The following is a 56,482-nucleotide window of genomic DNA, read 5'->3' as shown; positions in this document are numbered from 1 at the left end:
CGCCGGCGCCCCCGTACTCGCCGTGAAGATCGACAACGCGCCCGAGGCCCGGCCCCAGACGGGGCTCGACTCGGCGGACGTCGTGTACGCGGAACAGGTCGAGGGTGGACTGAGCCGGCTGATGGCGGTGTACGCGAGCACGCTGCCGAAGGTCGTCGGGCCGGTGCGCAGCGCCCGGGAGTCGGATCTGGAACTGCTGCGCCAGTTCCACCGTCCGACGCTCGCCTTCTCCGGGGCGCAGCACAAGCTGCTGCCGCTGATCAACAGCGCACCCCTGCAGGCGGAACCGCCCGAGAAGGCGCCCGGCGCCTACTTCCGCGGCCCCGGCAGACCCGCACCGCACAACCTCTACCTGCACCCTGCCCGCCTGATGTCGTCGCCACCGGGAGCGAAGGCGCTGACCACCGGATTCCGCTACGGCGCCGCACCGGCCGGCGGCAGAGCGGAGAACACCCGCACCATCCGCTTCCCGGCCGCCGGCTTCACCTTCACCTGGTCCGCGGGCCTGCGCCGCTACCTGGTCGCGATGGACGGGAAACCCACCACGACGGCCGACGGAAAGCGGGTGGCGCCGGCGACGGTCGTCGTGCAGTACGTGAAGGTGCGCCAGTCCGCCTTCCACGACCGCCTCGGCAACCACACGCCGTACACCGAGACGATCGGCTCCGGGAAGGCCCAGGTCCTGCGCGACGGACGGGTCTACGACGTCGACTGGCACCGCAGCAAGGCCACCGACGGCACACAGTTCACAACGAAGGACGGCAGGCCGGCCGACTTCGCGAGGGGCCAGGTATGGGTGGTGCTGACGAAGGCACCGGGCTAGGCCGTGTCGTTCAGGTCAGGGCGGCCGTAGGGAACCGCGCCTTGCAGCCGCCCCGAGCGGGGTCATGGGGGTCCCCCACGCCCTTAAGGCAGTGGGGGAGCGCGTGCCAGGGCCCGCGACGCCGAGCTGATCCAAAGGACAGGGCCTGTCCGGCGCGCTCAGCCCTGTGCCACGAGGGGTTCCGTCGGGTTGCGGAGACCCTCGGCCGCATCGGCGACCCGCCGGATGAGGTCGAAGAACACCGACTGCTCCTCGGCGGACAGCGGAGCCAGGAAGACCTGGTTCATCCGGGCCGTGCGCACCGTCAGCTTGCGGTGGGTGCGCACACCGTCCTCGGTCAGACGCAGCAGGAAACGGCGGCCGTCCTGCGGATCACGCACCTTGTCGAGCAGCCCGCGGCGCCCGAGCCGGCTGATCACCTCGGCGATCGTCGACCGGTCGAGACCCACCCGCTCCCCCACCGTGCGCTGGTCCAGGCCCGGCTCGGCGACGAGCGCGTTGAGGACCGCGAACTGCGGCGAGGTGATCTCCTCCGAGACCATCGTGTTCCACAGCAGGTAGTGGGCCTGCTGCAGTCGCCGGGCCAGGTGCCCGGGGTGGGTGGTGAGGTCCACCGCGGCCATGCGCGCTCCCGAGGTCGAATTCGTTGGTGCACTGAACGATACCCGCCGTCCAGGCGACTGTCTGTAGAGCTGCGGGCGGCTACTGACCTTGGAGTTCTCGAAAGTCTTGACGTCCGGCGGCTCCGGTGGCAGCGTGAAGGAAACTTCACTGAGATACTCAGTGCCCTGATTAATTCGTGACCGGGCGCTCGGACGGGATGGGGCTTCACGGATGGACAAGGTGGTCGCCACGGCCGCGGAGGCGGTGGCGGATGTGCCCGAGGGCGCGTCGCTCGCGGTGGGCGGTTTCGGACTGAGCGGGGTGCCGAACACGCTGATCGGGGCGTTGTACGAGCGGGGCGTGTCCGGGCTGAGCGTGGTCTCCAACAACTGCGGGGCGATGGAGACGGGCCTCGCGGTGCTGCTCGCGGCCGGGCGGATCGCGCGGGTGACCGGCTCCTACATCGGGGGGAACAAGGAGTTCGCGCGGCAGTACCTCGCCGGGGAGCTGGAGGTGGAGCTGATCCCGCAGGGCACGCTGGCGGAACGGCTACGGGCGGGCGGGGCCGGGATCCCGGCCTTCTACACCCCGGCCGGGGTGGGCACACAGGTCGCCGACGGCGGGCTGCCCTGGCGCTACGACGGCCAGGGCGGGGTCGCGCTGGCCTCGCCGCCGAAGGAGGTGCGGGAGTTCGACGGCACCGAGTACGTGCTGGAGCGGGGCATCCGCACCGACTTCGCGCTGGTACGGGCGGCCAAGGGCGACCGGCACGGGAACCTGGTGTTCAACAAGTCCACCCGCAACTTCAACCCCCTCGCCGCGATGGCCGGGCGGATCACGATCGCCGAGGTGGAGGAACTGGTCGAACCCGGCCAGATCGATCCGGACGCGGTGCATCTGCCGGGGATCTTCGTGCAGCGGGTGGTCGCCCTGACGCCGGAACAGGCCCGGGACAAGAAGATCGAGCAGCGGACGGTGAGCAGCTGATGGCCTGGACACGCGAGCAGATGGCCGCGCGGGCCGCGCGCGAGCTGGAGGACGGGCAGTACGTCAACCTCGGCATCGGACTGCCGACGCTGATCCCGAACCACCTCCCGGCGGGCGTCGAGGTGGTGCTGGAGTCGGAGAACGGGATCCTCGGCACCGGCCCCTACCCCACCGAGGACGCCGTCGACCCGGATCTGATCAATGCCGGCAAGGAGACCGTCACCGTTCTGCCAGGGGCGTCCTTCTTCGATTCGGCACTGTCGTTCTCGATGATCCGGGGCGGGCACATCGATGTCGCGGTGCTGGGCGCGATGCAGGTCTCCGCGCGTGGCGACCTGGCGAACTGGGCGATCCCCGGGAAGCTGATCACCGGGATCGGCGGGGCGATGGACCTGGTGCACGGGGCGCGCACGGTGATCGTGGTGATGACCCACACCGCCAAGGACGGCTCGGCGAAGATCCTCGAGGAGTGTGCGCTGCCGTTGACCGGCAAGGCGTGTGTGAACCGAGTCATCACCGATCTCGGCGTGATCGACGTGACACCGGACGGACTCGTGTTGACCGAGGTCGCCCCCGGCGTGAGCGTCGACGACGTCATCACCCGGACCGGCGCCAAGCTGACCGTTGCGGAGGACCTGCTGTGAACACGGTTTACATCGTCGACGCGGTGCGCACCCCGATCGGCCGCTACAACGGCGGCCTCGCCGCCGTCCGCCCGGACGACCTGGCCGCCCACGCGATCCGTGAACTCCTCGCCCGGACACCGCAGTTGGAAGCCTCCCGGATCGAGGACGTGTACTTCGGCAACGCCAACGGGGCCGGTGAGGAGAACCGCAACGTCGCCCGTATGGCCGCCCTGCTGGCCGGGCTGCCGACCTCCGTGCCCGGGGTGACCGTCAACCGGCTGTGCGCCTCCGGCCTGGAGGCGGTCATCCAGGCGGCCCGCGCCATCGCGGTCGGCGACGCCCACATCGCCGTGGCCGGCGGCGTGGAGTCGATGACCCGCGCCCCGTACGTGCTGCCCAAGAACGACAAGCCCTTCCCGGCCGCCCACACCGAGCTGTACTCCACCACGCTGGGCTGGCGGATGGTCAACCCGCGGATGGACCCGCAGTGGACCATCCCGCTCGGCGAGTCCGCCGAACTGATCGCCGACAAGCACAAGATCAGCCGGGAGCAGCAGGACGAGTTCGCCCTCGCCTCTCACCAGAAGGCGACCGACGCCCAGCAACAGGGCCTGTTCGACGCCGAGTTGGCGCCCGTCTCCATCCCGCAGCGCAAGGGCGACCCGGTCGCCTTCACCGCCGACGAATGCGTCCGGCCGGACGCCTCCCTCGCCGCGATGGCCAAGCTGAAGCCGTCCTTCCGTAAGGACGGAGGCACGGTCACCGCGGGCAACGCCTCGCCCCTGAACGACGGCGCCGCCGCGCTGCTGCTGGTCGACGAGGTGGGCCTGGAAGCGGTCGGCCGTGAGCCGCTGGCCCGCGTCTCCGCGACCGGCGTCAATGCCCTCGACCCGCACTACTTCGGCCTCGCCCCGGTCGAGGCCGTCAACCGGGCCCTGGCCAAGGCGGGCAGGACCTTCGCCGACCTGTCCGTGCTGGAGCTGAACGAGGCCTTCGCCGCTCAGGTGCTGGGCTGCGTCGCCGAATGGCCCGAGTTCGACCCCGCGATCCTCAACCCGCAGGGCGGCGCCATCGCCCTCGGCCACCCGCTCGGTGCCTCCGGTGCCCGGCTCGCCGGGACCGTCGCGCACCAGCTCGCCCGCCGCGGCTCCGGCACCGGCGTCGCCACCCTCTGCATCGGCGTCGGCCAGGGCCTCGCCCTCGTCCTCGAACGTTAAGCACACCCAGGCCTCAAGAACACCCAGGAAGCCCCAGGGACCCCCATGACTCTCACCCAGCAGGACATCGACCAGGAGATCGCGGCCGAGCACGCCGCGTACGAAAAGCGGATCGCCGACGGGGCGCCCGTCGAGCACCAGCCGCGACGCGACTACGCGCCGTACCGCTCGTCCGTCCTGCGGCATCCCAAGCAGCCGCCTATCACCATCGACGTGACGAAGGACCCGGAGCTGGTGGAGCTCTCCTCCCCCGCCTTCGGGGAGCGCGACATCACCGAGATCGACAACGACCTCACCCGCCAGCACACCGGCGAGCCGATCGGTGAGCGGATCACGGTCTCCGGGCGGCTGCTCGACCGCGACGGACGTCCGATCCGCGGTCAGCTCATCGAGATCTGGCAGGCCAACTCGGCCGGCCGCTACGCCCACCAGCGCGAGCAGCACGACGCCCCGCTGGACCCGAACTTCACCGGCGTCGGCCGCACACTGACCGACGACGACGGGCACTACCACTTCACCACCGTGCAGCCGGGCCCGTACCCCTGGCGTCAGCACCTCAACGCCTGGCGGCCCGCCCACATCCACTTCTCGCTCTTCGGCACGGCGTTCACCCAGCGGCTCGTGACGCAGATGTACTTCCCGAGCGACCCCCTGTTCCCCTACGACCCGATCATCCAGTCGGTGACGGACGACGCGGCCCGGCAGCGGCTGGTCGCCACCTACGACCACAACCTGTCGGTGCCGGAGTTCTCGATGGGCTACCACTGGGACATCGTGCTCGACGGGCCGCACGCCACCTGGATCGAAGAAGGGCGCTGAGCTGCCATGACGAAGATCGACACGAGCCGTCCGGAGACCGTGCTCCCGACCCCGTCGCACACGGTCGGCCCCTTCTACGGCCATGCCCTGCCCTTCCCCGGCGGCGGCGACATCGCCCCGGTCGGCCACCCGGACACCATCACCGTCCAGGGATACATCTACGACGGAGAGGGCAACCCGCTGCCGGACGCCTTCGTGGAGCTGTGGGGCGCCGACCCCGACGGCAACATCCCGCAGGTGGACGGTTCGATCCGGCGCGACCCGGCGAGCGGCGGCTACCTGGGCCGCAACGGCGTGGAGTTCACCGGCTGGGGACGCATCCAGACGGATGCCAACGGCCACTGGTACGCGCGGACGCTGCGGCCCGGCGCGCGCGGGCGGAGCGCGCCGTACCTCAGCGTGTGCGTGTTCGCGCGCGGGCTGCTGGTGCACCTGTTCACGCGGATCTACCTGCCCGGTGACGAGGCGGCACTCGCCGCCGACCCGGTGCTCTCCCAGGTGCCGGAGGCGCGACGCGGCACGCTGATCGCGACGGACGACGGCAAGGGCACATACCGTTTCGACATCCGCCTTCAGGGCGAAGGCGAGACGGTCTTCCTGGAGTTCCAGTGACTTCTGCCGGCTTCGACGACACCGGCCTGCTCGCCCCCGGGTGGGCCGGCTCCCCCGCCGCCTCCGCGACCGGGGACACGGCCTTTCTGCAGGCCCTGCTCGACGCCGAGGCCGCCCTGACCCGGGCCCAGTCCGCCCTTGACCTCGCACCCTCCGAGGCGGCGGCCGTGGTGACCGAGGCGGCCGTCGCCGCCCGCTTCGACGCACGCTCGCTCGCCGAGCGCGCCCGCGAGGGCGGCAACCCGGTCATCCCCCTGGTCGCCGACCTGACGAAGGAGGTCGGCGAGGAGTACGGGCCCTATGTCCACCGCGGCGCGACCAGCCAGGACATCATGGACACGGCGACGATGCTGGTCGCCGTGCGCACCCTGGACCTGGTCCTCGCCGACCTCGGCCGCACCGAACGGGCGCTGGCCCGGCTGGCCGCTGACCACCGTGACACCGCGATGCCGGGACGGACGCTCACCCAGCACGCCGTACCGACGACGTTCGGGCTGAAGGCAGCCGGCTGGCGCTCGCTCACCCTCGACGCACGGGACCGCATCACCGCCGTACGGGACTCGCTGCCCGCCCAACTCGGCGGCGCAGCAGGGACCTTGGCGGCCTTCACCGTGTACGGCGCCCGGGACACGCAGGCCCTGACGGCGGCCTACGCCCGCGAACTCGGGCTCCGCGAGCCACTGCTGCCCTGGCACACCCTGCGCACGCCGATCGCCGACCTGGCCGGCTGCCTGGCCTTCGCGGCCGGAGCGCTGGGCAAGGTCGCCGCTGACGTACTGACCCTCGGCCGTACCGAGGTCGCCGAGGTCGCGGAGGGCAGCGGCGGCGGCTCGTCGGCCATGCCCCACAAGGCGAACCCCGTACGGTCCACGCTCATCGCGGCCGCGGCCCTGCGGGCTCCGCAGCTCGCGGCCACCCTGTTCGGGTCGCTGGCCGCCGAGGACGAGCGCCCGGCCGGGGCCTGGCACGCCGAGTGGGAACCGCTGCGGGATCTGCTGCGGCTGGTCGGCGGTGCCGCCCGGGACGCCGCCGAACTGGCCGAAGGCCTGCGCGTGCACCCGGACGCCATGCGTGCACACCTGGACCTGACCCACGGGTTGATCGTCTCGGAGCGGCTGTCCGCGGAGCTGGCCCCCGTGCTCGGCCGCGTCCGCGCCAAAGCCCTGCTCACGGACCTGGCCAAGCGAACCTACTCCGAGGGGCGGCCGCTGGCCGAACTGCTCGCCGAAGAGCCGCAGTTGAAGGAACTCAACCTCGCCGAGCTCACCGACCCCGCCCGCTACACCGGCTCCGCCGGAGCCCTCACCGACCGTGCCCTGGAGCGACGTTGACCGAGAAACTCCTCAACCACCGTGCCGAGGGCCCCGCTTCCGGTCCCCCGCTGCTGCTCGGGCCCTCGCTCGGGACGTCGTACGCACTGTGGGACAAGGTGGCACCCGAGCTGTCCATCACCCACCGCGTCGTCCGCTGGGACCTGCCGGGGCACGGCGGGTCGGCGCCCGGTCTGATCGGTCCCGGCGCGACCGTCGGTGACCTCGCCGACCTGGTGCTCGCGCTCGCCGACTCGCTGGGCATCGAACGGTTCGCGTATGCGGGGGTGTCGCTCGGCGGTGCCGTAGGACTGCATCTTGCCCTCCACCACCCGGAGCGGGTGTCGTCGTTGGCCGTGATCTGTTCGTCGGCGCATTTCAACGGCTCGAAGCCGTGGCAGGAGCGGGCCGAGGTGGTACGGCGCGAGGGGCTGGGGTCGCTCGTGGCCAGTGCCGACGCGCGCTGGTTCACGCCCGGCTTCACCGTGCCGGAACTGGTGCGGGACCAGGCGGAGGCCGACCCCGAGGCGTACGCCGCCTGCTGTGACGCACTGGCCGCCTTCGACCTGCAGGACCGGCTCACGGAGATCTCCGTGCGCACGCTGCTGGTCGCCGGGCGCGAGGACAAGGCGACTCCACCCCCGCATCTGCGGGAGATCGCGGACGCCGTGCCCGGCGCCACGCTGGTCGAGCTTCCGCACGCCGCGCATCTGGCGCCCGCCCAGTGCCCGGAAGCCGTACTGACCGCCCTGCGGACCCATCTCGGCGCAGCTGCCAAGCGCGGGATGGAGGTACGGCGGGAGGTGCTCGGCGATGCGCACGTGGACCGGGCGCAGGCCCGGCAGACACCCTTCACCGCCCGCTTCCAGGACTTCATCTCACGCTACGCCTGGGGCGAGATCTGGACCGACCCGACGCTCAGCCGCCGCGAACGCAGCATGATCACACTGACGGCGCTGGTCGCACACGGGCACTACGACGAGCTGGCCATGCACGTGCGGGCGGCCCGGCGCAACGGGCTCACCCCCGAGGAGATCGGCGCCGTACTGCTGCAGACGGCCGTGTACTGCGGGGTCCCGGCGGCGAACTCGGCGTTCGCCACGGCCCAGCGGGTGCTGGCGGAGGAGGACGATTTCTAGCGGGGCCCGAGGGTGACCCTGCTGGTCGTAGCTTCAGCAGCACCTCGCACATGCTCCCTCGCAAGCCTACGGTGGAGGCATGTCCACCATCCTGATCACGGGCGCCACCTCCGGCCTCGGCCGCTACGTCGCCTTCGAACTGGTCCGCTCCGGGCACGTCGTGCTCGCGCACGGCCGCGATCCGGGCCGTACGGAGCGGCTGGTCGAGGAGCTGCGCACCGAGGGCGACGCGGAAGGCTTCGTCGCCGACCTCGCCTCACTGACGCAGGTGCGTGAGCTGGGCGCCCATGTCGCCGACGCCCACCCCGACCTCGACGTCCTGATCAACAACGCGGGCGTGGGAGCGGGCGCACCCGGCGCCGGGCGTGAACTGAGCGCCGACGGCCACGAACTGCGCCTCGCCGTGAACTACTTGGCGCCGGTCGTGCTGACCCGTGCCCTGCTCCCGGTGCTGCGGGCGAACACGCCCGCCCGGATCGTCAACGTCGGCTCGGTCGGCCAGGACCCCCTCGACTTCGACGACCTCGAATTCAGGCGCCGGTACGACGGCTTCGCCGCCTACCGCCGGGCCAAGTTCGCCCTCGCGGCGCACACCTTCGCCCTGGCCGAGGAGTTGGCGAACACCGGCATCGCGGTCAACGTCCTCCACCCGGCGACCTTCATGGACACCGCCATGGTCCGCGAGGGCGGAGTCACCCCCTGGAACACGGTCGCGGACGGCGCTCCCGGCGTACTGGCCCTGGCGACCCGGGACCTGGGCACAGGCGGCTACTTCGACGGCACAACCCCGTCGAGGGCACACGAGTCGACGTACGACCGAGAGGTACAGAAGCGTCTGTCGACGGTCACAGACCAACTGCTGGCGCCGTAACGGTTTTCAGGGCCACCGTTCAGCGCACCGCGAGCCCACTTTCCAGCGCGGCCCGAGCCTGCGCCACCAACCCCTCCGCCCCACACGAACGAGCCAACGCCAACCCCCGGTTCAGCTCGGTGACGGACCTCGCGGCGATCCCGTACTCGACGCGCGCGGCCGCGTGTTCGTACTGGCAAGGCGACGCCTCCAGGTAGGTCACGGCCTGCGCGGCCAGGCGAACCGCCCGCTGCCCGGTCTCCAGCGCGGCGGCGCACCTGAGCGCCTCCCCGATGGCGGTGTCCGTACCGAAGCGCTCGGCCCGCCGCCGGGCCTCCATGGCCAGTTGCGCGGCCCGCGCCGGGTCCTTCTTCGCGAGGGCCCGGGCCAGGTCGAAGGCCCAGGGGATGACCAGGGGGTTGTGGTGACCGCGCGCAGCCGCGGCCTTCTCGGCCTCCTCCAGTTCGTTGATGCCCTCCTGGGTGCGGCCGACGGCGATCAGCAGCCGGCCGCGTACGGAGCGCGGGTCCAGCATCACCATGGGGGACGGGTAGGGCGGCGCGAAACCGCACTCGTCGGCGACCGCCCAGGCCTCGTCGACATGGCCGCGGGCGAGCAGGACGTCGATGAGATTGCTGGTGGCGCACCAGTACAGGGGCAGTCCGCGGCCGACGCGCTCGGCGAGGCGCAGTGCCTCGCGCAGGGACGCCTCCGCTTCCCTGAGCCGGCCGCGCCTGCGGTGTCCGAGGCCGATGTGGGCATGAGCGAGGGAGAGGTGACCGCCGCTCCAGCCGGCCGACTCGTAGGTGCGCAGGGCCTCGTTGTAGAAGCTCTCGGCGCGGTCGAGGCGGTCGGTGTAGGCGTAGGTGTTGGCGAGCATCACCAGCAGTTCGATGCCCCACTCGGTGTCGGTCCAGCCGAGTCCCGTTGCGAGGCGGCCGTTGACGAGGGCGCGGTCGCACACCTCGACGACCTCTTCGGCGTTCTCGCCCTGGATCAGGGCGTCGAAGCCGCGCAGCATCAGCAGGACGCGCTCGGAGTTGTTGCGGCCGGTGCAGGTACGGGCCAGGTCGGCAAGCCGCTCGGAGCGTCCCGGCGAGTTCGACTCGCCGGAGTAGATGCCCTCCCACATGTACTGCACCGCCTGCAGCCGCATCTTCGCGGGCCCCTCCGGGTGCCGGGCCGCCTCCGCCTCGACCGTGCGGAGGGCCTCCTCCATCTGGTCGTTGTGGAGAAGGGCCTGGGAGAGGCGGAAGACGGCGTCGACGCGCTCGTCGCCGTCGAGGCCGGGCATGCCGAGCGCGGACTGCAGATGGTCGATGGTGGTGGCGGGGGCGGTGAGGAGGGTGGCGCAGCCGAGTTCGTAGAGCACACGCGCGTGGACCTCGGGAAGGGGCGGTTCCAGCAGGGCGCGCTCCAGGCAGCGGCGGGCCGCGTCGGGTGCGCCGACGGCGAGGTGTTCGCGGGCCGCCTCGCGCAGCTGCTCGACGAGTTCCTCGTCGTCGTCCGGGTGGACCTGGAGGAGGTGCCGGGAGGCCATCGCGGCGCCGAGCCCGGACTCGGTGACGACCTGGGCGGCGATGCCGTGCATGGCGGTGCGCAGGGCGTCCGGGATGGAGTTGTAGACGGCGGTGGCGATCAGGGGGTGCACGAACTCCAGGTCGCCGTCGTCGGCCTGGGCGCTCGCCGGGTCGGGTTCGGTGAGGATGCGGGCGTCCTGCAGCAGCTCGGCGCAGCGCAGTGCCTCGTCGTGGTCCATGGTGGCGAGCTCGGCGACCAGGCCCACGGAGATGCCGGTGCCGAGGATCGCGGCCGCCCAGGCGAAGCGGGTGGCGTCGATGCCGAGTTCCTCGAGGCGGGCGACGAGGCCGCCGCCGCGGGCCGAGCGGTTGAGGGCGCGCAGTTCGCCGGCCGCGCTCTCGGTCGGCTCCAGCTCGCTGTCCTGGACCTTGGCGAGGAGTTCCACGGTCTCGTACGGGTTGCCGCCGGTGACGGCCCAGACCTCGCGGCAGAACGGGGCGTCGGCGTGCGCGCCGAGGGTGGCGCGGGTGAGGCCGGCGGTGGCGTCCGGGGTGAGGGCGCTCAGGTCGGCGTCGGGGCGGCCCGAGGCGGCGGCGATCGCATCGAGGTGGCGGGCGCTCTCGCCGTTGACCTCGCCGGGCCGGCGGGCCACCACGACCAGGACCGACAGGTCGTCGAGGCGTTCGGCGAACGCGGCGAGCCAGCGCAGCGTCTCCTGGTCGGCCCAGTGCGCGTCGTCGATCAGCAGGACCAGCGGCCAGTCTCGGCGGGCCAGCCGGCGCACCCCGGCGACCAGGCCGTCGCAGACGCCCTGCGGGTCGGCCTGGCGTTCGCCGGGTTCCGCGATGCCGAGGGCGGGGCCCGCGATGTCGTACCAGTCGCCGAGGTATTCGCGGGCTTCTTCCGGCATGAGGGACACCAGTGCGGGCTGCAGCAACTGGCGCACCACATTGAAGGGAACGGATCTGAGGGTCTCGCCGCCGCGGGTCGACCACACCGTGCAGTGGCGCTGCTCCGCGATGCGGCGGATCTCGGCCAGCAGGGCGGTCTTGCCGAGGCCCGCCTCGCCCCGGATCATCAGCAGGCTGCCCGAGGACGCGCGGTCGGCGCACAGCGTGTCGATCGCCTGCCTGACGGCGGTGATCTCCTCGTCGCGCTCCCACAGGGAGGCCGAGGCGGCCTCCCTGGGCCGGACCTCCGTCATCCCGCTACCTCCCCAAGTCGCCCGAACGACGTACAGACATCGAGCGTAGCCGTCGGATTGCGGAAGTGGAGGGGGGTCCGGGCAGCTGTTGCCGTGATGGGTGACAGCGGATGCGTGCAGGCGACGCATGAAGCCTGTCATCTGCCTGTCTGAAGGTAACCGACAGTCAAAAGACGCTGAAACGACGCTGATTTCCGGACAACGCCGCGCCATGCGGGAGTGGTCTGCGGTACGAGCCCTGGCGGCCGGGCCGGTGGGCGACTGCGTCGAGTGGTACGAGGTGGGTGTCGACGGCGGCTTCGCGACTGCCGCTCGGGCTTGCGGCGCTGTGGCTGAGGCTGCGGCTGGTGGAGACGCCGGCGTTGCGACGGGAGACCCGCGGCCGTGAGGTTCCCTCCGCGCGAGGTCGCCGGGGCCGTCGCGCTGGGCGCGGGCAGGATCATGGGCGGGGCGGCGGGGGTACACCTTCCTGGTCGTGCAACCTGGGCTTCGCCGTCACGATCCTCCCGGCGGGCCTGCTCTGCGATCGGGTGGGGCGGCGGGTGGTGGTCTCGGAAACCGTCAAGCGGACGGGGAGCGTCGACGTTGCCGGGTACTACGCGGCGGCGACGTGCGCGCTGAGCGCCCTCGTCCTGGGCAAGGCACCGGAGCGGAAGGCGGGTTGAACGGATGCGCTGGAGAGGCCTCGCACCAGTGGAGGAGGTGCAGGACGCGCTCGCGCGTTGTCGTCGTCCCCGCCCCCGACGTGACATGCCCGCCTGGCGGACCCACCCGGTGAGGCACCGCAGCCCGGCCGTCCCCGCCCTGACCACGGCACCACAACGGAAAGCAGGTTGAACGGATGCGGGTGATCGGTCTGATGTCGGGTACGTCCTACGACGCCATCGACGCGGCGGCGGCCGACCTGCGCCTCGACGGTGACAGCCTCTTACTGAAACCGCTGGGGATGGTGAGCGAGCCGTACGACGAGGAGTTGCGGGAGAGGCTCGCGGCCGTGCTGCCGCCGGCTGTGACCTCGCTCGCGCAGGTGTGCCGGCTCGACACGGGAATCGGGCAGGCCTTCGCCGCGGCGGCCGTGCGGGCGGACCGTGAACTGTGCGACGGTCAGGCCGAGTTGGTGGCCTCGCACGGGCAGACCGTCTACCACTGGGCGGACGGCGGCAAGGTGCACGGCACGCTGCAGCTCGGGCAGCCCGCCTGGATCGCCGAGGCGACCGGGCTGCCGGTGGTGGCCGACTTCCGGCCGCGGGACATCGCCGCGGGCGGCCAGGGCGCGCCCTTGGTCGGCCTGGTCGACCTGCTGTGGTTGCGCGGCCGCCCGGGCACCCCCGTCGCCCTCAACCTCGGCGGCATCGCCAACCTCACCGCCCCCGACGGCACGGCCTTCGACACCGGGCCGGCCTGCGCGCTGATCGACGCGGCGGCGCGGGGGTTCAGCGGCGGGGCCATGGCTTACGACGTCGACGGCGCGACGGCCGCCCGCGGCACCGTCCACGAACCGCTGCTGCGGCGGCTGCTGGAGGAGCCGTACTATGCGCTGCCCGCCCCCAAGACGACCGGCAAGGAACTGTTCCACCTCGGCTATCTGCGCGACGCACTGGCCGGGTTCGGGACGCTCCGGGCCGAGGACGTGGTCGCCACGCTGACCATGCTCACGGCGCGGACGGTCGCGGATGCCGTGCTCGCCCTGGGGGCCACCGAGGTGATCGCCTCGGGCGGCGGGGTCCGCAATCCGGTGCTCATGGGGATGTTGGGGCAGCGGTTGCCGGGGATTCCGGTGCGCGCCTCCGACGAACTGGGTCTGGCGCCGGACGCGAAGGAGGCGTACGCGTTCGCCGTGCTCGGCTTCCTGACCGCGCACGGACTGGCGGGCAGCGAACCCGCGAGCACCGGGGCCCGGCATGCGAGCGTGCTCGGTTCGATCACACCCGGCCGGGACGGGCTGCGGCTGCCGCCGCCGGGCGCGCGGGCGCCGGAACGGCTCGTGGTGGCCTGAAGCCGGAATCCTCTCATCCCGCTTTCACCGAGGCCTCATACGGTGGGGGCATGACGCAGGTGACTCCTCCCGGGTGGTATCCCGACCCCGGGCAGACAAGTGAGGCTCCCGCCACCGAGCGCTGGTGGGACGGCAAGGCATGGACGGACCGCACCCGCCCCGCGGGGTCGGCCGCCGTATGGGGTCCCCCGGCGCAGACGCCGACGGCCGGTCCGGCTCCGGCGGGCCCCGTCCCTCCGACGGCCCCGGCGGCCCAGACCTATGCGGCATACCCCGACTATCCGGCCCATCCGGCCTATCCCGCCCAGCCTCCGGCCGCTCCGCGGAGCGGTCTGCGCACCGGCATCGCGGTCGGGGCGGCCGTGGTCGTCCTCGCGTGCATCGGTGTGGGCGTGTACGCGCTGGCGGCCAACGACGGTTCGAGCGGCAACGTCAACTCGCAGCAGGGGCCGGGCGGCGGTCAGGGCGGTCAGGGCGGTCAGGGCGGCGGCAACGGCGGGTCCGGAGGCTCGGGCGGTTCGGGCGGGAACCAGTCGCCCGGCCCCGGCCAGTCCGAGCCTCCGAAGATCAAGAGCGGCTCGGTGTCCGACCCGATCAGCGGGATCAGCCTGCCCATTCCGGCCGACTGGTACGGCCAGCAGCTCCCGGCGGGCGCTTCGATCACGTCGAACGACTCCTACAAGTGCCCCGGGGACACCAAGCAGACCTGCACCAAGGGCGGCGCGTTCTCGGCGCCGGCCGCGCTCCTGAGGACCGCCGGCAGCACCGCCGAGGAGGTCGCGAAGGCCGACATCGAGGCCAACGCCGAGCAGTCCTACGGCGGCAAGACCTACGGCTCGATCACCTCGCACAAGGTGCTCGACTCCAGGGCGGTGACTGTCGCCGGGCAGAAGGGCTACCTGGTCCGATGGGAGGCGATCACCAGCAAGGGCTCCGACGGCTATGTCGAGTCGCTCGCCTTCCCCTCCCCCGCGAACCCCGCGCAGATCGTCGTGGTCCGCTTCGGCGTGGACGTCGCCGAGAAGCAGTCGGTCATCGACGACATCACCAAGGGCATCAAGGTCTCGACCGGCGGCGGCAACGGCCAGACGGTGTGAACCGTCCCCGACAGCGATCGGCCGGGTGGGGCACCCCTCCGCTCAAGAGGAGCCCCACCCGGCCGGTGGTGCGCGCCGCCCCCGTCCCCACGGTGCGGCGCGAGCAGGTCACCGTCCAGTCATCCCACGGACGGCGACCTGATTCTCAGGTGAGGCCCAGTGCCGGCAGCACCGCGGCCTCCACGAAGCGGACCAGGTAGTCGGGGTCGGCGTACTCGCCGTCCACGACGGGGCGGGCGCGTACGACGCCGAACATCTGCGCGGGGATGTACTCCAGCGCCGGGTGGCCGGCGGTGATCTCGCCGCGCTCGACCCCGCGATGGAGCATCTCCTTCAGCGCGGCGATCTCCGGGTCGACGAGCGCCTCCCGCAGCGCCTTGGCGAGTTCGGCGTCCTGGGTGACGGCGTGCCCGAGGGCCTGCAGCAGCTTGGTGTCGTTCTGCGACCAGCGGCCCACGGCCCGCGCGGCCTCGCGCAGGTCGTCCGCGAGCGATCCGGTGTCGATGCCCTCGAAACGGGCCTTGCGGCGGGAGCGCAGGGCGGCCACCACGAACTGGGGCTTGGTCTTCCACTGCCGGTACAGCGTGGACTTGCTGCAGCGCGTGCTGGCGGCGACCCCCTCCATGGTGACGGCTTCGTATCCGCACTCGCGGATCTGCTCGAGGACGGCGTCGAAGAACTCCTGCTCACGCTCGCGCGTGAGCTTGGAGCGGCGCGAGGCGGCGACCGTCTGCGGTCCCTCCGCGGCCTGCGACGTCATCTGCTCTTCTCCCTCGCTCCGAGCGCCGGCTTTGTACGCGCTTTATTCCCGGCTTCCAGTGTGTCGTACCTCAATCGATACGCCAGTGTACCGGAACGGCCGCGTATCGGTACACTGCCGTATCGGAACGCTTTCGTTTCGGCACGCAAGCGTACCGATGAGTTCGGGCTCCGCCCCGGGTCTCACCACCTACCAGCACACGCACCACCGTCAGTGAAGGGGCCGGGGGATGAATGCCCGCACCGAGCCTGCAGAAGGAGAGACCGACGCGATAGCGCGGCCTCCGGTCGTCCGGGAGTTCCTGCTCGTCGCAGGGCTCTTCCTCGTCTACAAGTTCGGCCGCCAACTGGCGACCGGCCACACCGGTGAGGCGCTGCGCAACGCGCACCGCGTGTGGGACCTGGAACGGACGCTCCATCTGCCCGGTGAGGATTCGGTGCAGTCCGTGCTGCTGCACAGCGACACCCTGGTCCACCTCGCGAACACCTATTACGCGACCGTCCACTTCCCGGCCACCGCGGCCTTCCTGATCTGGCTCTACCTGCGGCGCCCCGCGCACTACGTGTGGGCCCGCCGGGTCCTCGCCACGGTCACCTCGGCGGCCCTGGTGCTGCCCTTCGTCTTCCCCCTCGCACCGCCGCGGATGCCGGCCGCCACCGGCCTCGTCGACACGGCGCACGTGTACGGGCCGTCGGTCTACGGCCCGCCGTCCTCGGACCACCTCTCCAACCAGTTCGCGGCGATGCCGTCCCTGCACTTCGGCTGGGCCCTGATGGTCGCGATCGGCCTGATCGCGGCGACCCGGTCCCGCTGGCGCTGGCTGTGGCTGCTGCACCCGCTGGTGACGCTCCTCGTCATCGTGGGCACGGCGAACCACTACTGGCTCGACGCGATCGTCGCGAGCGCCATGCTCGGCGCGGCCCTCGCGCTGGTCCACCGGCCGCACCACACCGTCACCACGGCCGGGCGCGGCAGCGAGAAGCTCGCCGCCCCCGTCGCCGACGACCACGTCCTGGTAGGAGCGGGCCGATGACCGCCACCCTCGTCGCCGTCGCCCTGTCGCTCGTCTCCGCCGTCGCCTACGCGGCCGCCGCCGTGGCCCAGGAGCGGCTCGCCTCCCGCAGCTCCGGCACCGGCACGCTGCGGCTGCTGGGCACGGGCGCCTGGTGGGCGTCGGTCGGGCTCAACGCCGGCGCGGCGCTGCTGCATGTCGTGGCCCTCACGTACGGTCCGCTCACCGTCGTCCAGCCGCTCGGCGCGCTGACGCTGGTTGCCGCGGTGCCGATGGGGGCGCGGGCGGCCGGGCGGCGGGTCAGCGCGACCGAGTGGCGGGGCACCGCGCTGACGCTGGCCGGGCTGGCCGCACTGCTGGTCACCGCGTCCGGTTCGGCGCCCGAGCAGGTGCTGAGCCTGACCGAGGCACTGGCGGTCGCGGGCGCCACGGCCGCGCTGATCGGGCTGCTCTCGCGGCCCGGATCCCGGCCGGGGCTGCGGCACGCCACGGCGTCCGGGTTCGCCTCGGGCGTCGCGTCGGCGCTCACCCAGACCGTGACGGTGGCCGCCACCGACCGGTCCGGTTCCGCGCTGAGCCTCCAGGTCGTCCTGGTGGCGGTCCTGGTGGCCGCCTTCGCGGTCGGCGGACTGCTGCTCTCCCAGACGGCCTACCGGGGCGGCCTCGGCGCCCCCCTCGCCATGGTGACGCTCTCCAACCCGGTGGCGGCCTCGGTGATCGGCCTCACCCTGCTCGGCCAGGGCCTCCGCGGCGGCCCGGAGGGCATCCTCCTGGCCCTCGCAGGCGCGGCCATGGCGTCCTGGGGCGTCGTACTCCTGACCCGGGCGACGCCTGCTCCGGTCGCCTCTGCCGCTCCGGCCGTCACGGTCGACGAGGAGCACCCGGTGGCCGCGGTGCTGGCACTACGGCCGGAAACGGCAACACCGGAACCGGCGTTGGTGCCCCGGCAGCCTTCCGGTCCGGGACACCTCACACCGCTGTGAGCACCGCTCGGCGGCGTCAGCCGAGGCCGCGGGAGTCCTGCTTGAGCGCCGTGTCCACGGTGAGCGCCGTCGCCACGACAAGGCTCAACAGCGGCTCGGGCAGCTGGTAGTGGATCTGCAGGACATAGTTGTCCGCGGTCGTGAACATCGTCTTGGCCAGACCTTCCCAGGTCTTGGTGATCCGGGCGACCTCGTTGTCCGCGTGGTCGACGATCGCGAAGTTCCACGCCCGCCAGTTCTCCGCCTTGATCGCACCGACCTGCCGGCCGTCCACGTTCATCGCGAAGTTGATCTTCCCGATCATGTTCTGCTGGACGATCTCACCGACGGGCGAACCGTCCGGACGCGACACCAGAACCCGGGACTTGAAGACCTTGGCGGGCCGTGTCAGCACCAGCTGCGGCTGGCCGTAGGCGTCCCGGATCTCCAGCCGGTGGGTCATGAACTGGTCGAGACTGGAGACGAAGCGCGCCACCTTCTTCAGCGTGCTCTGCCCGACCTCCGTCACCGAGCCGATCTGGTTGCCGTTCTGATCCATGACCTTGTACTCGTTGGTCACCTCGATCAGCTTGGCCTTCTGGTTGACCACCAGGACCGGCTCGGTGAAGAGGCTGCCGCCGCCGGGGCCGCCGGCGGCGACCCCGGCCTGCTGCTGCACCTGACGCTGCACCCGCGGGTCCGGGGCGGCGGCCTGCTGCGGCGCCTGCTGTTGAGGCGCCTGCTGTTGAGGCGCCTGCTGCTGGTCCGTGTTGGTGTGCTGGGTCCACTGGGCCCCGTCCCAGTAGCGGAGAGTCCGGGGCGCTCCGTGCGGATCCGGGTACCAGCCTGCAGGAGTGTTCGAATGCGTGGTCACCGGGGCACACTACCCCGGCCCCACCGGCTCCTGGCCAGTACCCGCGAACCGCTGTTCGGCAGCTTTTGCCCGACGGTTCACCCGGTGATGATCGCCGGGTCGCTCACCCCCGGCCGACCGTTCTCCACGTGTCCGGCGAACCGTCGCAGGAACTTCGCGTCGGCCTCGGAGGTCACGGTGAGGTCGTACCAGCGCCGGCTGGCGGCGAGGTCGACCGTGTGCTTCACCGTGGCTCCGGGCCGCACCGTGAAGGTCCGGGGCTTGTGGCCGTATCCACCCGTCAGCTTCAGACGGACCGTGCCGGAGCCCTTGTTGGTGAAGGTCAGCGTGATGTCGTCGCCGCTGTGGCGGGCGGTGACCTCGGGCCCGGCCACCTTGTTCGGCCCCTTGAAGACGCGCAGGAAGCCGTTCGGGCCGTGCACCGTCAGGTCGTACGAGCCGTTGGAGTACGCCGAGTTCCAGGCGTCCGAGACGGTCTTGCCGGCCTCGGTGGTGTAGCTCCAGAGCCCGTCGGTGCGGTTGCCGGAGGTCACCAGGAATGCGGCGCCCGCCTTGGCGCCCGAGGCGAAGGTCAGGGTGAACTTCCCGGAGGCCGGGTCCACCGAACCGTCCACGTGCGGGGCGTACTTGAGGGGACGTGAGGGGCGCAGGCCGCGCTCCTGCTTGGGCAGCACCGGGTTGGCCGGCGGGGTCGGCACATAGTCGGGGTGGCGGTTGTGGTCCGGCGGCTGGTAACCATCGGTGCCCGGCAGGGCGACCGGCTTGGTGTCGCTGCGGGAGAAGTCGAACGCGGAGGTCAGGTCGCCGCAGATCGCCCGCCGCCAGGGCGAGATGTTCGGCTCGTGCACTCCGAAGCGACGCTCCATGAACCGGATGATCGACGTGTGGTCCATCGTCTCGGAGCAGACGTAACCGCCCTTGCTCCAGGGCGAGACGACGATCATCGGCACCCGCTGGCCGAGCCCGTAGGACCCGGCGGGGTGGCTGCTGCTGCCCTCGAAGAGATCCGGGCCGACCTCGACCGTCGACTTGCCCTGCGCCGCCGAGCCCGGTGCGAACGGCGGGACGAGGTGGTCGAAGAAGCCGTCGTTCTCGTCGTACGTGATGAACAGGGCCGTCTTCGCCCACACCTTCGGGTCGGAGGTGAGCGCGTCGAGGACCTGGGCGACGTACCAGGCGCCGTAGTTGGCGGGCCAGTTGGGGTGCTCGGTGAAGGCCTCGGGGGCGACGATCCAGGAGACCTGCGGCAGCTTGCCGCCCTTGACGTCGGCCTTCAGCTGGTCGAAGAAGCCCTCGCCCTTGCGGGCGTCGGTGCCGGTGCGGGCCTTGTCGTAGAGCGGGCTGCCGGGCTGGGCGTTCTGGTACTGCTTGAAGTAGAGCAGCGAGTTGTCGCCGTAGTTGCCGCGGTAGGCGTCCTGGATCCAGCCCCAGCCGCCGTTCGCGTCGAGGCCGTCGCCGACGTCCTGGTAGATCTTCCAGGAGACGCCTGCCTTCTCCAGGCGCTCGGGGTAGGTGGTCCAGCTGTAGCCGGCCTCGTCGTTGCCGAGGACCGGGCCGCCGCCCTGGCCGTCGTTGCCCGTGTAACCGGTCCACATGTAGTAGCGGTTCGGGTCGGTCGAGCCGATGAACGAGCAGTGGTACGCGTCGCAGATGGTGAAGGAGTCGGCGAGCGCGTAGTGGAACGGGATGTCCTCACGGGTCAGGTACGCCATCGTCGTGGAGCCCTTGGAGGGAACCCACTTGTCGTACTTGCCCCCATTGAAGGCGGCATGTCCGTCGTTCCAGCCGTGCGGGAGGTCCTGGATGAAGGCCAGGCCGAGGTCGTCGGCGTCCGGGTGGAAGGGCAGGATGTCCTTGCCGCTCGCGTCCGCCTGGTACCAGACCGGCTTCCCGTCCTGCCGGGTCACCACGGGGCGCGGGTCGCCGTAGCCTCGGACACCTCTGAGGGTGCCGAAGTAGTGGTCGAAGGAACGGTTCTCCTGCATCAGGACGACGATGTGCTCGACGTCCTCGATGGATCCCGTGCGGTGGTTCGCGGGCAGCGCGGCGGCGCGCTGGATGCTGTTCGAGAGGGCGGTGAAGGCGGTGGTCGCGCCCGCGAGTTGCAGGAATCGGCGCCGATTGACTTCGGGCATGGGTTGATTGCCTCTCATCCTGGTGCGGATGGCCGGAACATGACGGATTGCGCGCGGTGCGAGTGTTCCAAGAGCACCAAACGTCAGGGAAGGGTCCGGTGGCGCCCATGTGAAAGTCGTCGGTACGCGAGGGGTGCGGGGGTCCGTGTGCTCAGGGCAGCGCATCCGACAGGCGTACGAATGTATGGCCGAGGGCCAGCAGTCGGGGTACCGCGGCGGTGATTCCCGCGGCCGTACCGCCCTCCGGGTGGTTCATGTGGCAGATGACGATGGAGCCTGCGGGCGCGGACCCCACCGTCGTACGGACCTGCTCGGGGCTGAAGGTGGCCCCTCCGTCGCCGTTGACCGAGAAGCCGGCGAACCGCTCTCCCATGGCGGTGACGATCCTTGCCGCGACGTCGTCGCAGTACGCGGTGCCGGAGCGGAAGAAACGGGGTGGCCGGCCCAGCAGACGGGTGAGCTTCGCCCGGTTGCCGGCGATCTCCTCGTAGACCTCGGCGGCGTCGCGGGTCCCGGGGATGCCGTAGGCGGAGCGGCCGGTCACGGAGAGGGGGAGGTGGCGGGTGCCGTGGTTGGCGATCTCGAAGAGCGGCTCGGCGGCCAGTCGGCGGAAGACGGCCGGATTGGCCTCGATCCAGCGGGAGTTGATGAACAGCGTCGCCGGGATCTCCCGCCTGCGCAGGAAGTCGATCAGGGCATGGTCGTAGCCGCTGCCGCCCCGGCCGCCGCAGGCGTCGAAGGTCAGCGCCAAGCCCCGATGACCGGCGGGGAGCCGGTGCACGACACCGGGCCCGTCGAAGCCCCAGGTGTGCGGCACGGCGTGACCGTAGCGGGCGACGATCTCAGCGCGGGTCGCCGTGACCAGGCGGGCCGGCCTGGCTCTGGGCGAGGGCGAGGGACCAGCGGAGGAAGGAGCGGAGGAGGAGGCGGCTACAGGCGGTTCCGCCTTGGACGGCCCCTGCTGCGCCGTGCAGCCCGCCAGAGCTCCCCCGGCCAAGGCCGCCAGCACCATACGTCGACTCGTACTCATCCGCTCCCACCTGTCCGGACGCACCTCGGCAATGCTAGGCAGCGCACACTCACCATCCCCCGCAAACCGGACAAGCCTTGCCCAAGATTCTTTTGCTGAAGGTTTTCGCTGCTTCACCGAACCGGGGCGGCACCGGAGAGCAGGCGGCGATGACCGCCGAGGTGGAGTCCCCGGACAACTCCGACCAGCCCTTTCACGGAACCACTTCCGTCTGGCAGAAGCCGCCTTGCGCGCCCTGCGCGGCCGTCAGGACGCTGAGTCCAACCACGGCACGCGGGGCGACGGCGCCCCGCCGACAGGGACGGGACACCCATGCCTCACATGACCGCCTTCGCCAGGAACCAGTGGTACGTCGCCGCCTACAGCCACGAGGTCGGGCGCGAGGAGCTGCTCGGCCGGACCATCCTCGGGGAACCGCTGGTGTTCTACCGGACGGAGGAGGACGGCACGCCGGTCGCGCTCGCCGACCGCTGTGTGCACCGCCGCTTCCCGCTGCACGAGAAGCCCAGCCGGCTGGACGGCGACAGACTGGTGTGCGGCTACCACGGGTTCACGTACGACACGACGGGTACCTGCGTGTACGTGCCCGGACAGAAGCGCGTCCCGCGCACCGCACGGGTGGCCTCCTACCCGGTGGTCGAGCTGGACTCCCTGGTGTGGGTGTGGATCGGGGACCCGGCGCTCGCCGATGCGCAGACCATCCCCCGGGCCCGGCACCTGGACTCGCCCGGCTGGGTCACCGTCCGGGGCATGGAGCCCATCGACGCCGACTACGGGCTGCTGGTCGACAACCTCCTGGATCTCTCCCACGAGACGTATCTGCACGGCGGCTACATCGGCACCCCCGAGGTCGCCGAGACGCCGATCACCACCGAGGTCGACGAGGGCGCGGGCATCGTGCGGGTGAGCCGGCACATGGACGACGCCGAGTGCCCGCCGTTCTACGCCAACTCCACCGGCATCCGGGGCCGGATCACCCGCTGGCAGGACATCGAGTACCACGCGCCCTGTCTGTATCTGCTGCACAGCCGGATCGCGCCGGTGGGCGTGCTGCCGGAGGCCGACGGCAGCGACCCGAACGGCTTCCACACCGAGATCACCTACGCGATCACCCCGTCCACGGACGGCAAGGTGTACGACTTCTGGGCCGTCTCGCGCGACTGGGCGACGGAGGACGCCGAGGTCACCGAGTTCATGCGGAGCAACAACCACACCGTGGTCATGCAGGACGTGGTCGCGCTCAACCTGCTGCACAAGACGCTCGGCACGGAGCGGACGGGGTACCAGGAGCTCAGCATCAACATCGACACCGGCGGCCTCGCCGCCCGCCGTATCCTCGCCCGGCTGGTCGAGGAGGGCGACAAGCCCGTGGAGAAGGTCCTGTGAGCAGCTCCACCGGCGAGATCTACCGCATCGACTGGCTGCCGGGCACCGACGTCCTGCACGGCACCTGTCACTGCGGTGCCGAGCACAGCGCCCAGGATCCCGTCGAGATGTGGGAGTGGATGCTCGGCCACCCCGAAGGACACGAGCCCGCCGCGCCACGAGGAAACAGCTCATGACCGTGTACGAAGCCGAACTCGTCGTCGAGCGCAGGGAGTTCGCGGCCGACGGGGTGCTCGCCCTGACCCTGCGCCACCCGCTCGGCGAGGACCTGCCGGCCTGGGAGCCGGGAGCCCATGTCGACGTCGTGCTGGGGCCGGAGCTGGAGCGGCAGTACTCGCTGTGCGGGGATCCCGCGGACCGTTCGGTGTGGCGGATCGCCGTGCTGCGGGAGCCGGACGGGCGCGGCGGTTCCGCCCAAGTGCACGAGCAGATCGGGCGGGGCGACAAGGTGCGGGTGCGCGGGCCGCGCAATCACTTCCGGCTGGAGAGCGCGCCGCGCTACCGGTTCGTCGCGGGCGGGATCGGCATCACCCCGATCCTCCCGATGCTGGCCGCCGCGGAGGCCGCGGGCGCCGAGTGGACGCTGCTGTACGGCGGCCGCACCCGCAACTCCATCGCTTTCACGGAGGAGTTGGCGCGATACGGCGACCGGGTGAGGGTCTGTCCGCAGGACGAGACCGGGCTTCTCGACCTGGGTTCCGTGCTGGACGACCTGCCCGAGGACACGCTCGTGTACTGCTGCGGTCCCGGGCCGCTGCTGGACGCCGTCGAGGAGCGTTGCCCGGCCGAGCGGCTGCGGGTCGAGCGGTTCTCGCCGAAGGCCCAGGAGGCCGGCGAGAACGGCGAGTTCGAGGTCGAGCTGGCGCGGAGCGGCCGTACCGTCACGGTCGCGCCGGACGTCTCCGTGCTGGATGCCGTCCGTGCGGCCGGTGTGGAGGTGCTGTTCTCCTGCACCGAGGGCACCTGCGGCACCTGCGAGACCGACGTCCTCGACGGTACCCCGGACCACCGGGACTCGGTGCTCAGCGCCGAGGAGCAGCAGAGCGGGGAGACGATGATGATCTGTGTGTCCCGCTGCCGTGGGAAGAAGCTCGTGCTGGACCTGTGACCCCGGGGCCGACCCGCTCCCGGCCGACGACGGCGCCCCCTGACGCAGCACATATGTCAGGGGGCGCAGTCGCGGTCACGGGGTCGGATAGGCCTCCACCTCGCTGAACTGCCCTGCGGGCCAGCCGGTGTTGGCGCTGACGGTCAGCCGCAGATGACGCAGGCTGGTGCCGGCCGGCAGGGCTACGGTGGCCGTGTTGCCGGTCGCCGGGTCGAAGCGGTAGCCGGTGGAGCCGACGACGGTGGAGTAGGTCGAGCCGTCGGTGCTGCCCAGTACGGTGATGGTCTGGGTGCGGGCGCCCCAGGCGGTCGAAGGCGGCAGCTTCAGCACCAGCCGGCGCACGGCCTGAGTGGAGCCGAGGTCGACCGTCCAGGACTGCGGGAAGGCGTTGTTGGTCGACTCCCAGTAGCTGTTCGCGTCGCCGTCGACCGCCTTGCCGGGTGTGTAGACGTCCTGGGATCCGGTGGCGGTGGCCGGGCGGTCCTTGGCGAGGTTGCGGTTCGGGTCGGGGTCGGGATTGCCCTGGCCGGGCTGCGGCCAGGTCGAGCAGTCGGCCCAGGTGCTGCTCCAGCCGGAGTTGCCGCCGCCGTCGGTGAGGGTGAAGGTGCCGGAGCCGGACGGGTAGGGGCAGTTGTAGACGCCCGCCGCGCCGACCCCGGTGGCCTGGACGTTGCTGAACTTCGCCGAGCCCTGCGTCTCCGCCTGGACGACGACCGTGCCGGTGTTCTTCACGGTCGCGCCGCTGACGGTGACGTTGCCGGCCGGGTAGCCGTGCCCGCCGCCGGAGACGAACTCGAACGCGCTGTACGGGCTGTCGGTGACGGACGTGTTGGTGATGTTCACCATGGCGTTGACGGCGCTGTCGTAGGAGTCGACGCGCAGCGCGCCCATCGGGTGGTTCCAGTTGGGGTTCATCGCGCCGGTGCGCACGAGCGTGTTGCCGTCGACGGTGATGGTGCCGGCCAGCGGGGAGAACGGGTCGAGGAACTTCTGGTTGGAGATCGCGATACCGCTGCCGAGGGCGTTGGTGTCGGAGACCAGGTTGTTCTTGACCGCGATGTCGGTGCCGCCGTAGATCGCGATGCCGTTGGCGAGGTTCGGCTGCGAGATGGTGTTGTTCTCGAAGCTGGAGTCGGTGTCGGCGGAGTACAGCGACCACATGGCGAGCGAGTCGTCGCCCTGGTTGCGCAGGAAGTTGTTCCGGACGCGGACACCGCGCGCGTTGCCGTTGAGGTTGAGGCCGTCGGCGGTGGTGTCGAGGATGCGGTTGTTCTCGACGACCAGGTTGTCGTTGTTGCCCATCAGCCAGAGTCCGACCTTCAGGTGCTGGATCCACATGCCGGAGACCGAACTGTTCGGCCCCAGCGAGCCGTTGACGAAGTTGTCCGGGTTGGAGTCGACACGCTCGGTGACCGCGCCGATCACCGCGAAGTCCTTGATGTGCACACCGCCCGACGAACTCGACTGGTCGATGAAACGGGAGGTGTGCACGACGGAGTACCAGCTGCCGGCGCCCTGCAGGGTGACGTTCTGGACGCCGTTGAGCGAGGACGTCAGCCGGTAGTCGCCCGGCGGGATCCACACGACTCCCCCTTGCGCGGCGGAGATCGCGTCCCGGAAGGCCTGGGTGGAGTCGCCGTTTCCGCTGGGGTCGGCCCCCTTGGAGGTGACCGAGACCGAACCGGCGGGCTGGCCGGCGGCAACGGCGACCTGCTCGAAGTCGGCGACGTCCACGGTGACCTGGGTGCCGGTCGACTGCAGGGCGATCTTGTCACCGGCCTGGACGTTCTGGCCGAGCAGCAGCCGGGCGTTGTCGAAGAAGTGGTGGGTCCTGGCGCCCGGAATCCAACCGGTGTCGATGTACGAGTACTTGGAGGTGACCGCGAGCGTCCTGGCGATCCTCTGGCCGTTGACGTACACGTCGAGCGTGCCGGACTGGCCGTCGGGGACGCTGTAGGAGACGTTCACGGCGTTGGCCGCAAGCGGCACGGTGAACTCGACGCGCTGGCCCGGGGCGAGCCGTACGGCCTGGCGTCCGGAGGCCTCGGAGGCGAGCGTGCCCTGGGTGTGGTCGGGGCCGATCCGGGTGCCGGTGGTGGTCGCCGACTCGGCCTCGACCGAGGTGAAGGGCAGGGTGGCGCCGGGGGCCGCGTGCGCGGCGGGGGCCGTGGCGGTGAGCAGACCGGCGGAGAGGGCGACGACCATTGTTGCTGGCATGCCCCTGACAGATCTGTGCATGTGCTGATCCCTTCGGGGTGGGGGTGCGGGAGGGTGGGGAGGGTGCGGTGCGGCTCAGGCGCGGAGCCAGACCGCGGTGTCCTTGGGCAGTCGTCCCTCGGCGTCCAAGGGACCGCTGGTGAGCAGGAGTTGGGCGCTGACGGGAAGGCCGAGGGGGGTGTCGGCGAGGTTCACCAGGCACCGGGCGCCTGACCGGGTGAAGGCGAGGACGCCCTCGGGTGCGGGCTGCCACGTGAGCGGCCCGTCCCCGAACACCGGACGCAGGCCGATGGCCGCGCGGTAGAGGGCGAGCATCGAGCCTGCGTCCGCGTCCTGCCGGTCGACGGCGTACGACGTCCAGCCGGCCGGCTGCGGCAGCCAGGGCTCCGCGCGGCTGCCGAAGCCCGCGTATGGCGCTCCGGCCGCCCAGGGCAGCGGCACCCGGCAGCCGTCGCGTCCCGGGTCGGCGCCGTTCGACCGGAAGTGCATCGGGTCCTGGATGCGGTCGAGGGGGATGTCGGCCTCGGGCAGGCCCAGCTCCTCGCCCTGGTAGACGTAGACCGCGCCGGGCAGGGCGAGTGACAGCAGGGCGGCCGCGCGGGCGCGCCGGGTGCCGAGGGCGAGGTCGGCCGGGATGCCGAAGGCCTTGGTGGCGAAGTCGAAGCCGGAGTCCGTGCGGCCGTAGCGGGTGACCGTGCGGGTGACATCGTGGTTGCACAGCACCCAGGTGGCGGGGGCGCCCACGGGTGCGTGCTCGGCGAGGGTCTCGTCGATGGACGTACGCAGCCCGCGCGCGTCCCAGGGGCAGGTCATGAAGGCGAAGTTGAAGGCCGTGTGGAGTTCGTCGGGGCGCAGATAGCGGGCGAAGCGTTCGGTGTCGGGGAGCCAGACCTCGCCGACGAAGATGCCCTCGTACTCGTCGGCGACGGCACGCCAGGAGCGGTAGATGTCGTGGAGTTCGTCCCGGTCGACATACGGGTGCGGGTCGTAGCCCTCGGTGAAGTCCGGCAGGGCGGGGTCCTTCGCGAGGAGGGCGGCCGAGTCGATGCGGACACCGGCGACGCCCCGCTCGAACCAGAACCGCAGGATGTCCTCGTGCTCCTGGCGGACCGCCGGGTGCGCCCAGTTGAGGTCGGGCTGTTCGGGGGCGAAGAGGTGCAGGTACCAGTCGCCGTCGGGCAGCCGGGTCCAGGCGGAGCCGCCGAACTGCGACGTCCAGTCGTTGGGCGGGAGTTCGCCGTGGGTGCCGCGGCCGGGGCGGAAGTGGAACAGCTCGCGTTCGGGGCCGCCGAGGAGCGCGGCGCGGAACCAGGGATGCTGGTCGGAGACGTGGTTCGGGACGATGTCGACGATGGTGCGGATGCCGAGTTCGCGGGCCTCGGCGATCAGCTTCTCCGCCTCGGCGAGGGTGCCGAAGGCCGGGTCGATCGTGCGGTAGTCGGCGACGTCGTAGCCGCCGTCCTTCATCGGTGACAGGTACCAGGGGCTGAACCACAGAGCGTCCACGCCGAGTTCGGCGACGTAGGGCAGTCGGGCGCGGACGCCGGCGAGATCGCCGGTGCCGTCGCCGTCGCCGTCGGCGAAGCTGCGGACGTAGAGCTGGTAGATGACGGCGGAGCGCCACCACTCCGTGGGGGCATGGCGGGGCTGTCCCACTGTGCTTGCCTTTCTGTCGGAGGGAGGGCGTCAGCCCTTGGTGCCGCCCGCGCCGATGCCGGCGATGATGTGTCGCTGGAAGAGCAGGAACAGGGCGACCATCGGGATGCTGGCGATCACCATCGCGGCGATGAGCACGGTCAGTTGGATGTTCTGCGACAGCTGGACGAGTGCCACGCTGATCGGCTGCTTGCCGGTGTCGGAGAAGACCATCAGCGGCCAGAGGAAGTCCTGCCACACGGCGACCAGCGCGAAGATCGACACGACCCCGAGCACCGGACGCGACATGGGCAGCACGATCGACCACAGGCTGCGCAGCTTCCCGGCGCCGTCGATCTCAGCCGCCTCCAGGACGTCTCGCGGGAGCTGGTCGAAGAACCGTTTGAGCAGGTAGAGGTTGAAGGCGTTGGCAACGGCCGGCAGCCAGATGGCCAGGGGGTCGTCGAGCAGGCTGGTGTGGATCAGCGGGAGGTCGGCGACGGTCAGGTACTTCGGTACGACCAGGGCCTGCGCCGGGACCATGAGCGTGGCGAGGATCCCGCCGAGGATCAGCTTGCCGAAGGCGGGCCTGAGCCTGGACAGGGCGTAGGCGGCGGCCGTGCAGAGGACGAGCTGGAACAGCCAGGCGCCGGCCGCCTGGACCACCGTGTTCCACAGGTGCCGCGGCAGCTGCATGAGGTCCCAGGCGTCGGTGTAGCCGCCGAGGCGCCAGTGCTCGGGGACGAGGGTGGGCGGGGTCCGCGCCACCTCGTCCGGCGATTTCATCGCGCCGGTCACCATCCAGTAGACGGGGAACAGGAAGGCCAGCGCGAACAGGACGAGGACGACGGTGAACACCGTCCAGTACACGGCCCTCCCCCGTGGGCGGGCCAGCGTCGCAGGGGAGACAAGGGTGCGGGTGGCACTCACGCGTCCTCCTCTCCGGAGCGGGTCAGACGCAGGTACACGGCGGAGAAGGCGCCGAGCAGCACGAGGAGCATGACGCTGAGCGCGCAGGCGCCGCCGAAGTCGTTGTAGAGGAATGCGTACTTGTAGATCAGGTAGAGGACGGTGACCGTGGCGTTCTCGGGACCCCCGCCCGTGATCACGAAGGGTTCGGTGAAGACCTGCATCGTCGCGATGATCTGCAGGAGCATCAGCATGAGGATGACGAAACGCGTCTGGGGAACCGTCACGTGCCGGACGCGCTGGAGCAGGTTGGCGCCGTCCAGTTCGGCGGCCTCGTACAGCTCGCCGGGGATGGACTGGAGCGCGGCCAGATAGATCAGGACGGTGCCGCCCATGTTGGCCCAGGTGGCGACGACGACCAGGGAGATGAGGGCGGTGTCGGTGCCGTTGGACCAGTTCGAGGTGGGCAGGTGCAGAAAGCGCAGGGTCTCGTTGGCGAGGCCGGCTCCGGGGTCGTAGAACCACTTCCACAGCAGCGCGCTGACCACCGGCGGGATCATCACCGGCAGATAGACCACGATCCTGAAGAAGGCCTTCCAGTGGCGCAGTTCGTTGAGGACGAGGGCCAGCACGAAGGGGATCGCGAAGCCGAGCAGCAGGGCGAGCAGGGTGAAGGTGAGCGTGTTGCGCCAGGCGGCCGTGAACTCGGGGTCGTGCCAGACACGGGTGAAGTTGGCGGTGCCGACCCACTCGGGCGGAGAGCCCGGCGTGTACTTCTGGAAGGCGATCACGACGGCACGGATCGCCGGGTACCAGGAGAACAGGGCGAAGCAGATGAGGCCGCCGAGGAGGAAGGCGTAGGCGCGGGCCTGGTCGGCGAGGCGGCGCCGTCCCCGGCCCCCTACCGGGGACGGCGCCTGGACCGGATGGACGGCGGCCGTCCTGACAGGTTGCCGCTCGGCCGTCTTCGTCATGTCCTCAGCCCCGCGCCAGGATGCCGTCGATCTTGCCGGAGGCGTCCTTCAGCAGCTGGTCGATGTCCGCGTCCTTCTTGGTGAGGACGGCGGAGACGGCGGAGTCGAGGACCGAGTAGATCTGCTGGGCGTCGGGCGGCTCGATCTTCAGCTGGAGGCCGTGGTTGCCGTCGAGGAAGGTCTGGTAGTTCTCCACCGGCACATTGGCGTTGGCCTTCTTGACCTGCTGGTCCTTGGCGTCGGCGGCGCCGGTGAACAGGCGCGGCTCGGGCAGTCCGACCGGGGCGTCGGCCTTCTTGGCGCGGGCGTAGTCGCCGAGGAAGCCCTTGCCGGGGGTGAGGAACATGTGGTCGAGCCACTGCAGGCCGGCGCGGATCTGGGCGGGCGTGTCGTGCTTGTTGAACATGTAGCCGTCGCCGCCGATGAGCGTGCCCTTGCCGCCGGGCATCGGGCCGAGGGCGAGGTCATGGTAGTTGCCGCCCTTCTCCTTCACCAGGATCGGGATGTTGTCCGGCGCCGAGAGATACATGCCGAGCTTGCCCGAACCCATCAGCTGCTGCACGTCGTTGATGACCAGGAGCTGCTTGCTGCCCATGGAGTTGTCGGCCCAGCGCATGTCGTGCAGGTTCTGCAGGACGGCATGCCCCTCGGCGGTGTCGATGGTGGCCTTCTTGCCGTCGGCGCTGACGACGTCGCCGCCCTGGGAGTACAGCTCGGCGGTGAAGTGCCAACCGCCCTGGTTCTGGGCGCTGTAGTCGGCGTATCCGACGGTCCCGTTGCCGAGTGCGGCGATCTTCCTGGCGTCGGCGCGGACCTCGTCCCAGGTGGCCGGGGGCTTGTCGGGGTCGAGGCCGGCCTTCTGGAAGAGTCTCCGGTTGTAGATCAGGCCCATCGAGTAGCCGGTGCGCGGGACGCCGTAGATCTTCCCGTCGGCGGTGTAGATGTCGCGCAGCTGCTTCTGGATGGTGCCGTAGCTCTTCAACTCCTTGACGTACGGCGTGAGATCGGCCGCCTGGTGGATGTCGACGACGTGCCTGGCGTCGGTGAAGTACGTGTAGAAGACGTCCTCCATCTGACCGCCGGCGAGTTTGGCGTCGAAGGTCTTCGGGTCCTGGCAGGGGAACGCGTCGTGCGCGACGACGTCGATGTCCGGGTGCCGCTTCTCGAAGGCGGCGACGTCCTGCTCGAAGAACCCGCGGTCGACCTTGGCGCTCTGGGGCGGCTCGCAGTTGACGGTGATACGGGTCTTCCCGCTCGCCGATCCGTCGTCGCCCGATCCGCAGGCGGAGGCGGCGAGTGCGAGCGAGCAGACGCTGAGCGCGGCGAACGTGCGGCGGAACCCGGTGCTTCTCATCGGTGGACCCCTCGTGGCAGGAGCGGTGGGCGCCGCACACTCAAGCACCGCCGACATGGGTCCGCAAGATATCGCGCAGAATCTGTAATTATTCGACAGGAGATTGGATCTCAGGGACGAGGAGCTTGCGCGGTCGATCCCCGCACCACCAGCTCCGGCTCGAACAAGAGCTCTTCGGCGGGTACGGAGCCTCCGCCGACCTGCGCGTTCAGCAGCTCCACGGCCGCCCGGCCCATCGCCTCGATGGGCTGGCGGACGGTGGTCAGGGGCGGCTCGGTGCAGTTCATCAGCGCCGAGTCGTCATAGCCCACGACCGAAACCCGGCCCGGCACGTCCAGTCCCTTGCGGCGGGCGGCCCGGATGACACCGAGGGCGAGCGGGTCGCTGGCGCAGATGAAGCCGGTGACACCGCGGTCGATCAGCCGGGAGGTGGCCGCGTGACCGCCCTCGACGGAGAACATCGCGCGCGCGACATGCTCGTCCGGGAGGTCTCCGAAGGCCTTGGCGGCCGCCAGTTTGCGGGCCGACGGAACGTGATCGTCCGGCCCCAGCACCAGTCCAATCCGCTCGTGCCCGAGCGAGGCCAGGTGGCGCCAGGCCTGCTCCACCGCCACCGCGTCGTCGCAGGACACACGGGGGAAGCCGAGGTCTTCGATGGACGCGTTGACCAGCACCACGGGGATGTTGCGCTCGGCGAGCCGACGGTAGTGGTCGTGCGGGGCGTCGGCCTGGGCGTACAGGCCGCCGGCGAAGACGACGCCGGAGACCTGCTGTTGCAGCAGCAGCTCCACGTAGTCCGCCTCGGAGACGCCGCCCTTGGTCTGCGTGCACAGCACCGGGGTCAGGCCGAGCTGGGCGAGGGCGCCGCCGATCACCTCGGCGAACGCCGGGAAGATGGGGTTCTGCAGCTCTGGCAGGACGAGTCCGACGAGCCGGGCGCGCTCGCCGCGCAGCTGCGTGGGCCGCTCGTAGCCGAGGACGTCCAGGGCACTGAGCACCGCCTGCCGGGTGGACTCCGAGACCCCCGGCTTGCCGTTCAGCACCCGGCTGACCGTGGCCTCACTGACCCCGACCTTCTTCGCCACCTCAGCAAGTCGTCGCGTCATGCACGCAAGAATAGCGCAAGAAATGCAAACAGCTTGCGTAATGGCGAAAGCGGGCTCTCAGTGGGCGGCCCAGAGCCCCCGGACATGTCCGAGGTGCCGGGCCATCACCTCGCGCACGGCCTCGGTGTCGCGCGCGAGCAGTGCGTCGAGGAGTTCGAGGTGCTCCTCGGCGGAGGCCTTCAGCCGTCCGGTCTCGACCAGGGCCGTCAGTCCGTACAGCCGTGAACGCTGTCGCAGGTCCCTGACGACTTCCACGAGATGGTCGTTGCCGGCCAGGGTGAGCAGTGCGAGGTGGAAGTGCAGGTCGGCCTCGACGTAGTCGGTGAGGTTGCCTTGCGCGGCCGAGGTGACGATCTCCATGGCGAGCGGGCGCAGCGCCTTCAGGTCGTCGAGGTCGGCGGTGGCCGCGAGGCCGACGGTCGTCGGGATCTCGATCAGGGACCGGATATGGGTGTACTCGTCGAGCTGTTTCTCGGAGACCTCGGTGACCCGGAACCCCTTGTTCGGGACGATCTCGACCATGCCCTCCTTCACCAGCTCGAGCATCGCCTCACGCACCGGGGTCGCCGAGACGCCCAGGCGGGGTGCGAGGGCCGGCGCCGAGTACACCTGGCCGGGGCGCAGTTCACCGGAGATCAGTGCGGCCCGCAGCACGTCCACGACCTTCTCCCGGAAGTTGGGCTTCCGGCCGCCGAGCGAGGGAAGGGCGGGGCGATGCTGCTGGGCCATGGTGATCGTCCTCCTTGGGTCACCGGACATTATCGGGCCGCCTACAAGACGAACCCCGCGGGGAACGGGTCCTCCGGGTCGAGCAGGTACTGGGCGGTTCCGGTGATCCAGGCGCGGCCGGTGAAGCTGGGCAGGACGGCGGGGCGGCCCGCCACCTCGGTGGTGCCGAGGAGGCGGCCGGTGAAGCGGGTGCCGATGAAGGACTCGTTGACGAACTCGGTGTGCAGGGGGAGCTCGCCGCGCGCGTGCAGCTGCGCCATGCGCGCGCTGGTGCCGGTGCCGCAGGGTGAGCGGTCGAACCAGCCGGGATGGATCGCCATCGCGTGCCGGGAGTGGCGGGCGTCGGAGCCGGGGGCCAGCAGATGGACGTGGTGGCAGCCGCGGATGGACGGGTCCTCGGGGTGGACGGGCTCGTCCTCGGCGTTGATGGCGTCCATCAGCGCCAGCCCCGCCGAGAGGATGTCGTCCTTGCGGGCGCGGTCGAAGGGGAGGCCGAACTGGTCCAGGGGGAGGATGGCGTAGAAGTTTCCGCCGTATGCCAGGTCGTAGGTAACCGTCCGCCCGTCGGCCAGCGTCGCCTTGCGGTCGAGCCCCACCGCGAACGACGGCACGTTCCTCAGCGTCACCGCCCTGGCCGCGCCGCCCTCCACCGCCACCTCGGCGACCACGACTCCGGCCGGGGTGTCGAGGCGGATGGTGGTGACCGGTTCGACGACCTCGACCATGCCGGTCTCGACGAGCACGGTCGCGACGCCGATGGTGCCGTGCCCGCACATCGGCAGATAGCCGGACACCTCGATGTAGACGACACCCCAGTCGCAGTCGGGTCGCGTCGGCGGCTGGAGGATCGCACCGCTCATCGCGGAGTGCCCGCGCGGCTCGTTCATCAGCAACTGCTTGATGTCGTCGCGGTGTTCGCGGAAGTACAGCCGCCGCTCGTTCATCGTCGCGCCGGGGATGGTCCCGATCCCGCCGGTGATCACACGGGTGGGCATGCCCTCGGTGTGCGAGTCGACGGCGTGCAGGACGAGTCTGCTGCGCATGGCCTGCCTCCTTGTGGGTTACGCGAGTCCGGCGGCGACGGCCTTCTCGGTGGCCGCGCGGACGACCGCCTCCTGGTGCGGCAGCAGCGGCATACGGGGTGGCCGCACCGGCCCGCCGTGCCGCCCGACGATGTCCATGGACAGCTTGATGGCCTGCACGAACTCCACCTGGGAATCCCACCGCAGCAGCGGATGCAGCTGCCGGTAGAGCTGGTTCGCTGTGGTCAGATCGCCGTCGACGGCCGCGTGGTACAGCTCCACGCTCGCGGCCGGCAGGGCGTTCGGGTAGCCGGCCACCCAGCCCTTCGCGCCCGCGATCGCCAGCTCGAGGAGGACATCGTCGGCGCCGATCAACAAGTCCAGTTCCGGGGCGAGTTCGGCGATCCGGTAGGCGCGGCGGACATCCCCGGAGAACTCCTTGACGGCGCGGATGTACCCCTCGCCGTGCAACTTCGCCAGGAGTTCCGGCACGAGGTCGACCTTGGTGTCGATCGGGTTGTTGTACGCCACGACCGGCACGCCCGCCTTCGCGACCTCCGCGTAGTGGGCGAGCACCGAACGCTCGTCGGCGCGGTAGGCGTTGGGCGGCAGCAGCATCACCGCGTGGCAGCCGGCGTCACGGGCCTGCTCGGCCCAGCGGCGGGACTCAGCGGCCCCGTAAGCGGCCACTCCGGGCATGACCCGCTGCCCGCCGATCGCGGCGACGGCCGTCTCGACGACCTTGGCGCGTTCCTCGGGGGTGAGCACCTGGTACTCCCCCAGCGAGCCGTTGGGGACGACGCCGTCGCAGCCGTTCTCGACGAGCCAGGCGCAGTGCTCGGCGTACTTGTCGTGGTTCACCGTGAGGTCGTCGTTCAGCGGCAGTGCGGTGGCGACGAGGACGCCGCGCCAGGGACGGTGGTCGGTCATGAGGATCCTCTCTCGGTGGGATGCGTGTCCTCGCGGGCAAGGACACCGAGCGGTACGGGACGGGCGAACGGCCGTCTGGACGGGTCGAGTCGGCACCCGGCGAGCCCGGCGACCGCGGGTGCGCACACCCGGCCCTGGCACCAGCCCATCCCGGCCCGCGTCAGCAGCTTCACCGTGCGGACGTCACCGGCGCCGAGCTCCGCGACGGCCTCACGGATCGTGCCACCGGTGACCTCTTCGCAGCGGCACACGACGGTGTCGTCGGTGATCAGCTCGCTCCAGTGGGCGGGCGGCGCGTACACGGCGTCGAGCGCAGCCGCGAACTCTCGTAGTCGAGTACGGGACTTGGCGGCCGCGGCCCACTCGCGCGGGTCCGGTGCGCGGCCCGCGAGGCGGGCTGCGGCCGAGCGTCCGGCGATGTGGCCTTCGGCCAGCGCGAGGGCCGAGCCGCCGATGCCGGTGGTCTCGCCCGCGGCCCAGACTCCGGGGACGTCGGTGCGCTGCTCGTCGTCGACCTGCACGTTCATTCCGTCGAGGCGGCAGCCGAGGGTCTCGGCGAGGTCGGTGTGCGGGAGCATGCCGTGGCCGACGGCGAGGGTGTCGCAGGGGATGCGGCGCCCGGTGCCGGGCCGGACCCGCCCCTCGCCGTCGAGCGCGGCGACGGTCACCGCCTCCAGCCGCTCGGTGCCGTGCGCCTCGACTACGGTGTGCCGGGTGAGGGTGCGCACGCGATGCCGCAGCAGCCGGGCCGCGTACCCGGCCCCTTCGGCGACCTTGCCCGGTTGTGCCGCGAGCGCCCGGGACCGTCGTACGAACGCCCTGGGATCGGCGGACTCGACGAGCGCGGCGACGTCCACTCCGGCCGCGGCGAGACCGGTCGCGACCGGCAGCAGCAGCGGCCCGGTGCCGGCGACCACGGCGGTACGTCCGGGAACCGCGAGGGTTCCCTTGAGCATGGCCTGCGCGCCGCCCGCGGTGAGGACGCCGGGGAGGGTCCAGCCGGGGAAGGGCAGCACCTTCTCGTAGCCGCCGGTGGCCAGGAGCACGGCGTCGGCGTGCACGGTCGCCGGGTCCTCCTGCTCGGGGCCGAGCAGGGCGTGCACGGTGAACCGGTCCGCGTGCCGTTCCACGAACCAGACATGATGATCCGTCAAGTGCGTTACCGCGCCTGCCTTTACATATGTGTCGAGCCCGTCCCGCAGTCGCTCCCAGGTCCGCCAGTCGTGGTGCAGCGCCTGGGGCCGGTGCGCGCGCAGTTCGGCGGCGGGCTGCCGGTAGAACTGGCCGCCCGGTTGTGCGGCCGCGTCCAGGAGCGTGACCCGCACACCGTGCGAGGCGGCGGCCACGGTCGCGGCCAGGCCCGCCGGACCCGCGCCGATGACGGCGAGATGGGGGCGGTCAGTCGTCATGGCCGGTCCCCTCCTGTGTGCGGATCGCATCGCCCGGCTGCAGGGAGATGAGGCAAGCCCGTTGGTTGGGGCGGCCGTTGAGGGTCACCAGGCAGTCGAAACAGACGCCGATCCCGCAGAAGACACCGCGCGGGCGGCCTCCGTCCCGGGTGGTGCGCCAGGAGGTGACGCCCGCTGCCCAGAGCGCGGCGGCGACCGTCTGGCCGGGCCACGCTTCGATCTCCCGGCCGTCCAGCGTGACCGTGAAGGCCGGGCGCGGGTCGGCCTGTGCCAGGTCCAGTGGGGAGCTCACGGGGTCTCCTCGGGGAAGCGGTCGGGGCGGAACGGGGCGAGGTCCAGGTCGGGTGTCTTCGCGGTCAGGGTCTGGGCGATCAGGTGGCCGGTGCCGGTGGCGAGCCCGATGCCCGCGCCTTCATGGCCGCAGGCATGGAAGAGGCCGGGGACGCGGGGATCGGGGCCGATGGCGGGCAGATGGTCGGGCATGTACGGGCGGAAGCCGGCGTACGAGCGGAGGGCGCGGACGCCGGACAGGAAGGGGAAGAGGCGGGTCGCGCCGGCCGCGAGGGCGCGCAGGGCCGGCAGCGAGAACGACCGGTCGAAGCCGACCCGTTCCCGGCTCGCGCCGATCAGGATCGGTCCCGCGGCCGTGCCCTCCACGACCGGCGAGGTCTGCAGCGCGGCCGAGTCGCTGGCCACGTCGGCCACGTAGTCGGCGGCGTACACCTTGTGGTGGACCCTGCGCGGCAGCGGTTCGGTGACCAGGACGAAGCCGCGCCGCGGCAGGACGGGCAGGGAGGTGCCCGCGAGGGCGGCGAGTTCGCCGCCCCAGGTGCCGGCCGCGTTGACCACGGCCGGAGTGTGGATGTCGCCGCCGTCTGTGCGCACGGCCCGTACGCTCCCGTCAGTTGCCCGCAGAACCTCCGTCACCGTCCGGCCGGTGAACAGGCGTGCGCCGGAGGCCCGGACGAGGTGGGCGGCCGCCAGGGCGGGCATGACCTGGGAGTCCTGCGGGTAGTGGACGGCGCCGGGCAGGCCGGGGGCCAGATGGGGTTCGAGTGCGTACAGTTCGGTGCCCGCGACGGTCGTGGCGGTCACTCCGGCAGCTCGCTGCCCGGCGGCGAATTCCTCCAGCGCGACGAGACCGCCGGGAGAGGTGGCCACCACCACGCCGCCCTTGGCCTCGTACTCGACGGCCTCCCCGAACTCCTGCGCCAGTTCGGCCCACAGGCGGTGCGAGAGAAGCGCGAGGTCGAGCTCCGGGCCGGGCTCCTTGTCCGAGACGAGGAGATTGCCCTCCCCCGCGCCGGTCGTGCCGCCGGCCACCGGGCCACGGTCCACCACGATGACGTCCAGGCCTGCGCGGCAGGCGTAGAGGGCACAGGCGGCGCCTGTCATGCCGGCTCCGACGATCACGACATCGCAGGTCAGTGGCTGACTCACGGCAGTACTATGTCACATACCACTGATTCTGAACATGGCGCACACACGGCTGGCCGCAATCACCTCGCGGTGCCGCTGATGTGGACATCACCTGCAGTGCTCAGGCGGCCCTGGAACGTCTGCGCATCACCAACGCGATGGCCGTCCCGATCCCCACGGCCAACGACCCGGGCCCGCCGAAGATCAGCGGCAGCAGCCACAGCGAGGCGAACCCGTTGATCCGCGCCTCCTGGGGGGAATCCGCCCGGTAGAGCACGTCGACCCGCTCACCCGCCCCGTACGACGGTGGATCGGAGCCGACCGAGCCCCGGAACGTCCTGTGCTCGCCGTCCGCCGACGTGAACTCGACCACCGGGTACGCCCTGGGCTTGTCGCTCGACCGGTTCTTGTGGAATGAGCTGCTGTGTTCGGTGCGCCACTCCAGGGACACCACCGTGCCCCGGGCACGCTCCCCGTCCGCCAGCAGCGAGGCCGACTGCCCCGCGAGAATCAGCCCGACGGCCAAGAACAGCGCCCCGAACGCGATCACGCCGAAGGTGATCCACCGGCGGGCGCGCCGCCCCCGTTCCTGTACCTGCACTGTGACCCTCTCACTCGTCCGGCCTCGCCGGTCCGGAACATGAGGGACGCCATCCCAGGTCACTCGGCCACCCAGGCCCCACCGGGGTGCGGTCAGGCCTCGGGGGCCGGCACCACCCTCAGGTGCGCCGCCGCGTGCCGGGGCGTGCGGGTCCTGGGGCGGGCGGGGCGGGTCTCCCGCAGTACCAGGGTCATCCGTGTGTATCCCATGTCCTGCAGCGTCCTCGGGGTCTCGTCCACCACGCGGCAGTCGGTGGCGCCCCAGCGCGGATCGGGGTGCGTCAGGGGGCGTACGGCGCCGTCGTGCGCCACGCCCTGTTCGCCCACCGCGCGGATCCAGTGCGGCAGGCCCTGCCGGTAGGCGGCCTCCATGATCGGGTCCTGAGCGATGTCGCGGCGGATGGACTGCAGTCCGTGGTCGTGGCCGTGGCGCTCGACGGCGGCCGCGAAGTGCGCGAGCATCGGCAGGCACCAGCTGGACTCGTGCTCGCCGAGGACCGTGCCCGCGTCGGGGTGGAACAGCACGAACCTGAGGAAGTTGTCGCCGGGCATCGCCGTCGGATGCGGGCTCACCTCACGGAAAAGTGACGCGAAAGCATTGTTGGACAGAACGACGTCCCAGCGGTGGTCGAGAACGACGGATGGAAAGGGAACGGCCTCCAGGAGGGTGGCGTAGTCCTGCAGATACGCCTGGGCCTCGAGACTCTCGGGGACGGGCCGCGGTGCCGGACGCTGCCCTCCTGCCTGATACGCCATCGGGAGGTCACCCCTCTTGCCTCTGCGGCCTTCACGCGGCGCCTTGATCCTGCGGCCCCGGATCGAGTCATGTCAACTATCGTGGCATTTCATGCTTGTTGACGGCTGAATTTGGCCACAGTTGTGGCGACACCTGGATGTGAGTTCGAACTACCCGGTAATCTCCGTCGGGTTCACGGCAACCGCTTGTGAGAAGCCTGTGAGAAACGTAGGAGATCTGTCGGTGACGGATGGCTTCGAGAGTCCGGGCACCACGGCTGCGACCGCTGCGCTGCCGGCCGTCGTCGCCCGCGTCACCGCGCTCGCCGACCGGCTCGGCGTGCCGCACGCGGAGGTCTTCGACACCGGCCGCCTGTCCGCCGCCTCGGGGGTTCCCGAGCCCGTGGTCAGGGCCCTGCTGAGCGGCCGTCCGGCGGGCGAGCCCGATGTGCAGGAGCGGTTTCTGCAGCGGCTCGACCTGCTGCGGCGCACCCGGCTCAAGCCCAATGGCCGCAAGTACACCCAGCAGGAGATCGCCGACGGTGCGGGCATGTCCCGCCAGCAGGCGGGCGCACTGATCAACGGCGACCGGCGGCCCACCATGGAGCACTGCGACGCCATCCAGCGCTTCTTCCGGGTGCACGCCGGATTCCTCACGGCCGAGGACCCCGAGGCCCTCACGGGCGCCCTGCAGAGCACGGAGCAGGAGCTCCTGCACAAGCTCGCCGAGCGGGAGGCGGCCGCGGCCGCCGACGACCCGCTGGAGCGGCTGCTGCAGGACCACGGTGTCCGCGGAATCGCCTGGCGGGCCGCACAACTGCCCACCGACCAGCACCGCGACAAGGTCGCGGAGTGGCTGGACATGCTCCTGGAGAGCGTCAAGCGGCCCGAGTCGTGAGCCTGGGGAGAGCTGTGGGCATCGGAAGGGACATGCGCCGCCTGTGCGGTGAACTGGTCGCGGAGCTCACCCTTGCCGCACCGGCGCCGCCCGAGGACCTGTACGGCGCGCTGTGCGCGGCGATGAGCAGACGGCGCGGCCGGCCGGTGCACTTCCGCACGGCCGCCTTCCCGACCGGCACGGCGAGCGGGCTGTGGCTCGACATGACCGACCAGGACCTCGTCGTGATCGAGGAACGGACCGCGCCGGACCACCAGTTGGTGATCCTCGGCCACGAGCTGTGGCACATGAAGGCCGGCCACTGCGGCCATCACGTCGAGGGCGCCCGGGTCGCGGCCCGCCTGCTCAGCGACGACGCGGACCTGCGGGACACCGTCCGCAAGGTCGCCGCCCGCAGCCGTTTCGACCTCGCCGAGGAGCAGGAGGCCGAGTCCTTCGGCCTCCTGCTGGCCAGCAGGTGCCGTACATGGCTGGCGGGTTCGGGGGTGCGGGGACCGGTGCAACGCGATCACCTGGCAGGACGGATCGAGGCGTCGCTGGGGTATCTGGGGCCGCAGGGCTAGCGTCGAATGCGCGACACGGACATCACCGGCTCCACGTGACGTCATGTTGCACTGCGTTCGCTCGCCTCCCTCAGATCCCGTTCCACCTTACGGTTGCGGGCCGTGTCCGGGCGGCCCGCGGTGGTGCCCGGCCGGCCCCCGACGAGCAGTTCGCGCCAGTGCTCCCGGCTCCAGTCGGCCGGACGCGTGGTCGCCGTGAACTCCTCGACCAGTGACACGAACCGCGCGGGGTCGCTGTGGAACGGGAAATGGCCCGCTTGTTCGAAGATCTCCAGGCGGCTGCCCGGCATCGCCTCGTGCGCCCCGTACGCGTGCCGCACCGGCACCACGCTGTCCCGGTCGCCCCACAGCAGCATGGTGGGCATGCCCTCGGTGAGATAGCACCGGTCGAGCATGGTGACGACCTGGCCCCGCCAGTCCACGACCGCGCGCAGGGTGCGGATGAAGGCGTTGCGGGAGGTCTCGTCCGGCAGGGCGTCGACGAGGGTGAGCAGTTCGGGTGCGTCCTGGCCGAGATCGGTGTCCAGGAGCTTCATCAGACGCACCGCCAGCCCCACTTGCAGCCGCATCCCCGGCAACCGCAGCGTCGACAGCATCAGATGGGCGCCCGGCAGGGAGACCAGCCGCAGCACGGGATTGACCTCGCGTCCCACTCCGCCCGCGCTCACCAGGATGAGCCGCTCGGTGCGCTCGGGGAACTGGTAGGCGAACTGCATGGCCACGCCCCCGCCCAGCGAGTGGCCGACCAGCGTCGCCGACTCGATGCCGAGCGTGGTGAGCAGGTCCCGCACGCCGTTCGCGTACGCGGCCACCGAGTAGTCGGCGCGCGGTTTGTCGGAAGCGCCGTGGCCGAGCAGATCGGGCGCGATCACGGTGTGCGTGCGGGCCAGGTCGGGGATCAACTCGGCCCAGGTCGCCGAGGAGTCGCCGATGCCGTGGATGAGCACCAGTGCCGGGCCCTCGCCTGCCATCCGGAAGGCGCGCCGGTATCCGTGCACCACGCGGTACTGCAACTCGAGTTCTCCGTCGCCCACCGGGCGCAGTCGTACGGCGCGCACCGGGCGCCGTGGTGGAACGTCGACCACGCACTTGCCTCCCCGTTCCAGGGCCGCGCACAGGCGGCCGAAAGCCCTTGCCCTCCAGCGTAGAACTGCTTTCCCACAAGGGATTTCGAGGACGTTTCGCCTCCGCTAAGCGGGCGAACGGACCGGTGCCCGGACCCCATTGTCAGTGGCGGGCGGCAAGCTGGAGTTGCGCCCCCTTGTGCGGGGTGCGACCGACGACGCCGACGCGGGGAGAGCCGACCGATGCCCACAGCCGTACTGACCGACCGCGAGCGCACCGCCGTACAGGCCTACCTGCGGCTCTTGCACACCGTACGAGCCGCGTTCGACGGTCCCCCCGGCTCCTCGCGACCACCTGTCGTACCGCCCGCCGTGCTCGCCGAGGCGGAGCAGGCACTGGCGGCCGCGGGACTGGCGGGCAACGAGGAGGAGTTCTTCCGGCTGCTGCAGAGCTGGTGCCCGGAGCCGTGACGGCCGGCCGCCGCCGGGCGGGGGCTCAGGGAGTGTGCGGCACGGTGATCGCTGTCGCCACGAGCCCCCGCTGAACGGTCCACCGGCCCTCGAAGTGCCCGAGCCGACGTCCTCCGACCAGCGGACCGGGGACGAGGAGTTCGGCGCGGAAGCCGCCGTGCAGCCGCTCGTCGGGGTCGACCAAGACCTCGATGGCGGCCTCGGTGAACTCCAGCCACAGCCCGGTGAGGGGGAACCACGCCTTGTAGACCGATTCCTTGGCGCTGAACAGCAGCCGGTCCCAGTGGACCTCGGGGTGCCGCAGGGCCAGGCGCCGCAGCCCGGCCGCCTCGCCGGGCAGGGACACGGCGTCCAGGACGCCCTCGGGGAGCGGCTGGTGGGATTCGGCGTCGATGCCGACGGAGGCCAGGTCGGTGGCGCGGACCAGGGCGGCGGCGCAGTAGCCGTCGCAGTGGGTCATGCTGCCGACCAGGCCGGGCGGCCAGACCGGTGCCCCGCGGTCGCCGGGCAGCAGGGGCTGCGCGGGCACGCCGAGCTTCTCCATGGCGCGGCGCGCGCAGGCGCGTACCAAGGCGAACTCGCGGCGGCGCTTGTGCACCGCCCGCGCCACGGCCTTGGCCTCCTCGGGGTACAGCGGCGCGGGCTCGCTCCCGTCGTCGCCGTGCACCTCCACGGCCACCACCTCGTCCGGCAGCAGCTCCTCGATCACCGGACCCCGACCTCCTTCGGCAGCACGCGTCGCAGTCTCCCCGGCGGCTGCGGCCGCTTGCGCCACTCTCGGGGGTAGCCGATTGACACCTCCTCGAAGCGGACACCCTCGTGCCAGGTGGTCCGCGGGATGTGGAGGTGCCCGTACACCATGGTCTCGACGCGGAAGCGGCGGTGCCAGTCGGCGGTCAGTGCGGTGCCGCACCACATGGCGAACTCCGGGTGCCACAGGACGTCGCAGGGGTGCCGGTCCAGCGGGTAGTGGTTGACCAGGACGGTCGGCAGTCCGGCGGGGAGCGCGGTGAGCCTGCCCTCGGTCTCGGCGACGCGGGCCCGGCACCAGGCCTCGCGGCTCGGGTAGGGGTCGGGGTGCAGCAGGAACTCGTCGTTGCACACGATGCCGGTGCCGTGCGCGTACTCGAGGCCCTGCTCCTTGGTGGTGCAGCCGGCCGGCAGGAACGAGTAGTCGTAGAGGAGGAAGAGCGGTGCGACGGCCACCGGGCCGCCCTGGCCCTCCCACACCGGGTAGGGGTCCTCGGGTGTCGTCACTCCGAGTTCGCGGCACATGGCGACGAGGTGCTCGTAGCGGGCGACGCCGCGCAGGGTGACGGGGTCCTTCGGATGGGTCCACAGCTCGTGGTTGCCCGGCGCCCAGATCACCTTGCGGAAACGGCTCGCGAGGGTCTTCAGGGCCCAGCGGATGTCGGCCACGCTCTCCGAGACGTCGCCGGCCACCAGCAGCCAGTCCTCGTCCGACTCGGGGCGCATCGCCTCGACCAGGGCGCGGTTCTCGGCGTATCCGATGTGCAGGTCGCTGATGGCCAGCAGCTGTCCGGCACCACCGGCCGTCGACGTCACCTGTCGCCCCCTCCGTACACGCAGCGCACCCGCGGACTCACGGATGGGACCACGAGAACACATTTCCCGGCTCACCGACAAGGCGGCAAGATCATTGAATCCGTAACACGCACGTTGCACGCGCGGCCGCCGGGAAGCCGTATGATCGCCCCGACACCACCGCCAGGAACTTCCCTTCACAAGGGCGGTTTGGTGACCCTCCATCTCCCCTGCCCGGGCACGGGCTGCTCAGCCGTGCCCGCGAACCGTGAAAGGACGGCCCTGCATGGTCTCTCGCGTACGCGTCTGGCTCAACCGCACGTACGCGGAGAACGTGTTCTTCATGGATCAGCTGCGGCGAAATCCCAGCGATCGCGCCGTGGAGATCCATGCGACGCACGGGGACCCGGACTCCCCCGTGCTGGCCGCCGCCGACACCGCCGATCTGGAACCGGAGGGCCTGTCCCCGGCCGCGTACGTCGAGTACGCCCTCGACCAGTGCCAGCGGCGCGGTATCGACGTCTTCGTACCGCGGCTGCAGCAGGCGGCGATCGTGGCGCACCGCGCCGACTTCGAAGCGGTCGGTACGGCGCTGCTGGCGCCGCCTCCGGAGGCGGTGGCCGTCTTCCACGACAAGGTGATCGCGTACGAGGCGGTCCAGGCGATCGGGGTACCCGTGCCGCCGTGGTGGCGGGTGCGGACCGCGGCTGAACTCGTCGCCGCCGTGGAGGAGTTGGAGGGGGGCGGACACAAGGCGTGCTTCAAGCCGGCGTCCGGCGCGGGCGGCGTGGGCTTCCGTGTGATCACACGCGCCCCCTTCTCGCTCGTTCACCTCAACGGCTTCCCCGGCCCGCATGTGCCGCTGGATCTGGTCGTGCAGGCGCTGGAGCGGGCCGACGAGCCCGTCGACTGGCTGGTGATGCCGCGGCTGGAGCAGCCGGAGGTGTCGGTGGACTGCCTCACCGGTCCTGACAACCGGATGCGGCTGGCGATCGGGCGCACCAAGAACGGGCGGCGGCGCGGGTTCACGTTGCACGAGCAGTGGCTGGAGCCGGCGCGGCGGATCGCAGAGGGGTTCGGGCTGCACTATCTGTCCAACATCCAGTTCCGGATGTTCGGTGACGAGCCGGTGCTGATGGACGTCAACACCCGGCCCGCGGGCGGGTTGCACCAGCTGTCGCTGTGCGGGGTCAACGCGCCTTGGGCCGCTGTGCAGTTGGCCCTCGGCGAGGACCCCGGGGAGATGGTGCCGCCGTTCCTGGGGCAGGACTACACGGTGGTGTCGGCTCCGCGGCCGCTGCGGGCGGTTTCGCTGCCGCAGCAGAGGGTGGAGGGGGAGCCGCTGCTGCCTGCGGTTCCCGCACCCGTCGACTCCGTCGAGGTCTCGGCTCAGGTCCTGCCGCTCTAGGCCGTCGACACCCCTGAAGAAGCTCACCGGTATGGACCAATTCCGCGTCAAGTATTGACAGCGGGATTGGTCCATACCAACTTGTGTGGCGCACCTCCGTGCACTCCCGAACACCCCCATTCCCCAGGGAGATCGCGTGCGCAACACACTCGGACGTCACAGACGTCGGCTTCTTGCCCTGCTCGGCTCCGCTGCTCTCGCGCTCGCCGGAGCCATCGCTCTTCCCGGTACGGCCCAAGCGGCCAACATCCTGACCAATCCCGGCTTCGAGTCGGGCAGTCTCTCCCCCTGGACCTGCACCGGCAACCTCGGTTCGGTCGTCTCCTCCCCCGTACACGGCGGCTCCAAGGCCCTTGCGGGGGCGGTGAGTTCGAGCGACAACGCGCAGTGCAGCCAGACCGTCTCCGTCCAGCCGAACACCACGTACTCGCTTCAAGGGTGGGTGCGCGGGTCCTACGTCTACCTCGGCGTGAACGGCGGCGCGTCGACGTGGACGACGTCCCCGTCGGCGTACAGCCAACTGACCGTCTCCTTCACGACCGGTGCCTCGCAGACCAGCGCCACGATCTACGTCCACGGCTGGTACGCCCAGGGCACCTACTACGCCGACGACATCAGCCTCGACGGTCCCGGCGGCGGGGGCGGCGGCTCGGACACCCAGGCGCCGACCGCGCCGACCGGCCTGACCTCCACCGGCAAGACCTCGTCGAGTGTGTCGCTGAAGTGGAACGCCTCGACGGACAACGTCGGAGTCACGGCGTACGACATCTACAGCGGCTCGAACAACGTGCTCAGCGTCTCCGGGACGACCGCCACGGTCAGCGGGCTCTCGCCGAGCACGTCGTACACCTTCACCGTCAAGGCGCGGGACGCGGCCGGGAACACCTCCGGGGCCTCCAACTCCGTCTCCGTGACCACGGATGCGGGCGGCGGTGGCGGCACCGGGTTCAAGCAGGCCGCGCCCTATCTGTACGAGGGCTGGGGCGACCCGCCGAGCCCGTCGACGGTGATGAGCGCGACCGGCATCAAGTGGTTCACGATGGCCTTCGTGCTCGACTCCGGCGGCTGCACTCCCGCCTGGGACGGCAGTCGGCCGCTGACCGGCGGCGCCGACCAGTCCGCGATCAACGCCGTCCGCTCGGCCGGCGGTGACATCGTGCCGTCGTTCGGCGGCTGGCAGGGCAGCAAGCTCGGCGCCAACTGCTCCTCCGCGAGCGCGCTCGCCGGGGCGCTGCAGAAGGTGATCGACGCCTACTCGCTGAAGGCGATCGACATGGACATCGAGAACTCCGACGAGTTCGAGAACGAGGCCGTCCAGGCGAAGATCCTCACCGCCCTGAAGACGGTCAAGGCCAACAACCCAGGCCTGAAGACCATCGTCACCTTCGGCACCTCGACGACCGGCCCGACGTACTACGGCAACCGGCTCATCGAGCAGGCGCAGTCGCTCGGCGCCAACATCGACGTCTTCACGATCATGCCGTTCGACTTCGGCGGCGGCTCCGACATGTACGGCAACACCGTCAACGCTGCGGAGGGCCTGAAGGCCAAGCTGAAGTCGACCTTCGGCTGGGACGACGCCACCGCCTACTCCCACATCGGCATCTCCGGCATGAACGGCCTGTCCGACCAGCAGGAGACCACCACCCCGGCGATCTGGACCCAGATCAAGGACTGGGCCAACTCGCACCACATCGCCCGCCTCGCCTTCTGGTCGGTCAACCGCGACCGGCCGTGCCCGGGCGGCGGCGTGGTGAGCAACTGCTCCGGCATCAGCCAGAACAACTGGCAGTTCACCTCCATCACGGCCGGCTTCACCGGCTGAGGAGCCATCGAGGAGGCTGGAAGAAGGGCTGGCGCCCGGGCCCCCGCGGCGGGAAGAATCTTGAACCTACCCGCCGCGGGGGCCTTCCCGTGGTTCGACATGACGGGGTTCGGGGGCGGCACAGGAGTGCGGACGAGGATCGCGGCCATCTGGTCTCTGGTGCTGCTCCTCGCCCTCGGTCTCGCCGCCTGCGGGGTTCCCGACCAGGGAAGCGCGGGGGCGGAGCTGGGCCAGGCGGACTTACAGGCCTCGGTCGTCAACGACCGTAAACACCTCTTCGACGGGTCCCTCACCTATACGCCCTACGTCTCGATGAACGTCGGAGGCCACCTGAAGTACGACGTCATCCTCACCGCGCGTGGCGCGAAGTCCTCGCACCGCACCGCGCGGACCGCACGGGTGACCAGGGCCTTCCGGGTGGGCGGGGTGCAGGGTGCCCGGCTGTCGGCGGACAGCCAGAACGTGAGGGTGGTGTCCCAGAGCGAGGAGAAGCAGCCCATCGGCGAGCCCGGGGACACCGCCGAGTGGCAGTGGAGCGTGTCCGCCACCGAGCCCGGCGACTACGAACTCGCCGTCACCGTCACCACGTTCCAGGGCGACACGGACCGCGCCCTGGAAACCCTCCACCCCCCGATCACCGTTCACCTGACCGTGCACAACACCTGGTCGCACCGCTTCACCTCGATGCAGAACTGGCTGTTCACGGCGGCGGGCATCGCGGGCGCCCTGGCAGGGATCTACGCGCTCCGGGCTCCCCTGACCGAACTCTTGCGAGGACGGCGGGACGCCCGGAAGCAGCGCGGCGAGAACCTGGACGAGGACCGGGACGGCTATATGTGAGCGGGGCTCAGAAGCGGCCCGAGCCCCGGTAAAGCTCCAGCTCCCCCTCCAACTCGACGGCGAGCACGGTCGCGTACGGGTCGAGGTCCGCCGCGGCGGGCGGGTCGATCCACAGCACGCCCACCGCGTCGTGCAGCCCGCCGACCACCCGGTGGCCGAGTTCCGTGCCGGTGCCGAGGACGGTGACCTTGCGGACCGCCGTCGCCAGGCCCCGGACGCCGATCTCGGCGCGGGGGATGTCGAACAGGGTGAGGTAGAGGGTGCGGCGGTCGGCGGAGAGGGTGCTGGGGCCGTAGTGGTGCCCGGCGGGCAGGCCGCGCACCGTGCCGTACACCGCCTCCGCGTGCCTGCGGATCCACTCCCCCAGGCCCTCCAGCCGTTCGACCTGCGGCTGCGGGATGGTGCCGTCCTCCATCGGGCCGACGTCCAGCAGGAGGTTCCCGCCGCCGCCGATCGTCTCCGTGAAGTAGCGGATCAGCTGCGCCAGCGACTTGTGGTTGTGGTCGTGGTGCTGGTAGCCCCACGAATCGTTGATGGTCAGGCACAGCTCCCAGGGGCCGTCCGGCGGCACGATGGGAGCGCCCTGCTCCGGCGTCGCGTAGTCGCCCTCGCTGAGCATGCGGGCGTTGAAGACGACATCGGGCACGTACGAGCGGATGAGCGCGGCGAGTTCGGGGATGCGCCACTGCTCCTCGCTGCGGTCCCACTCGCCGTCGAACCACATCAGGTCGGGCCGGTAGCGGGAGGCCAGCTCGCGGATCTGGCCGTCGCGGTAGGCGATGAACCGCTCCCAGGCCTCCAGGTCCTCGTCCTCGGCGGCGACCTCCGAGTAGCGGTTGTCCTCCTGTTCCGGCGGGCGGCCCGGCTTGCGGGTGGACGCGTAGTCGGGGTGGTTCCAGTCGGAGTGGGAGTAGTAGAAGCCGACCTTGAGGTCCTTCTCGCGCAGGGCCTCGGTGTAGGGGCCGAGGTAGTCCTTGCCGAGGTTGAGGTCGCCGTACTCCGTGTCCCACAGGGCCACGCCGTCGTGGTGACGGGACGTCAGGACCGCGTACTTCGCCCCGGCGCGGGCGAACAGGTCCGCCCACGCCTTCGGGTCGTACTTGGCGCCGGTGAAGCGCTCCAGCTGGGACATGTACCGGTCGTGCGGCACGATGTCGTCGTAGAACGACCAGGACTCCTGGACGCCGTCGACGGCGTAGATGCCCCAGTGGATGAAGATCCCCAACTTGGCGTCGGTGAACCAGGGTTGCATGGCCATCCGTCAGCCCCTCCGCAGCCGGAGGGTCAGGATCTGGAAGGGGCGCAGGGTGACCGGGACGGCTCCCTCGGCGAGCTCCGCGTCCTCCAGCGGCCGCTCCAGCAGGTCGGTGACCTGGGCGCCGGCCAGCGGGAAGCCGGTGCGCAGGACGCCCTGGGCGCGGCCGCCGCGGGACTCGTAGAGCCGGACCACCACGTCGCCGGACTCGTCGTCGGCCAGCTTCACGGCCTCGACCGTCACGCCCTCGCCGTCCACCGAGACGACCGGCTCGGGCGCACCCGCGGAATCCGCCACCCGGAGGGGAAGGTTGAGGGCGTAGCCCTCCGCGACCGCGTCCTCGATGCTCGCTCCGGGCAGGAGGGAGTACACGAAGCGGTGGCGGCCCTGGTCGGCCTCCGGGTCCGGGATGCGCGGGGCGCGCACCAGGCTGAGGCTGACGCGGGTCGTCGTACCGCCGTCCTCGCGGACCGTGCGGGAGACGTCGTGGCCGTAGGTCGAGTCGTTGATGACCGCGACGCCGTAGCCGGGCTCGGCGATGTGCACCCAGCGGTGGCCGGAGACCTCGAAGCGGGCCGCCTCCCAGCTGGTGTTGGTGTGGGTGGGCCGCTGGATGTGGCCGAACTGGATCTCCGCGGAGGAGTGCGGGGCGCGGATGTCGACCGGGAAGCCCGCCTTGAGGATCTTCTCGGCCTCGTGCCAGTCGATGTCGGTCTCGAAGTCGATACGGGGGCTGCCGGCCCGCAGGGTGATCGTCTGGGTGAGCTTGGAGCCCTTGCCGAAGCTGCGTTCCACGCGGATGGCGCCGAGCAGCGGGTCCTGCTCGACGACCGTGACCGAGTCGGCGTCCAGCAGGTCGGTGTAGCGGTTCTTGTAGTGCTTGTCGATGTCCCAGGCGTCCCAGTAGTTCGGGAGGTCGGTGTGCAGACGGAGCAGGTTGCCCTGGTCGGCGAGGACTTCGCGACCGCCGGCCCGCAGGTCCCGTACGGACGCCAGGGTGCCGTCCTCGGCCACCTCGACACGGACCAGGCCGTTGTCGAGGACCCGTCCGGCCACCGTCACCGGCTGCGGCGGCTCGGCGGCCGTGAGCGGAGCGCTGCCGCTCGCGGGCACCTCGACGTACGTGGGGACGCCCTCGGCGGTGCGCACGACCTCGGCCCGGTCGAAGGGGCTGGTGTTGAAGACCCGGGCCGTGCCACCGCCCAGCGCGGCGACCGCCTCGGCCGTCAGCTCCTCCAACTCCTTCGCCACACGGGCGTATTCGGCCTCCGCCTCGCGGTGCACCCAGGCGATCGACGAACCCGGCAGGATGTCGTGGAACTGGTGGAGCAGGACCGTCTTCCACAGGCGGTCCAGCTTCTCGTACGGGTAGGCGTAGCCCGGCGCGTGCAGCGCGGCCGTGGTCGCCCACAGCTCCGCCTCGCGCAGCCGGTGTTCGGAGCGGCGGTTGCCCTGCTTGGTGCGGGCCTGGGAGGTGTAGGTGGCGCGGTGCAGCTCCAGGTAGAGCTCGCCGTTCCAGACCGGGGCGTCCGGGTACTCCTCGCGGGCCTTGGCGAAGAACTCGTCCGGGTGCTCGACGACGACCTTGGGCGAGCCCTCCAGGTCGGCGAGCCGGCGGGCGCGTTCCATGATCTCGCGGGTGGGGCCGCCGCCGCCGTCGCCCCAGCCGAAGGGGGCCAGGGAGCGGGTGCCGGCGCCCTTCTCGGCGTAGTTGCGGACCGCGCGGTCCATCTCCTCGCCGCTGAAGCGGGCGTTGTAGGTGTCGACGGGCGGGAAGTGGGTGAAGATGCGGGTGCCGTCGATGCCCTCCCACCAGAAGGTGTGGTGGGGGAAGGTGTTGGTCTGGTTCCAGGAGATCTTCTGGGTGAGGAACCACTCGTTGCCGGCCAGCTTGGCGAGCTGCGGGTAGGCCGCGTTGTAGCCGAAGGAGTCCGGCAGCCAGACGCCCTTGGTCTCGATGCCGAAGTGCTCGATGAAGAACCGCTTGCCGTGGACGAGCTGGCGGGCGATGGCCTCGCCGCCGGGCAGGTTGCCGTCGGACTCGACCCACATGCCGCCGACCGGCGCCCACTGGCCCTTCTTCACGGACTCCTGGATGCGCGCCCAGACCTTGGGGTAGTTGTCGCGCACCCACTCGTACTGCTGGGCCTGGGAACAGGCGAAGATGAAGTCCTCGTACTCGTCGGCGAGCGCGGTGACGTTGGAGAAGGTGCGGGACGTCTTGCGCTTGGTCTCGCGGATGGGCCACAGCCAGGCCGAGTCGATGTGCGCGTGGCCGACACCGGAGACGGTGTGGGCGCTGGCGTGCGCGGGCTTGGCGAGGACCGGCGCGAGCACCTCGCGGACGGCGGCGGCGCTGCCGGAGACGTCGTCCAGGTCCAGGGCGTCCATGGCGCGGTCGAGGGCGTGCAGGATCTCGTGGCGGCGCGGCTCGTGCTCGCCGAGGTGGACCATCAGCTCGCGCAGCACTTGGAAGTCGAGGTCGAGGTGGAAGACCTCCTCGTCGAGGACGGCGAGGTCGGCGCGCTGGAAGGTGTACAGCGGCTTGTCGCCCGCCGTGAGGACGTCGCCGAGAAGGGTGGGCTCGGAGAAGTTGTTCGCCAGGATGTCCGGGTTCGAGGCCGCTTCGACCAGGTAGTCGATCTCCTCGCCGCCCGTGGCCGGGTTGGCGATCGGCACGTACTGGTTGAGGGGGTTGACCGCCTTCAGCGGCGTCCCGTCGGTGAGGTGGACCAGCGCCTCGGCCTGGTTGCCGGGCCAGTCGCCGACGAATCCGAGGTCGATGACGGCCTCGACACGCTTTCCGGCCCACTCGGCGGGCACCTGCCCGCGCATCCGGAACCAGGTCGTGCCCCACGGCGGGCCCCACGGGGTGCCCAGCGCGAAGGGCTCGTAGGACGCGGCCGCGGCCTCCTCGAAGGGGACCGGCTCGCCCGGCGCCTGCCAGGCCTCGACCGTCAGGGGGACGGTGGCCGCGTAGATCGCGGTCTTGATGCGCTGGTTGTGGAGGCGCTCGGCGCGCTCCTCGATCCGGCGGCGTTCGTCGTGCATGAGAGGTCTCCAGAGAGAGGGCGGCGAGAGCGCAAGGGGAGGGAAAGCGCTTTCCGCCGGGAGCTTACTTCAGGTAGGAAAGGCCCGGGTGAACGTCCGTGTAGCCCTCGACCAGCCGTCGGGCCACGTTCACGGAGTCGACCAGCGGGTGCAGTGCGAACGCCTTCACCGCCGTCGTCCGCGAGCCGGACTCGGCCGCGGCCAGCACCTCCCGCTCGACGGCCTTCACCGCGCAGACCAGGCCGGTGGCGTGCTCGGGCAGCGGGGCGACGGCGACCGGGTGCGCGCCGTTGGCGTCGACCAGGCACGGGACCTCGATGACGGCGTCCGTGTCGAGAGCGGAGAGGGTGCCCTGGTTGCGGACGTTCAGGATCAGCGTCGTGCGCTCGTCGCGGGCGATGGCCCGCATCAGGGCGAGGGCGACCTTCTCGTAGCCGCCGGAGAGGTCGTCGGCGTCGCGTTCGCCGGCGCCGGCGCTCTCCCGGTTCTCGGCCATGTACGTCGCCTCGCGCTCGGCCCGGGTGCGGTCCCAGGCGGCCAGGGCCTGGGCGCCCGGGTCGCGCATCTCCTCGTAGAAGTGGGCCTGCTGGTCGCGCAGGAAGGCGCCGCGGGTCTTCTCTGCATGCTGGTAGGCGCGGACGGCCTCGCGGTTGAAGTAGTAGTAGTGCAGGTATTCGTTGGGGATCGCGCCGAGGGACTGCAGCCAGTCGACACCGAAGAGCTTGCCCTCCTCGAAGGAGCCGAGCAGGTCGGGGTCGGCGAGCAGCCGCGGCAGCTCGTCGCGGCCCGCGATGTGCAGGCCACGGACCCAGCCGAGGTGGTTGAGGCCGACGTAGTCGATCCAGGCCTCCTTCGGGTTCGCGCCGAGCACGCGGGCGATCCGGCGGCCGAGGCCCACCGGCGAGTCGCAGATGCCGATGACGCGGTCGCCGAGGTGGCGGGACATGGCCTCGGTGACCAGGCCGGCCGGGTTGGTGAAGTTGATGACCCAGGCGTCCGGGGCGAGGCGGGCCACCCGCTGGGCGATGTCCACGGCGACCGGGACGGTCCGCAGGCCGTAGGCGATGCCGCCCGCGCCGACGGTCTCCTGGCCGAGGACGCCCTCCGCCAGGGCCACGCGCTCGTCGTTCGCCCTGCCCTCCAGGCCCCCGACGCGGATCGCGGAGAAGACGAAGTCGGCGCCGCGCAGGGCCTCGTCCAGGTCGGTCGTGGCCGTCACCGTGGGCGCGTCCTCGACGCGGGCGGCCTGCTCGGCGAGGACGCGGGTCACCGCGGACAGCCGGCCCGCGTCCAGGTCGTGCAGGACGACCTCGGTGACCCTGCCCTCGCCGCGGTCGCCCAGCAGGGCCCCGTACACGAGCGGCACGCGGAACCCGCCGCCGCCCAGAATCGTCAGCTTCACCCTTGCACCTTTCCTGCCACGACCACCTCGACGCCCGCCTCCTCCAGGGAGGAGCGGGTCGCCGGATCGACCGGGGCGTTCGTCACCACCACGTCCAGGTTCTCCGGACCGCAGACCTTCGCCATCCCCGTGCCCGGGAACTTCGCCGCGTCGGCGAGCAGCACCACCTTGTCGCTCGCCTTGATCATGGCGCGCTTGACCGGCACCTCGACGACCGTCGTGTCCATCACCTGCCCGCCCGGGCGCACTCCACTGGTGCCGAGGAAGAGCCAGTCGGCGTGCAGCTGGCGCAGGTTGTCCTCGGTGAGGAAGCCGACCAGGGAGCGGTACTCGCGGCGGACCATGCCGCCGAGCAGCACCAGCTCGATGCCCTCGTCGTCGGCGAGCTCCTCGTAGACCACCAGATTGCTGGTGATCACGGTGAGCCGCCGGCCGTGCAGCTGGCGGGCGAACCGGAAGGCGGTGGTGCCGATGTCGAGCAGCACCGACTGCCCGTCCCTGACCATCGCGGCGGCGCGCTCGGCTATCGCGTCCTTCTCGGACACGCGCACCTCGGCGACCTCGGCGAAGGGCTGGTCGCCCTCCTCCACGACGGCGCCGCCGTGCACACGGGTGAGCAGGCCGTCCTCCTCCAGCTTGACCAGGTCGCGCCTGATCGTGGCGGGGCTCACACCCAGCTGCTCGGAGAGGTCGGTCACAGCCGCGGGCCCGCCGGAGCGCAGGGCCCGCAGGATGAGTTGGTGTCGTCGTTCTGCCAGCACGGCGTGAACACTACTCGTCATCTTCAATCAAATCCATGCTCAGTTCTGCTCGGGTATTGACCAATCTCCTGGATCAGCGCACGATTCCGGTCATCGAAAATGACGAGTTTTGACGAGAGGCTGTTCGCGTGGACGACGACAGGCCCGAGGTGCTCCTGACCGGGCTGCTCTTCTACGACCTCGTCCTCACCGGGCTCGGAAAGCCGCCGACCCCGGGCGAGGAGATCTGGACGGGCGGGATGGGCTGCGGCCCCGGCGGCATCGCGAACCTCGCGGTGGCCGCGTCCCGGTTCGGTCTGCGCACCTCGCTGGCCACGGTCTTCGGCGACGACTTCTACGGCGAGTACTGCCGTGACGTCCTGTGCGACCAGGAGGACATCGACCTCTCGCTCTCCCGCACCGCGGACGGCTGGCCCACCCCCGTCACCGTCTCGCTCGCCACCGGCCACGACCGGGCCCTCGTCACCCACGGGCAGGAACCCCCGTACTCACAGGACACGCTGATGGGCGACCCGCCCGAGGCGCGCACCGCCCTCGTGCACATCGAGGCCGAGCCGCGCGAGTGGCTCGCCAAGGCCGCCGCGAACGGCACCCAGATCTACGCCGACGTCGGCTGGGACCCCACCCAGGAGTGGTCCACCGACCTCCTCGACCAGCTGAAGCTGTGCCACGCCTTCCTCCCCAACGAGACCGAGGCGATGGCCTACACCCGCACCGACAGCGCGGTCGCGGCCCTCGGCACGCTCTCCGAGCTGGTGCCGGTGGCCGTGGTCACCCGCGGCGGGGACGGCGCGGTGGCCGTCGACCAGACGACGGGCGAGTACGCCGAGGTCCCGGCCCTCGCCGTCGACGTCCTGGACGCCACCGGCGCCGGCGACGTCTTCGGGGCGAGCTTCGTCGCGGCCTCGCTCGGCGGCTGGCCCCTGGAGGAACGGCTGCGGTTCGCCGTGCTCGCCGCCGGGCTGTCCGTAGGCCACCACGGTGGGGCGCTGGCCGCTCCCGGCTGGTACGGCGTCGACCGCTGGTGGCGGTCGCTGAAGGACCCCGAACTGCGGCGCGCGTACGGCTTCCTGGCCCACCGGATCCCGGCCGACCCCGGACCGCCCGTGAGCCACGCCCCCGTCACCCCACCCGCCCACACGCCCGTCGGCCCCCACGCCTGAGAACGGCGGCACCGACCCCCCTCGAACCCCTCTCCACGTCGAACAGGAACAACAGGAGTGACCCGTGGACCTTTCTCGTAGAGGCTTCCTCCAGGCCGCCGCGCTCACCGCGGCCGCCTCCGGCCTGACCGTCGCATGCGGCGGCAGCTCGGGCTCGGGCGGCACCAAGAACGGCAAGGACCTCACCTTGTGGTACTGGGGCGGCGCGCTCAGCGACAAGGTGGTCGCGGAGGCGAAGACCCACTTCAGCAGCTCGGTCAAGCTGACCTCCGCCTCCATCGGCGGCGACTTCAAGCAGAAGCTCACCACCACCATCGCGGCGGGCACCTCCGTGCCGGACATCACCGGCATCAAGGGCGAGGACATGGCGTCCTTCCTGCCCAACGCCTCCCGCTTCCTCGACCTGAACGACCTGGGCTTCAAGAAGATCTCGTCCCAGTACCTGGACTGGAAGACCAAGCTGGCCCAGACCGAGGACGGCAAGCAGATCGGCTTCCCGATCGACATCGGCCCGACCGCGCTCTTCTACCGCGAGGACTTCCTCGCCAAGGCCGGGGTGGACACCGACCCCGCCAAGGTCGCCGCCCTGGTCAAGACCTGGGAGGACTACTTCACCCTCGGCACCGAGCTGCAGAAGAAGAACCCCGGCACCTACCTGGTCAACAACATCAGCTCCGTCTTCAACATGGCCGTCGGCCAGGGCACCCAGCGGTTCATCGACAAGAACAACCACTTCATCGGCGACCAGGACCACATCCACGCCGCGTGGACCACGGCGGTGCGCCCCTACACCCTCGGTCTCGACGCCAAGATCAACGACAACACCTGGAACGCCGCCGTCGGCAAGAACCTCCTCACCGAACTCGGCGCGGCCTGGCACGCACTGGACATCGAGCAGGCCGCCCCGCACACCAAGGGCAAGTGGCGGGTCTGCGCGATGCCCGTCGGACCGGCGAACCAAGGCGGCTCCTACCTGGCCCTGCCCAGGCAGTGCCGCAACCCCGAAGAGGCCTTCAAGATCATCAGCTGGATCCTGAGCCCCGCCAACGACGCCCGCGGCTTCACCGACGCCGCGATCTTCCCGGCCGCCCCGGCCGCGTACTCCATGCCGGCCATGACCGGTCCC

The 56,482-nt window shown here is 70.9% G+C and carries 52 protein-coding genes (2 of these 52 cut by a window edge); 25 read left to right on the top strand and 27 right to left on the bottom strand.

Annotated features, from left to right (window positions below):
- A protein-coding gene (locus ACIBW9_RS16835) for a DUF3048 domain-containing protein (RefSeq protein WP_398956468.1) crosses the window boundary here: on the top strand, positions 1-823 show its 3' portion. 125 nt of this gene lie to the left of the window's left edge; only the last 823 of its 948 coding nucleotides appear in the window; its start codon lies off the left edge, out of view; the stop codon is at positions 821-823.
- Positions 824-981: 158 nt separating this feature from the next.
- Here the strand turns inward: ACIBW9_RS16835 and ACIBW9_RS16830 are convergent, their stop codons facing one another.
- The gene (locus ACIBW9_RS16830; protein WP_344400281.1) at positions 982-1,446 is read right to left on the bottom strand and encodes a MarR family transcriptional regulator; all 465 of its coding nucleotides are present in this window, start codon (positions 1,444-1,446) and stop codon (positions 982-984) included.
- Positions 1,447-1,657: 211 nt separating this feature from the next.
- Here ACIBW9_RS16830 and ACIBW9_RS16825 point away from each other — a divergent pair, with 211 nt between their 5' ends.
- The 8 genes from ACIBW9_RS16825 to ACIBW9_RS16790 all read left to right on the top strand — a co-directional run bounded on the left by ACIBW9_RS16825 (position 1,658) and on the right by ACIBW9_RS16790 (position 9,007).
- Complete coding sequence (locus ACIBW9_RS16825; RefSeq protein ID WP_398955609.1) at positions 1,658-2,413, top strand: CoA transferase subunit A; 756 nt, start codon at positions 1,658-1,660, stop codon at positions 2,411-2,413.
- On the top strand, positions 2,413-3,057 hold the full coding sequence (locus ACIBW9_RS16820) for a CoA transferase subunit B (protein ID WP_398955607.1): 645 nt from the start codon (positions 2,413-2,415) through the stop codon (positions 3,055-3,057). The genes ACIBW9_RS16825 and ACIBW9_RS16820 overlap by 1 nt, the downstream gene beginning before the upstream one ends.
- The gene (locus tag ACIBW9_RS16815; protein ID WP_398955605.1) at positions 3,054-4,256 is read left to right on the top strand and encodes a thiolase family protein; all 1,203 of its coding nucleotides are present in this window, start codon (positions 3,054-3,056) and stop codon (positions 4,254-4,256) included. Before ACIBW9_RS16820 ends, ACIBW9_RS16815 begins: the two co-directional genes overlap by 4 nt.
- Before the next feature lie 45 nt (positions 4,257-4,301).
- A complete protein-coding gene (gene pcaH / locus ACIBW9_RS16810) occupies positions 4,302-5,075 on the top strand; it encodes a protocatechuate 3,4-dioxygenase subunit beta (RefSeq protein ID WP_115910382.1) in 774 nt (257 codons plus the stop codon).
- A 6-nt stretch (positions 5,076-5,081) separates the two neighbouring features.
- Positions 5,082-5,687 (top strand): protocatechuate 3,4-dioxygenase subunit alpha, encoded by a 606-nt coding sequence (gene pcaG, locus ACIBW9_RS16805; protein ID WP_389078419.1) that lies wholly within the window; start codon positions 5,082-5,084, stop codon positions 5,685-5,687.
- On the top strand, positions 5,684-7,018 hold the full coding sequence (gene pcaB / locus ACIBW9_RS16800; protein ID WP_398955602.1) for a 3-carboxy-cis,cis-muconate cycloisomerase: 1,335 nt from the start codon (positions 5,684-5,686) through the stop codon (positions 7,016-7,018). The genes pcaG and pcaB overlap by 4 nt, the downstream gene beginning before the upstream one ends.
- Positions 7,015-8,136 (top strand): 3-oxoadipate enol-lactonase, encoded by a 1,122-nt coding sequence (gene pcaD, locus ACIBW9_RS16795; RefSeq protein WP_398955600.1) that lies wholly within the window; start codon positions 7,015-7,017, stop codon positions 8,134-8,136. The genes pcaB and pcaD overlap by 4 nt, the downstream gene beginning before the upstream one ends.
- A 79-nt stretch (positions 8,137-8,215) precedes the next feature.
- Complete coding sequence (locus ACIBW9_RS16790; RefSeq protein WP_398955598.1) at positions 8,216-9,007, top strand: SDR family NAD(P)-dependent oxidoreductase; 792 nt, start codon at positions 8,216-8,218, stop codon at positions 9,005-9,007.
- A gap of 19 nt (positions 9,008-9,026) precedes the next feature.
- Here ACIBW9_RS16790 and ACIBW9_RS16785 read toward each other — a convergent pair whose 3' ends face one another.
- Entirely contained in the window at positions 9,027-11,711 is a 2,685-nt protein-coding gene (locus ACIBW9_RS16785; RefSeq protein WP_398955596.1) for an ATP-binding protein, read from the bottom strand.
- Between the two features lie 542 nt (positions 11,712-12,253).
- Between ACIBW9_RS16785 and ACIBW9_RS16780 the strand changes: the two genes are divergently transcribed.
- From ACIBW9_RS16780 to ACIBW9_RS16770, 3 genes are all read left to right on the top strand, one after another.
- Entirely contained in the window at positions 12,254-12,376 is a 123-nt protein-coding gene (locus ACIBW9_RS16780; RefSeq protein ID WP_398955594.1) for a hypothetical protein, read from the top strand.
- A 176-nt stretch (positions 12,377-12,552) separates the two neighbouring features.
- A complete protein-coding gene (locus ACIBW9_RS16775) occupies positions 12,553-13,707 on the top strand; it encodes an anhydro-N-acetylmuramic acid kinase (RefSeq protein ID WP_398955592.1) in 1,155 nt (384 codons plus the stop codon).
- Between the two features lie 50 nt (positions 13,708-13,757).
- Entirely contained in the window at positions 13,758-14,804 is a 1,047-nt protein-coding gene (locus tag ACIBW9_RS16770; protein WP_398955590.1) for a DUF2510 domain-containing protein, read from the top strand.
- 145 nt (positions 14,805-14,949) lie between these two features.
- Here ACIBW9_RS16770 and ACIBW9_RS16765 read toward each other — a convergent pair whose 3' ends face one another.
- On the bottom strand, positions 14,950-15,564 hold the full coding sequence (locus ACIBW9_RS16765) for a TetR/AcrR family transcriptional regulator C-terminal ligand-binding domain-containing protein (RefSeq protein WP_398955588.1): 615 nt from the start codon (positions 15,562-15,564) through the stop codon (positions 14,950-14,952).
- A 229-nt stretch (positions 15,565-15,793) separates the two neighbouring features.
- Between ACIBW9_RS16765 and ACIBW9_RS16760 the strand changes: the two genes are divergently transcribed.
- Together ACIBW9_RS16760 and ACIBW9_RS16755 are read left to right on the top strand one after the other, a co-directional pair.
- On the top strand, positions 15,794-16,597 hold the full coding sequence (locus tag ACIBW9_RS16760) for a phosphatase PAP2 family protein (protein WP_398955586.1): 804 nt from the start codon (positions 15,794-15,796) through the stop codon (positions 16,595-16,597).
- Positions 16,594-17,559, top strand: a complete 966-nt coding sequence (locus ACIBW9_RS16755; protein ID WP_398955584.1) for a hypothetical protein — start codon at positions 16,594-16,596, stop codon at positions 17,557-17,559. Before ACIBW9_RS16760 ends, ACIBW9_RS16755 begins: the two co-directional genes overlap by 4 nt.
- 16 nt (positions 17,560-17,575) lie before the next feature.
- Here ACIBW9_RS16755 and ACIBW9_RS16750 read toward each other — a convergent pair whose 3' ends face one another.
- The 3 genes from ACIBW9_RS16750 to ACIBW9_RS16740 form a co-directional block, all read right to left on the bottom strand.
- The gene (locus ACIBW9_RS16750) at positions 17,576-18,412 is read right to left on the bottom strand and encodes a phospholipid scramblase-related protein (RefSeq protein WP_398955583.1); all 837 of its coding nucleotides are present in this window, start codon (positions 18,410-18,412) and stop codon (positions 17,576-17,578) included.
- Between the two features lie 77 nt (positions 18,413-18,489).
- Positions 18,490-20,547, bottom strand: coding sequence for a phosphocholine-specific phospholipase C (locus tag ACIBW9_RS16745; protein WP_398955581.1), 2,058 nt, complete (start codon positions 20,545-20,547; stop codon positions 18,490-18,492).
- Positions 20,548-20,698: 151 nt separating this feature from the next.
- Positions 20,699-21,577 carry a polysaccharide deacetylase family protein gene (locus tag ACIBW9_RS16740; RefSeq protein ID WP_398955579.1) on the bottom strand — a complete coding sequence of 293 codons (879 nt, stop codon included), beginning with the start codon at positions 21,575-21,577 and terminating at the stop codon, positions 20,699-20,701.
- Between the two features lie 312 nt (positions 21,578-21,889).
- Between ACIBW9_RS16740 and ACIBW9_RS16735 the strand changes: the two genes are divergently transcribed.
- Genes ACIBW9_RS16735 through ACIBW9_RS16725 form a run of 3 tightly spaced genes read left to right on the top strand, consistent with a single transcriptional unit; the run spans position 21,890 to position 24,071 of the window.
- Positions 21,890-22,963 (top strand): Rieske 2Fe-2S domain-containing protein, encoded by a 1,074-nt coding sequence (locus ACIBW9_RS16735; RefSeq protein WP_398955577.1) that lies wholly within the window; start codon positions 21,890-21,892, stop codon positions 22,961-22,963.
- Positions 22,960-23,139 (top strand): hypothetical protein, encoded by a 180-nt coding sequence (locus ACIBW9_RS16730; RefSeq protein ID WP_344400257.1) that lies wholly within the window; start codon positions 22,960-22,962, stop codon positions 23,137-23,139. The genes ACIBW9_RS16735 and ACIBW9_RS16730 overlap by 4 nt, the downstream gene beginning before the upstream one ends.
- Positions 23,136-24,071 carry a PDR/VanB family oxidoreductase gene (locus tag ACIBW9_RS16725; protein ID WP_398955574.1) on the top strand — a complete coding sequence of 312 codons (936 nt, stop codon included), beginning with the start codon at positions 23,136-23,138 and terminating at the stop codon, positions 24,069-24,071. The genes ACIBW9_RS16730 and ACIBW9_RS16725 overlap by 4 nt, the downstream gene beginning before the upstream one ends.
- A gap of 75 nt (positions 24,072-24,146) precedes the next feature.
- On the opposite strand, the gene ACIBW9_RS16720 is transcribed toward ACIBW9_RS16725, so the two are convergent.
- From ACIBW9_RS16720 to ACIBW9_RS16655, 14 genes are all read right to left on the bottom strand, one after another.
- Complete coding sequence (locus ACIBW9_RS16720; protein ID WP_398955572.1) at positions 24,147-26,309, bottom strand: discoidin domain-containing protein; 2,163 nt, start codon at positions 26,307-26,309, stop codon at positions 24,147-24,149.
- Positions 26,310-26,363: 54 nt separating this feature from the next.
- Positions 26,364-27,944, bottom strand: coding sequence for an alpha-amylase family glycosyl hydrolase (locus tag ACIBW9_RS16715; RefSeq protein WP_398955570.1), 1,581 nt, complete (start codon positions 27,942-27,944; stop codon positions 26,364-26,366).
- Between the two features lie 30 nt (positions 27,945-27,974).
- On the bottom strand, positions 27,975-28,853 hold the full coding sequence (locus tag ACIBW9_RS16710) for a carbohydrate ABC transporter permease (RefSeq protein WP_398955568.1): 879 nt from the start codon (positions 28,851-28,853) through the stop codon (positions 27,975-27,977).
- A complete protein-coding gene (locus ACIBW9_RS16705) occupies positions 28,850-29,806 on the bottom strand; it encodes a carbohydrate ABC transporter permease (protein WP_398955565.1) in 957 nt (318 codons plus the stop codon). Before ACIBW9_RS16705 ends, ACIBW9_RS16710 begins: the two co-directional genes overlap by 4 nt.
- 4 nt (positions 29,807-29,810) lie before the next feature.
- Complete coding sequence (locus ACIBW9_RS16700) at positions 29,811-31,160, bottom strand: ABC transporter substrate-binding protein (RefSeq protein WP_398955563.1); 1,350 nt, start codon at positions 31,158-31,160, stop codon at positions 29,811-29,813.
- Positions 31,161-31,270: 110 nt separating this feature from the next.
- Entirely contained in the window at positions 31,271-32,266 is a 996-nt protein-coding gene (locus ACIBW9_RS16695; RefSeq protein WP_398955561.1) for a LacI family DNA-binding transcriptional regulator, read from the bottom strand.
- Between the two features lie 57 nt (positions 32,267-32,323).
- Complete coding sequence (locus ACIBW9_RS16690; protein WP_398955559.1) at positions 32,324-32,995, bottom strand: GntR family transcriptional regulator; 672 nt, start codon at positions 32,993-32,995, stop codon at positions 32,324-32,326.
- Positions 32,996-33,036: 41 nt separating this feature from the next.
- The gene (locus ACIBW9_RS16685) at positions 33,037-34,038 is read right to left on the bottom strand and encodes a proline racemase family protein (protein WP_398955557.1); all 1,002 of its coding nucleotides are present in this window, start codon (positions 34,036-34,038) and stop codon (positions 33,037-33,039) included.
- Between the two features lie 18 nt (positions 34,039-34,056).
- On the bottom strand, positions 34,057-34,947 hold the full coding sequence (locus ACIBW9_RS16680) for a dihydrodipicolinate synthase family protein (RefSeq protein ID WP_398955555.1): 891 nt from the start codon (positions 34,945-34,947) through the stop codon (positions 34,057-34,059).
- A complete protein-coding gene (locus ACIBW9_RS16675) occupies positions 34,944-36,356 on the bottom strand; it encodes an FAD-dependent oxidoreductase (protein ID WP_398955553.1) in 1,413 nt (470 codons plus the stop codon). The genes ACIBW9_RS16680 and ACIBW9_RS16675 overlap by 4 nt, the downstream gene beginning before the upstream one ends.
- Positions 36,346-36,648: a (2Fe-2S)-binding protein gene (locus ACIBW9_RS16670; protein WP_398955551.1), complete on the bottom strand. Its 303-nt coding sequence runs from the start codon at positions 36,646-36,648 to the stop codon at positions 36,346-36,348. The genes ACIBW9_RS16675 and ACIBW9_RS16670 overlap by 11 nt, the downstream gene beginning before the upstream one ends.
- Positions 36,645-37,796, bottom strand: a complete 1,152-nt coding sequence (locus ACIBW9_RS16665; protein ID WP_398955549.1) for an NAD(P)/FAD-dependent oxidoreductase — start codon at positions 37,794-37,796, stop codon at positions 36,645-36,647. Before ACIBW9_RS16665 ends, ACIBW9_RS16670 begins: the two co-directional genes overlap by 4 nt.
- A 100-nt stretch (positions 37,797-37,896) precedes the next feature.
- Positions 37,897-38,376 (bottom strand): DUF3592 domain-containing protein, encoded by a 480-nt coding sequence (locus tag ACIBW9_RS16660; RefSeq protein ID WP_398955547.1) that lies wholly within the window; start codon positions 38,374-38,376, stop codon positions 37,897-37,899.
- Between the two features lie 92 nt (positions 38,377-38,468).
- On the bottom strand, positions 38,469-39,131 hold the full coding sequence (locus ACIBW9_RS16655; RefSeq protein ID WP_398955545.1) for a hypothetical protein: 663 nt from the start codon (positions 39,129-39,131) through the stop codon (positions 38,469-38,471).
- Between the two features lie 223 nt (positions 39,132-39,354).
- Between ACIBW9_RS16655 and ACIBW9_RS16650 the strand changes: the two genes are divergently transcribed.
- Positions 39,355-40,008 carry a helix-turn-helix domain-containing protein gene (locus ACIBW9_RS16650; protein WP_398955543.1) on the top strand — a complete coding sequence of 218 codons (654 nt, stop codon included), beginning with the start codon at positions 39,355-39,357 and terminating at the stop codon, positions 40,006-40,008.
- Positions 40,009-40,040: 32 nt separating this feature from the next.
- A complete protein-coding gene (locus tag ACIBW9_RS16645; protein WP_398956466.1) occupies positions 40,041-40,571 on the top strand; it encodes a toxin-antitoxin system, toxin component in 531 nt (176 codons plus the stop codon).
- Positions 40,572-40,612: 41 nt separating this feature from the next.
- Here ACIBW9_RS16645 and ACIBW9_RS16640 read toward each other — a convergent pair whose 3' ends face one another.
- Positions 40,613-41,656: an alpha/beta fold hydrolase gene (locus ACIBW9_RS16640; RefSeq protein WP_398955541.1), complete on the bottom strand. Its 1,044-nt coding sequence runs from the start codon at positions 41,654-41,656 to the stop codon at positions 40,613-40,615.
- A 222-nt stretch (positions 41,657-41,878) separates the two neighbouring features.
- Between ACIBW9_RS16640 and ACIBW9_RS16635 the strand changes: the two genes are divergently transcribed.
- On the top strand, positions 41,879-42,106 hold the full coding sequence (locus ACIBW9_RS16635) for a hypothetical protein (RefSeq protein ID WP_398955539.1): 228 nt from the start codon (positions 41,879-41,881) through the stop codon (positions 42,104-42,106).
- Positions 42,107-42,131: 25 nt separating this feature from the next.
- On the opposite strand, the gene ACIBW9_RS16630 is transcribed toward ACIBW9_RS16635, so the two are convergent.
- Both ACIBW9_RS16630 and ACIBW9_RS16625 read right to left on the bottom strand, forming a co-directional pair.
- Positions 42,132-42,815, bottom strand: a complete 684-nt coding sequence (locus ACIBW9_RS16630; RefSeq protein ID WP_398955536.1) for a 4'-phosphopantetheinyl transferase — start codon at positions 42,813-42,815, stop codon at positions 42,132-42,134.
- Positions 42,812-43,672, bottom strand: coding sequence for a metallophosphoesterase family protein (locus tag ACIBW9_RS16625; protein WP_398955534.1), 861 nt, complete (start codon positions 43,670-43,672; stop codon positions 42,812-42,814). The genes ACIBW9_RS16630 and ACIBW9_RS16625 overlap by 4 nt, the downstream gene beginning before the upstream one ends.
- Positions 43,673-43,937: 265 nt before the next feature.
- Between ACIBW9_RS16625 and ACIBW9_RS16620 the strand changes: the two genes are divergently transcribed.
- From ACIBW9_RS16620 to ACIBW9_RS16610, 3 genes are all read left to right on the top strand, one after another.
- Positions 43,938-45,059, top strand: coding sequence for an ATP-grasp domain-containing protein (locus ACIBW9_RS16620; RefSeq protein ID WP_398955532.1), 1,122 nt, complete (start codon positions 43,938-43,940; stop codon positions 45,057-45,059).
- Between the two features lie 136 nt (positions 45,060-45,195).
- Complete coding sequence (locus ACIBW9_RS16615; RefSeq protein ID WP_398955530.1) at positions 45,196-46,884, top strand: carbohydrate binding domain-containing protein; 1,689 nt, start codon at positions 45,196-45,198, stop codon at positions 46,882-46,884.
- A gap of 60 nt (positions 46,885-46,944) precedes the next feature.
- A complete protein-coding gene (locus tag ACIBW9_RS16610) occupies positions 46,945-47,724 on the top strand; it encodes a hypothetical protein (protein ID WP_398955528.1) in 780 nt (259 codons plus the stop codon).
- 7 nt (positions 47,725-47,731) lie between these two features.
- On the opposite strand, the gene ACIBW9_RS16605 is transcribed toward ACIBW9_RS16610, so the two are convergent.
- From ACIBW9_RS16605 to ACIBW9_RS16590, 4 genes are all read right to left on the bottom strand, one after another.
- The gene (locus ACIBW9_RS16605; protein WP_398955526.1) at positions 47,732-48,982 is read right to left on the bottom strand and encodes an alpha-L-fucosidase; all 1,251 of its coding nucleotides are present in this window, start codon (positions 48,980-48,982) and stop codon (positions 47,732-47,734) included.
- A gap of 3 nt (positions 48,983-48,985) precedes the next feature.
- Positions 48,986-52,030 (bottom strand): alpha-mannosidase, encoded by a 3,045-nt coding sequence (locus ACIBW9_RS16600; RefSeq protein WP_398955524.1) that lies wholly within the window; start codon positions 52,028-52,030, stop codon positions 48,986-48,988.
- Between the two features lie 64 nt (positions 52,031-52,094).
- A complete protein-coding gene (locus ACIBW9_RS16595; RefSeq protein ID WP_398955522.1) occupies positions 52,095-53,432 on the bottom strand; it encodes a 6-phospho-beta-glucosidase in 1,338 nt (445 codons plus the stop codon).
- A complete protein-coding gene (locus tag ACIBW9_RS16590; RefSeq protein WP_398956464.1) occupies positions 53,429-54,193 on the bottom strand; it encodes a DeoR/GlpR family DNA-binding transcription regulator in 765 nt (254 codons plus the stop codon). Before ACIBW9_RS16590 ends, ACIBW9_RS16595 begins: the two co-directional genes overlap by 4 nt.
- Positions 54,194-54,321: 128 nt before the next feature.
- Here ACIBW9_RS16590 and ACIBW9_RS16585 point away from each other — a divergent pair, with 128 nt between their 5' ends.
- Together ACIBW9_RS16585 and ACIBW9_RS16580 are read left to right on the top strand one after the other, a co-directional pair.
- On the top strand, positions 54,322-55,356 hold the full coding sequence (locus ACIBW9_RS16585; RefSeq protein ID WP_398955520.1) for a carbohydrate kinase family protein: 1,035 nt from the start codon (positions 54,322-54,324) through the stop codon (positions 55,354-55,356).
- 64 nt (positions 55,357-55,420) lie between these two features.
- Positions 55,421-56,482, top strand: the 5' portion of a protein-coding gene (locus tag ACIBW9_RS16580) for an ABC transporter substrate-binding protein (RefSeq protein ID WP_398955518.1). It continues 216 nt past the right edge of the window; 1,062 of the gene's 1,278 nt are visible here — the first part of the coding sequence; its start codon is at positions 55,421-55,423; its stop codon lies beyond the right edge, outside the window.

The sequence above is a fragment of the Streptomyces sp. NPDC049541 genome, assembly GCF_044465725.1.
Classification (GTDB): domain Bacteria; phylum Actinomycetota; class Actinomycetes; order Streptomycetales; family Streptomycetaceae; genus Streptomyces.
The sequence above is the reverse complement of the archived record's forward strand: the minus strand, read 5'-3'. Positions and strand labels throughout refer to the sequence as shown.

Excerpts from the sequence above, each read along its gene's own strand:
- ACIBW9_RS16675 (WP_398955553.1), bottom strand. The coding sequence starts at position 36,356 with ATGACGACTGACCGCCCCCATCTCGCCGTCATCGGCGCGGGTCCGGCG.
- ACIBW9_RS16775 (WP_398955592.1), top strand. The coding sequence starts at position 12,553 with ATGCGGGTGATCGGTCTGATGTCGGGTACGTCCTACGACGCCATCGAC.
- ACIBW9_RS16725 (WP_398955574.1), top strand. The coding sequence starts at position 23,136 with ATGACCGTGTACGAAGCCGAACTCGTCGTCGAGCGCAGGGAGTTCGCG.
- ACIBW9_RS16825 (WP_398955609.1), top strand. The coding sequence starts at position 1,658 with ATGGACAAGGTGGTCGCCACGGCCGCGGAGGCGGTGGCGGATGTGCCC.
- ACIBW9_RS16735 (WP_398955577.1), top strand. The coding sequence starts at position 21,890 with ATGCCTCACATGACCGCCTTCGCCAGGAACCAGTGGTACGTCGCCGCC.
- ACIBW9_RS16695 (WP_398955561.1), bottom strand. The coding sequence starts at position 32,266 with ATGACGCGACGACTTGCTGAGGTGGCGAAGAAGGTCGGGGTCAGTGAG.
- ACIBW9_RS16765 (WP_398955588.1), bottom strand. The coding sequence starts at position 15,564 with ATGACGTCGCAGGCCGCGGAGGGACCGCAGACGGTCGCCGCCTCGCGC.
- ACIBW9_RS16685 (WP_398955557.1), bottom strand. The coding sequence starts at position 34,038 with ATGCGCAGCAGACTCGTCCTGCACGCCGTCGACTCGCACACCGAGGGC.
- ACIBW9_RS16740 (WP_398955579.1), bottom strand. The coding sequence starts at position 21,577 with ATGAGTACGAGTCGACGTATGGTGCTGGCGGCCTTGGCCGGGGGAGCT.
- ACIBW9_RS16680 (WP_398955555.1), bottom strand. The coding sequence starts at position 34,947 with ATGACCGACCACCGTCCCTGGCGCGGCGTCCTCGTCGCCACCGCACTG.
- ACIBW9_RS16620 (WP_398955532.1), top strand. The coding sequence starts at position 43,938 with ATGGTCTCTCGCGTACGCGTCTGGCTCAACCGCACGTACGCGGAGAAC.
- ACIBW9_RS16645 (WP_398956466.1), top strand. The coding sequence starts at position 40,041 with ATGCGCCGCCTGTGCGGTGAACTGGTCGCGGAGCTCACCCTTGCCGCA.
- ACIBW9_RS16635 (WP_398955539.1), top strand. The coding sequence starts at position 41,879 with ATGCCCACAGCCGTACTGACCGACCGCGAGCGCACCGCCGTACAGGCC.
- ACIBW9_RS16690 (WP_398955559.1), bottom strand. The coding sequence starts at position 32,995 with ATGGCCCAGCAGCATCGCCCCGCCCTTCCCTCGCTCGGCGGCCGGAAG.
- ACIBW9_RS16605 (WP_398955526.1), bottom strand. The coding sequence starts at position 48,982 with ATGGCCATGCAACCCTGGTTCACCGACGCCAAGTTGGGGATCTTCATC.
- ACIBW9_RS16700 (WP_398955563.1), bottom strand. The coding sequence starts at position 31,160 with ATGAGAAGCACCGGGTTCCGCCGCACGTTCGCCGCGCTCAGCGTCTGC.
- ACIBW9_RS16745 (WP_398955581.1), bottom strand. The coding sequence starts at position 20,547 with ATGCCCGAAGTCAATCGGCGCCGATTCCTGCAACTCGCGGGCGCGACC.
- ACIBW9_RS16790 (WP_398955598.1), top strand. The coding sequence starts at position 8,216 with ATGTCCACCATCCTGATCACGGGCGCCACCTCCGGCCTCGGCCGCTAC.
- ACIBW9_RS16755 (WP_398955584.1), top strand. The coding sequence starts at position 16,594 with ATGACCGCCACCCTCGTCGCCGTCGCCCTGTCGCTCGTCTCCGCCGTC.
- ACIBW9_RS16600 (WP_398955524.1), bottom strand. The coding sequence starts at position 52,030 with ATGCACGACGAACGCCGCCGGATCGAGGAGCGCGCCGAGCGCCTCCAC.
- ACIBW9_RS16820 (WP_398955607.1), top strand. The coding sequence starts at position 2,413 with ATGGCCTGGACACGCGAGCAGATGGCCGCGCGGGCCGCGCGCGAGCTG.
- ACIBW9_RS16785 (WP_398955596.1), bottom strand. The coding sequence starts at position 11,711 with ATGACGGAGGTCCGGCCCAGGGAGGCCGCCTCGGCCTCCCTGTGGGAG.
- ACIBW9_RS16720 (WP_398955572.1), bottom strand. The coding sequence starts at position 26,309 with ATGCACAGATCTGTCAGGGGCATGCCAGCAACAATGGTCGTCGCCCTC.
- pcaG (WP_389078419.1), top strand. The coding sequence starts at position 5,082 with ATGACGAAGATCGACACGAGCCGTCCGGAGACCGTGCTCCCGACCCCG.
- ACIBW9_RS16830 (WP_344400281.1), bottom strand. The coding sequence starts at position 1,446 with ATGGCCGCGGTGGACCTCACCACCCACCCCGGGCACCTGGCCCGGCGA.
- ACIBW9_RS16760 (WP_398955586.1), top strand. The coding sequence starts at position 15,794 with ATGAATGCCCGCACCGAGCCTGCAGAAGGAGAGACCGACGCGATAGCG.
- pcaH (WP_115910382.1), top strand. The coding sequence starts at position 4,302 with ATGACTCTCACCCAGCAGGACATCGACCAGGAGATCGCGGCCGAGCAC.
- ACIBW9_RS16655 (WP_398955545.1), bottom strand. The coding sequence starts at position 39,131 with ATGGCGTATCAGGCAGGAGGGCAGCGTCCGGCACCGCGGCCCGTCCCC.
- ACIBW9_RS16770 (WP_398955590.1), top strand. The coding sequence starts at position 13,758 with ATGACGCAGGTGACTCCTCCCGGGTGGTATCCCGACCCCGGGCAGACA.
- ACIBW9_RS16705 (WP_398955565.1), bottom strand. The coding sequence starts at position 29,806 with ATGACGAAGACGGCCGAGCGGCAACCTGTCAGGACGGCCGCCGTCCAT.